The sequence below is a fragment of the Catellatospora sp. NPDC049133 genome, from assembly GCF_040648455.1.
Classification (GTDB): domain Bacteria; phylum Actinomycetota; class Actinomycetes; order Mycobacteriales; family Micromonosporaceae; genus Catellatospora; species Catellatospora aurea.
Genome location: NZ_JBEZDT010000007.1, coordinates 82,412 through 138,400, shown reverse-complemented (window position 1 = coordinate 138,400; position 55,989 = coordinate 82,412). Strand labels below are relative to the sequence as shown.

The 55,989-nt window shown below is 71.6% G+C and carries 52 protein-coding genes, 2 tRNA genes and 1 other RNA gene (1 of these 55 running past the window's edge); 34 read left to right on the top strand and 21 right to left on the bottom strand.

The features are described from left to right. A protein-coding gene (gene gatB / locus AB0B35_RS10090) for an Asp-tRNA(Asn)/Glu-tRNA(Gln) amidotransferase subunit GatB (protein WP_361043104.1) crosses the window boundary here: on the top strand, positions 1-1,396 show its 3' portion. It extends 101 nt beyond the left edge of the window; the window shows 1,396 of its 1,497 coding nt (coding positions 102-1,497); its start codon lies beyond the left edge, outside the window; its stop codon occupies positions 1,394-1,396. Between the two features lie 78 nt (positions 1,397-1,474). Here the strand turns inward: gatB and AB0B35_RS10085 are convergent, their stop codons facing one another. Both AB0B35_RS10085 and AB0B35_RS10080 read right to left on the bottom strand, forming a co-directional pair. Further along, entirely contained in the window at positions 1,475-3,061 is a 1,587-nt protein-coding gene (locus AB0B35_RS10085; RefSeq protein WP_361043101.1) for a metallophosphoesterase, read from the bottom strand. A gap of 21 nt (positions 3,062-3,082) precedes the next feature. Continuing rightward, a complete protein-coding gene (locus AB0B35_RS10080; RefSeq protein WP_361043098.1) occupies positions 3,083-4,210 on the bottom strand; it encodes a PQQ-dependent sugar dehydrogenase in 1,128 nt (375 codons plus the stop codon). 103 nt (positions 4,211-4,313) lie between these two features. Between AB0B35_RS10080 and AB0B35_RS10075 the strand changes: the two genes are divergently transcribed. From AB0B35_RS10075 to AB0B35_RS10065, 3 genes are all read left to right on the top strand, one after another. After that, on the top strand, positions 4,314-4,820 hold the full coding sequence (locus AB0B35_RS10075) for a SigE family RNA polymerase sigma factor (protein WP_360520676.1): 507 nt from the start codon (positions 4,314-4,316) through the stop codon (positions 4,818-4,820). Beyond that, positions 4,817-6,232, top strand: a complete 1,416-nt coding sequence (locus AB0B35_RS10070; protein WP_361043096.1) for a hypothetical protein — start codon at positions 4,817-4,819, stop codon at positions 6,230-6,232. The genes AB0B35_RS10075 and AB0B35_RS10070 overlap by 4 nt, the downstream gene beginning before the upstream one ends. 83 nt (positions 6,233-6,315) lie before the next feature. Continuing rightward, positions 6,316-7,239 (top strand): 2-hydroxyacid dehydrogenase, encoded by a 924-nt coding sequence (locus tag AB0B35_RS10065; RefSeq protein ID WP_361043093.1) that lies wholly within the window; start codon positions 6,316-6,318, stop codon positions 7,237-7,239. A gap of 16 nt (positions 7,240-7,255) precedes the next feature. Here the strand turns inward: AB0B35_RS10065 and AB0B35_RS10060 are convergent, their stop codons facing one another. Next, positions 7,256-7,612 (bottom strand): PH domain-containing protein, encoded by a 357-nt coding sequence (locus AB0B35_RS10060; RefSeq protein WP_361043090.1) that lies wholly within the window; start codon positions 7,610-7,612, stop codon positions 7,256-7,258. Between the two features lie 136 nt (positions 7,613-7,748). On the opposite strand from AB0B35_RS10060, the gene AB0B35_RS10055 reads away from it, so the two are divergent. Then, positions 7,749-8,834: an exo-alpha-sialidase gene (locus AB0B35_RS10055; protein WP_361043088.1), complete on the top strand. Its 1,086-nt coding sequence runs from the start codon at positions 7,749-7,751 to the stop codon at positions 8,832-8,834. Next, complete coding sequence (locus AB0B35_RS10050; protein ID WP_361043086.1) at positions 8,834-9,520, top strand: MoaD/ThiS family protein; 687 nt, start codon at positions 8,834-8,836, stop codon at positions 9,518-9,520. The genes AB0B35_RS10055 and AB0B35_RS10050 overlap by 1 nt, the downstream gene beginning before the upstream one ends. A 9-nt stretch (positions 9,521-9,529) precedes the next feature. Here the strand turns inward: AB0B35_RS10050 and AB0B35_RS10045 are convergent, their stop codons facing one another. The 4 genes from AB0B35_RS10045 to ilvD form a co-directional block, all read right to left on the bottom strand. Continuing rightward, positions 9,530-10,072, bottom strand: coding sequence for a hypothetical protein (locus AB0B35_RS10045; RefSeq protein WP_361043083.1), 543 nt, complete (start codon positions 10,070-10,072; stop codon positions 9,530-9,532). Between the two features lie 16 nt (positions 10,073-10,088). Beyond that, positions 10,089-11,105 carry a LacI family DNA-binding transcriptional regulator gene (locus AB0B35_RS10040; RefSeq protein WP_361043080.1) on the bottom strand — a complete coding sequence of 339 codons (1,017 nt, stop codon included), beginning with the start codon at positions 11,103-11,105 and terminating at the stop codon, positions 10,089-10,091. 82 nt (positions 11,106-11,187) lie between these two features. Then, a complete protein-coding gene (gene glyA / locus AB0B35_RS10035) occupies positions 11,188-12,453 on the bottom strand; it encodes a serine hydroxymethyltransferase (protein ID WP_361043077.1) in 1,266 nt (421 codons plus the stop codon). A gap of 305 nt (positions 12,454-12,758) precedes the next feature. Beyond that, entirely contained in the window at positions 12,759-14,603 is a 1,845-nt protein-coding gene (gene ilvD, locus AB0B35_RS10030; RefSeq protein ID WP_361043075.1) for a dihydroxy-acid dehydratase, read from the bottom strand. A gap of 133 nt (positions 14,604-14,736) precedes the next feature. Between ilvD and AB0B35_RS10025 the strand changes: the two genes are divergently transcribed. The 6 genes from AB0B35_RS10025 to AB0B35_RS10000 all read left to right on the top strand — a co-directional run bounded on the left by AB0B35_RS10025 (position 14,737) and on the right by AB0B35_RS10000 (position 24,112). Then, the gene (locus AB0B35_RS10025) at positions 14,737-17,184 is read left to right on the top strand and encodes an EAL domain-containing protein (RefSeq protein ID WP_361043072.1); all 2,448 of its coding nucleotides are present in this window, start codon (positions 14,737-14,739) and stop codon (positions 17,182-17,184) included. A gap of 180 nt (positions 17,185-17,364) precedes the next feature. Further along, a complete protein-coding gene (locus tag AB0B35_RS10020) occupies positions 17,365-19,185 on the top strand; it encodes an acetolactate synthase large subunit (protein WP_361043070.1) in 1,821 nt (606 codons plus the stop codon). After that, a complete protein-coding gene (ilvN, locus tag AB0B35_RS10015; protein ID WP_120318427.1) occupies positions 19,185-19,703 on the top strand; it encodes an acetolactate synthase small subunit in 519 nt (172 codons plus the stop codon). Before AB0B35_RS10020 ends, ilvN begins: the two co-directional genes overlap by 1 nt. A gap of 231 nt (positions 19,704-19,934) precedes the next feature. Further along, entirely contained in the window at positions 19,935-20,945 is a 1,011-nt protein-coding gene (gene ilvC, locus AB0B35_RS10010) for a ketol-acid reductoisomerase (protein ID WP_360520640.1), read from the top strand. A 322-nt stretch (positions 20,946-21,267) separates the two neighbouring features. Next, on the top strand, positions 21,268-22,869 hold the full coding sequence (serA, locus tag AB0B35_RS10005; protein ID WP_361043067.1) for a phosphoglycerate dehydrogenase: 1,602 nt from the start codon (positions 21,268-21,270) through the stop codon (positions 22,867-22,869). Positions 22,870-23,140: 271 nt separating this feature from the next. After that, a complete protein-coding gene (locus AB0B35_RS10000; RefSeq protein ID WP_361043065.1) occupies positions 23,141-24,112 on the top strand; it encodes a hypothetical protein in 972 nt (323 codons plus the stop codon). Between the two features lie 122 nt (positions 24,113-24,234). Here AB0B35_RS10000 and AB0B35_RS09995 read toward each other — a convergent pair whose 3' ends face one another. Beyond that, entirely contained in the window at positions 24,235-25,110 is an 876-nt protein-coding gene (locus AB0B35_RS09995) for an alpha/beta hydrolase (RefSeq protein ID WP_361043063.1), read from the bottom strand. A gap of 130 nt (positions 25,111-25,240) precedes the next feature. Between AB0B35_RS09995 and AB0B35_RS09990 the strand changes: the two genes are divergently transcribed. The 4 genes from AB0B35_RS09990 (at position 25,241) to AB0B35_RS09975 (ending at position 29,480) form a co-directional block, all read left to right on the top strand. Continuing rightward, positions 25,241-25,789: a GNAT family N-acetyltransferase gene (locus AB0B35_RS09990; protein ID WP_361043060.1), complete on the top strand. Its 549-nt coding sequence runs from the start codon at positions 25,241-25,243 to the stop codon at positions 25,787-25,789. Positions 25,790-25,886: 97 nt separating this feature from the next. Beyond that, a complete protein-coding gene (locus tag AB0B35_RS09985; protein ID WP_361043057.1) occupies positions 25,887-26,909 on the top strand; it encodes a 3-isopropylmalate dehydrogenase in 1,023 nt (340 codons plus the stop codon). 133 nt (positions 26,910-27,042) lie between these two features. After that, the gene (locus AB0B35_RS09980) at positions 27,043-28,137 is read left to right on the top strand and encodes a branched-chain amino acid aminotransferase (RefSeq protein ID WP_360520620.1); all 1,095 of its coding nucleotides are present in this window, start codon (positions 27,043-27,045) and stop codon (positions 28,135-28,137) included. A 392-nt stretch (positions 28,138-28,529) separates the two neighbouring features. Further along, positions 28,530-29,480: a type IV toxin-antitoxin system AbiEi family antitoxin domain-containing protein gene (locus AB0B35_RS09975; protein ID WP_361043054.1), complete on the top strand. Its 951-nt coding sequence runs from the start codon at positions 28,530-28,532 to the stop codon at positions 29,478-29,480. A 363-nt stretch (positions 29,481-29,843) separates the two neighbouring features. Here AB0B35_RS09975 and AB0B35_RS09970 read toward each other — a convergent pair whose 3' ends face one another. Beyond that, positions 29,844-30,566: a bifunctional DNA primase/polymerase gene (locus tag AB0B35_RS09970; protein ID WP_361043052.1), complete on the bottom strand. Its 723-nt coding sequence runs from the start codon at positions 30,564-30,566 to the stop codon at positions 29,844-29,846. 228 nt (positions 30,567-30,794) lie between these two features. Between AB0B35_RS09970 and AB0B35_RS09965 the strand changes: the two genes are divergently transcribed. Genes AB0B35_RS09965 through AB0B35_RS09945 form a run of 5 tightly spaced genes read left to right on the top strand, consistent with a single transcriptional unit; the run spans position 30,795 to position 35,496 of the window. Next, on the top strand, positions 30,795-32,021 hold the full coding sequence (locus tag AB0B35_RS09965) for a helix-turn-helix domain-containing protein (protein ID WP_361043051.1): 1,227 nt from the start codon (positions 30,795-30,797) through the stop codon (positions 32,019-32,021). Further along, a complete protein-coding gene (locus tag AB0B35_RS09960; RefSeq protein ID WP_361043049.1) occupies positions 32,018-32,566 on the top strand; it encodes a flavoprotein in 549 nt (182 codons plus the stop codon). The genes AB0B35_RS09965 and AB0B35_RS09960 overlap by 4 nt, the downstream gene beginning before the upstream one ends. A gap of 50 nt (positions 32,567-32,616) precedes the next feature. Then, positions 32,617-33,435: a Nif3-like dinuclear metal center hexameric protein gene (locus AB0B35_RS09955; RefSeq protein WP_361043047.1), complete on the top strand. Its 819-nt coding sequence runs from the start codon at positions 32,617-32,619 to the stop codon at positions 33,433-33,435. Positions 33,436-33,481: 46 nt separating this feature from the next. After that, positions 33,482-34,222, top strand: a complete 741-nt coding sequence (locus AB0B35_RS09950) for a C4-type zinc ribbon domain-containing protein (RefSeq protein ID WP_361043045.1) — start codon at positions 33,482-33,484, stop codon at positions 34,220-34,222. After that, positions 34,219-35,496 (top strand): bifunctional RNase H/acid phosphatase, encoded by a 1,278-nt coding sequence (locus AB0B35_RS09945; RefSeq protein WP_361043043.1) that lies wholly within the window; start codon positions 34,219-34,221, stop codon positions 35,494-35,496. The genes AB0B35_RS09950 and AB0B35_RS09945 overlap by 4 nt, the downstream gene beginning before the upstream one ends. A 61-nt stretch (positions 35,497-35,557) precedes the next feature. Here AB0B35_RS09945 and AB0B35_RS09940 read toward each other — a convergent pair whose 3' ends face one another. From AB0B35_RS09940 to AB0B35_RS09920, 5 genes are all read right to left on the bottom strand, one after another. After that, positions 35,558-36,961 (bottom strand): RNB domain-containing ribonuclease, encoded by a 1,404-nt coding sequence (locus AB0B35_RS09940; RefSeq protein WP_361043041.1) that lies wholly within the window; start codon positions 36,959-36,961, stop codon positions 35,558-35,560. A 118-nt stretch (positions 36,962-37,079) separates the two neighbouring features. Beyond that, positions 37,080-38,231, bottom strand: coding sequence for a hypothetical protein (locus AB0B35_RS09935; RefSeq protein ID WP_361043039.1), 1,152 nt, complete (start codon positions 38,229-38,231; stop codon positions 37,080-37,082). A 239-nt stretch (positions 38,232-38,470) separates the two neighbouring features. Further along, the gene (locus AB0B35_RS09930; RefSeq protein WP_361043037.1) at positions 38,471-38,974 is read right to left on the bottom strand and encodes a tyrosine protein phosphatase; all 504 of its coding nucleotides are present in this window, start codon (positions 38,972-38,974) and stop codon (positions 38,471-38,473) included. A 9-nt stretch (positions 38,975-38,983) separates the two neighbouring features. After that, positions 38,984-39,493: a hypothetical protein gene (locus tag AB0B35_RS09925; protein ID WP_361043035.1), complete on the bottom strand. Its 510-nt coding sequence runs from the start codon at positions 39,491-39,493 to the stop codon at positions 38,984-38,986. Between the two features lie 3 nt (positions 39,494-39,496). Next, a complete protein-coding gene (locus tag AB0B35_RS09920; protein WP_361043032.1) occupies positions 39,497-40,021 on the bottom strand; it encodes a hypothetical protein in 525 nt (174 codons plus the stop codon). Positions 40,022-40,103: 82 nt separating this feature from the next. Between AB0B35_RS09920 and AB0B35_RS09915 the strand changes: the two genes are divergently transcribed. Both AB0B35_RS09915 and AB0B35_RS09910 read left to right on the top strand, forming a co-directional pair. After that, a complete protein-coding gene (locus AB0B35_RS09915; RefSeq protein ID WP_361043029.1) occupies positions 40,104-40,853 on the top strand; it encodes a hypothetical protein in 750 nt (249 codons plus the stop codon). Positions 40,854-41,012: 159 nt separating this feature from the next. Further along, on the top strand, positions 41,013-41,339 hold the full coding sequence (locus AB0B35_RS09910; protein WP_361043025.1) for a hypothetical protein: 327 nt from the start codon (positions 41,013-41,015) through the stop codon (positions 41,337-41,339). 13 nt (positions 41,340-41,352) lie between these two features. Here the strand turns inward: AB0B35_RS09910 and rnpB are convergent. Then, positions 41,353-41,768, bottom strand: an RNA gene (gene rnpB / locus AB0B35_RS09905) — RNase P RNA component class A. Positions 41,769-41,952: 184 nt separating this feature from the next. Here rnpB and AB0B35_RS09900 point away from each other — a divergent pair. Beyond that, on the top strand, positions 41,953-42,705 hold the full coding sequence (locus tag AB0B35_RS09900) for a sulfite exporter TauE/SafE family protein (protein ID WP_361043371.1): 753 nt from the start codon (positions 41,953-41,955) through the stop codon (positions 42,703-42,705). Between the two features lie 34 nt (positions 42,706-42,739). After that, complete coding sequence (npdG, locus tag AB0B35_RS09895) at positions 42,740-43,426, top strand: NADPH-dependent F420 reductase (RefSeq protein ID WP_361043023.1); 687 nt, start codon at positions 42,740-42,742, stop codon at positions 43,424-43,426. Positions 43,427-43,504: 78 nt separating this feature from the next. Here npdG and panB read toward each other — a convergent pair whose 3' ends face one another. From panB to AB0B35_RS09870, 5 genes are all read right to left on the bottom strand, one after another. Further along, positions 43,505-44,344, bottom strand: a complete 840-nt coding sequence (gene panB / locus AB0B35_RS09890; RefSeq protein ID WP_361043020.1) for a 3-methyl-2-oxobutanoate hydroxymethyltransferase — start codon at positions 44,342-44,344, stop codon at positions 43,505-43,507. A gap of 118 nt (positions 44,345-44,462) precedes the next feature. Continuing rightward, positions 44,463-46,214 (bottom strand): NAD+ synthase, encoded by a 1,752-nt coding sequence (locus tag AB0B35_RS09885; protein WP_361043017.1) that lies wholly within the window; start codon positions 46,212-46,214, stop codon positions 44,463-44,465. 235 nt (positions 46,215-46,449) lie between these two features. Continuing rightward, on the bottom strand, positions 46,450-47,499 hold the full coding sequence (locus tag AB0B35_RS09880) for a hypothetical protein (protein ID WP_361043015.1): 1,050 nt from the start codon (positions 47,497-47,499) through the stop codon (positions 46,450-46,452). A gap of 10 nt (positions 47,500-47,509) precedes the next feature. After that, positions 47,510-48,448: a hypothetical protein gene (locus AB0B35_RS09875; RefSeq protein ID WP_361043012.1), complete on the bottom strand. Its 939-nt coding sequence runs from the start codon at positions 48,446-48,448 to the stop codon at positions 47,510-47,512. Between the two features lie 89 nt (positions 48,449-48,537). Further along, positions 48,538-49,362, bottom strand: coding sequence for a hypothetical protein (locus AB0B35_RS09870; RefSeq protein WP_361043010.1), 825 nt, complete (start codon positions 49,360-49,362; stop codon positions 48,538-48,540). 172 nt (positions 49,363-49,534) lie between these two features. Here AB0B35_RS09870 and AB0B35_RS09865 point away from each other — a divergent pair, with 172 nt between their 5' ends. Together AB0B35_RS09865 and AB0B35_RS09860 are read left to right on the top strand one after the other, a co-directional pair. Further along, positions 49,535-50,887, top strand: a complete 1,353-nt coding sequence (locus AB0B35_RS09865; RefSeq protein ID WP_360520558.1) for a glutamine synthetase family protein — start codon at positions 49,535-49,537, stop codon at positions 50,885-50,887. Positions 50,888-51,011: 124 nt separating this feature from the next. Further along, positions 51,012-51,437, top strand: a complete 426-nt coding sequence (locus AB0B35_RS09860; RefSeq protein WP_203699177.1) for a DUF350 domain-containing protein — start codon at positions 51,012-51,014, stop codon at positions 51,435-51,437. A gap of 130 nt (positions 51,438-51,567) precedes the next feature. On the opposite strand, the gene AB0B35_RS09855 is transcribed toward AB0B35_RS09860, so the two are convergent. After that, entirely contained in the window at positions 51,568-52,440 is an 873-nt protein-coding gene (locus tag AB0B35_RS09855) for a 3-methyladenine DNA glycosylase (protein WP_361043008.1), read from the bottom strand. Between the two features lie 71 nt (positions 52,441-52,511). Between AB0B35_RS09855 and AB0B35_RS09850 the strand changes: the two genes are divergently transcribed. From AB0B35_RS09850 to AB0B35_RS09820, 7 genes are all read left to right on the top strand, one after another. Beyond that, entirely contained in the window at positions 52,512-52,850 is a 339-nt protein-coding gene (locus tag AB0B35_RS09850; protein ID WP_361043006.1) for a PadR family transcriptional regulator, read from the top strand. Next, positions 52,847-53,671 (top strand): ATP-binding cassette domain-containing protein, encoded by an 825-nt coding sequence (locus AB0B35_RS09845; protein ID WP_361043004.1) that lies wholly within the window; start codon positions 52,847-52,849, stop codon positions 53,669-53,671. Before AB0B35_RS09850 ends, AB0B35_RS09845 begins: the two co-directional genes overlap by 4 nt. Further along, positions 53,668-54,360, top strand: a complete 693-nt coding sequence (locus AB0B35_RS09840) for a hypothetical protein (protein ID WP_361043001.1) — start codon at positions 53,668-53,670, stop codon at positions 54,358-54,360. Before AB0B35_RS09845 ends, AB0B35_RS09840 begins: the two co-directional genes overlap by 4 nt. Before the next feature lie 92 nt (positions 54,361-54,452). Further along, positions 54,453-55,238, top strand: a complete 786-nt coding sequence (locus AB0B35_RS09835) for a fumarylacetoacetate hydrolase family protein (protein WP_360521702.1) — start codon at positions 54,453-54,455, stop codon at positions 55,236-55,238. Positions 55,239-55,306: 68 nt separating this feature from the next. Then, a tRNA-Gln gene (locus AB0B35_RS09830) sits at positions 55,307-55,378 on the top strand. Positions 55,379-55,510: 132 nt separating this feature from the next. Further along, a tRNA-Glu gene (locus AB0B35_RS09825) sits at positions 55,511-55,586 on the top strand. Positions 55,587-55,685: 99 nt separating this feature from the next. Then, a complete protein-coding gene (locus tag AB0B35_RS09820; RefSeq protein ID WP_360520542.1) occupies positions 55,686-55,880 on the top strand; it encodes a hypothetical protein in 195 nt (64 codons plus the stop codon). Positions 55,881-55,989 lie beyond the last annotated feature (109 nt).

Below are 55,989 nucleotides of genomic sequence, written 5' to 3'. Positions count from 1 at the left end.
GTTCTGCGGCTGCCCGACCGACTTCGGCGGCGAGCCGAACACCCAGGTGTGCCCCGTCTGCCTGGGCCTGCCCGGCAGCCTCCCGGTGGCCAACCGCGCCGCGATCGAGGCGACCATCCGCATCGGGCTCGCCTTGAACTGCTCCATCGCCACCTGGTGCCGCTTCGCGCGCAAGAACTACTTCTACCCGGACATGCCGAAGAACTTCCAGATCAGCCAGTACGACGAGCCCCTGTGCACCGACGGCTACCTCGACGTGGAGGTCGACGGCGAGCTGGTGCGCATCGGCATCGAGCGGGTGCACCTGGAGGAGGACACCGGCAAGACGCTGCACGTCGGCGGCGCGACCGGGCGCATCCACGGCGCGACCGAGTCGCTGGTCGACTACAACCGGGCCGGCATCCCGCTCGTCGAGATCGTCACCAAGCCGGTGCCCGGCCTCGGCGCGCGCGCCCCCGAGATCGCCAAGGCGTACGTCGCCGAGCTGCGCGACATGATCCGCACCCTGGGCGTCTCCGACGTGCGCATGGAGCAGGGCTCGATGCGCTGCGACGTGAACACCTCGCTGAACCTGCCCGGCGCGGAGTGGGGCACCCGCACCGAGACCAAGAACGTCAACTCGCTGCGCAGCGTCGAGCGCGCGGTGCGCTCGGAGATGCTGCGCCAGGCGTCCGTGCTGGACGCGGGCGGCACCATCACCCAGGAGACCCGGCACTTCCACGAGGACACCGGCGACACCACGTCGGGCCGGTCCAAGGAGACCGCGACCGACTACCGCTACTTCCCCGAGCCCGACCTGGTGCCGCTCGCGCCCGAGCCCGCCTGGGTGGAGCAGCTCAAGGCCGCGCTGCCGGAGCTGCCGCGGCAGCACCGGGCCCGCCTGAAGACCGAGTGGAACCTGTCCGACCTGGACATGCAGTCCATCCTCAACGCGGGCGCGGTCGAGCTGATCGAGCGGACCGTCGCCGCCGGCGCGTCGCCGGAGGCGGCCCGCAAGTGGTGGCTGGGCGAGCTGTCGCGCCGCGCCAACGCCGAGGGCGTCGAGCTGGAGGCCGTCGGCGCGACGCCCGCGCAGGTGGCTCAGCTGCAGACGCTGGTCGCCTCGGGCAAGCTCACCGACAAGCTGGCCCGCCAGGTGCTGGAGGGCGTGCTGGCCGGCGAAGGCGACCCGGAGCAGATCATGGCCGCTCGGGGCCTGGAGGTCGTCTCCGACACCGGCGCGCTGACCGCCGCCATCGACGAGGCCATCGCCGCCAACCCCGACGTCGCCGAGAAGATCCGCGGCGGCAACCAGGCCGCCGCGGGCGTGCTCATCGGCGCGGTCATGAAGACCACCAAGGGCCAGGCCGACGCCAAGACCGTCCGCGAACTCGTCCTCGCCCGCCTCGCCAACTGACGAAAGGAAGGGCACCTTCACAACGCTCCGCGTTGTAGAAGGTGCCCTTCTTCACGCTCTAGCGGTCTGAGCTGCGGCTCAGCGGCCCGTCCGGGACGGAGTGGGGCGGGGCGAGGTGCCGGGGGCGGCCGCCTGGCCCGGCGGGGTGTCGTCGACGACGTGGCGGGACAGGGCCACCTCGGCCAGGCCGGTGCCGCCCACGGTGATGTCGTCGTACGCCATCAGCGTGCGGTTGTCGTCGAAGTAGAGCACCGACATCGCCAGCGGCGTCGGCGTCTCGCCTTCCAGCCCGCGCAGCCCGGCCCCGCCGCTGGAGCCCTGCACCATCAGCATGGTCTGGTCGTCGCCAAGCTTGCTGATCTCCCGGTGGTGCCGGTGCCCGGCCAGCACCAGCGGCGTGTACCCGGCCAGCGGCCCCGCCGACAGCGGATCGTGCACCAGCGCCAGGTCCACGACCTCGTCGCGCTGCTTGGCGATGGTGTCGGCCAGCTTGTCCCCGGCGTCCAGCACCCGCTCGACGGTCTGCTTCGAGTCGCCGGAGCCCGCCGGCTCCATGCCCTTGTCCGGGGTGAAGCGCGGGTCGCCGATCCCGGCGATGCTCAGCCCGGCCACCCGCACCACCTTGTTGTCCAGCACGATCGCGTTGGGCTGGGCGGCGACCGCGGCCTGCGTCACGGCCGAGTCGTGGTTGCCGCGCACGAAGACGTACGGCACCTTCAGCAGCGAGATCGACGCCACGAACGCCTTCTCCGGCTCGCTGCCCCAGTCGGTGATGTCGCCGGTGTCGACGACGACGTCGATGTGGAAGTTGTCCACCACGGTCCGGATCACGCCCCACGCGGCCGGGTTCAGGTGCAGGTCGGAGACGTGCAGCACGCGCAGCGTGTTGTCCTCGGGGGAGTACACCGGCAGGTTCTGCACCGTGGCGTAGAGGCTGCCGACGTTGCTCACCAGCTTCTGCAGCTGCGCGGCGTACTCGTCGTACCGGTCGGCGATGCGCTGCGCGTTGCCGAGCACCGACGGCGCGTTGGCCAGCAGGCCCTCGTACCGCGGCTCGCGCAGCGCACCCGGGTTGAACGTGCCGAACGCCGACCCGAACGCCGCCGCCATGACGGCCAGCGCCAGCCCGCCCGCCCAGGCGACCCGGCGCATCCGCCGGTACACAAGCGCGGACAGCAGCATCGCGCCGAGCACCGCGACCGCGGTGGCGCGCAGCACCAGCCGGGTGACCCCGGCGCGCACGTCGTCGACGGCGGTGCGGCTGGCCGCGGTGATGCCCGCCGGGTCGGTGATCAGCGCCTCGGTGCGGGCGCGGTCGAGCGCGTCCAGGCGCACCATCAGCCGAGCGGGACCGTCGTGGCTGTCCAGTTGCAGGGAACCCAGCGGAGGCAGGACGACCTCGGTGTCGCCGTACCACGACGGGGTGACCGCCATCGTGGAGCGGAACGGGCCCACGTCGACGCTGGTGCCCGCGGCCAGGTAGAGGCCGAGCGCCAACCCGGTCAGCGACACGGCCAGCAGCCCGAGCCCGGAGCCGAGCCGCCGCCACGGCACTCGGCCGAACGCGTCCTTCACCCGTGCGGCACGCCCGCGCGGAGGCTCACCGCCGGACCGGTCCACCCCGCTGCGGCTCAGCGGCCGTGCCCACCGCGGCAACCGAGTCATCGCCCCATCATGCCCCGGCTGTCACGCGGGAGCGAGCGTGACGGCAAGAATTCGATCATCGGATTCGACGGGTTCACCGCGGCCGTCGTGGTTGCTGGTGAGCACCCATACCGAACCGTCGGGGGCGGTGTGCGCGTCGCGCAGGCGGCCGTACTCGCCGACGAGCGCCGCCGCCGGAGCCGCCCGCAGGGTGCCGTCGGCCCGCACCGGCACCAGCCACAGGCGCTCGCCGCGCAGGCACGCCGCGACCAGGACGTCCCCGGCCATCGCCGCGCCCGAGCACGACGCCTCGTCGGTCGGCCACGCCACCACCGGGTCGGTGTACCGGCCGTCGCCCGCCGCGCCCTCGACCTCGGGCCATCCGTAGTTCTTCCCGGGCTCGATGCGGTTGATCTCATCCCAGGTGTTCTGGCCGAACTCGGTCGCCCACAGGTGGCCGCCCGAGTCCCAGGCGATGCCCTGCACGTTGCGGTGCCCGTAGGACCAGACCAGCGTGCCGTACGGATTGCCGGGCGCGGGCTTGCCGTCGGGCGTCATCCGTAGGATCTTCCCGCCGAGGCTCTTCAGGTCCTGCGAGTTGCCCCTGGTCGCGGCGTCGCCGGTGGTCGCGTAGAGGAAGCCGTCCGGCCCGAACGCCAGCCGCCCGCCGTTGTGGATGCCCGAGATGGGGATGCCGGTGACGATCGGCTCCGGCCGCCCGCCGAGCTTCCAGCGCGCGATGCGGTTGTCGTCGTCCGCCGTGTAGTACAGGAACACCGTCTTGTCCTGCGCGTACTGCGGCGACACCGCGATGCCGAGCAGGCCGCCCTCGCCGCCGGAGTCCGCTTCGCGGATCATCCCGACCTCGGTGACGGTGAGCCGGCCGCCTGAGGAGCCGGGCCCGACCCGCACGATGCGCCGGGTGTCGCGCTCGGTCACCAGCGCGCCGCCGTCGGGCAGGAACGCCACGCCCCACGGCGCGCGCAGGCCGGTGGCCAGGGTCTTCACCTCCGCCGTACGCGGGCTGAAGGTGGCCGCCGCCGTCGACTCGGTCGACGGGACCGGCGGGGCCTGCGAGGCGATCGTGTCGGGCTGCTCGCTGCACCCGGCGGTGAAGGCGAGCGCTGCCGCCGCCGCGATGATCCCGTTCCGTGCCCGGCGCGAAGACATGCGATTCAGCCTAGCTCCGTGGTCCGTGCTCAACTACTGCCTCGTTTCTCTCAACCTGCGCCCGCACAGCCGCGTCGGGAAGGGCGACGGAAGGAGGAGCCGTATGGCGGAGGAGGGGTTCCGCGAGTTCGTGCAGCTGCGCTACGGCGAGCTGTTACGGACCGCATACCTGCTCACCGGCTCGACCCACGCCGCCGAGGATCTCGTGCAGTCGGCGCTGCTCAAGGCGTACCGGCGCTGGGACCAGGTGGACGAGCCCATGGCGTACCTGCGCCGGGCGCTGGTCAACCAGCGCACCAGCGTGTGGCGCCGGATCGGCTCCCGGGAACTGCTCACCGGCGTGCTGCCGGAACGGGGTCGGGCAGACGGGAGCGCCGCGCACGCGGAACGGGACGAGCTGCTCGCGGCACTGGCGAAACTGCCGGTGCGCATGCGCGCCGTGCTGGTGCTGCGGTACTGGGAGGACATGTCCGAAGCCGACACCGCCGAGCTGATGGGCTGCTCGGTGGGGTCGGTGAAGTCGCAGGCCAGCCGTGGGCTGGCGAGGTTGCGGGAGGTGCTGCGCCCGGAGCCCCGGCGCGCGGGTGACGTGGCGGAGGTGATCGCGTGAGCGAGCGTGATCTGATCGAGGCGCTGGCCCGGCTGGCCGAGCCGGTGGTGCCGGCCGAGGACCCGTACGGCCGGCTGATGCGCCGCCGCCGCACCGGCCGGCGGCGGATGGCGGTCGGCGGGCTGGGGGCGGTCGTGACGGCCCTGCTCGCGGGGATCGTGCTGGGCCCCCTGGGACCGGCGATGACCGCGGATCCGCCGGAGGTCGTCGACCCGTCCGCGTCGCCCATCGGAGAGCGGTACCGCAGCGAGCCGATCACGCCCTGGGTACGCAAACTGATCGAGTCCCCGACCCGGGGCAGCCTCGCGGCCGACCGGGCGTTCATCGACGACCTGGCCGCGCGGTTGCGGCAACGCGACGTCACCGTGGTGCCCGACGGCACCGTGAAGATCCTCTTCGCGGGGGACCTCGGGACCGCCCGCCTCGTCGTCGCCGCCCGCTATGACGCCGGGCAGCAGATCGGCATCGCCCTGTTCGACGAGCGCGGAGCGAGCCCGGAGCAGCTGGCGAACGCCGGGACCGCGCAGCGGGACAACGGCTCGATGATGTCGGCGTATCCGCTGAGCCCGTATGTCGGCGTCTCGTTCGCCAACACCGCCGTCGCGTGGGGGGCCGAGATCGACCTCGCACTGGTTCCGGCAGGGTGCCGGATCGCCGTCGCGCCGATCGCCGGGCCGCGGACCTGGCGCGACGAACCCGGGGGCGCCGTCGCCGTCGACTTCGCGCCGACGGAGATGCACCGGGTCACCTGCGACGGCAAGGTGCGGCATCTGGGCCTCGCCGGGGCCGGCGGGCTCGGCGAGCACAACGTGCGACCGCTCACCGAGGAGGAGGTGACCGCGGCCGTAGCCGCAGCCCGCGGCGAGGTCGACCCGGTCGAGGCCGCCGAGCTGATCCGCCGGCAGGGCGGTACGAGCGGGCTGATCGGGCCGCCTCGGTTGCTGTACATGGGGCGGATGCCCGGGGCGCCCGCGGACGAGCCGCGGTTCAGCGTGCTCGTGGCCCCGGAGGCGGACGGCATCTGGCGCGTCGAGGTGGACACCGAGCAGGGCGGCTTCGGCTTCAAGACCGACATCGACCTCGGACGGGCCGACACGATGATCGCGCTGGACTCGTGGTGGCTCACCTGGCCGACAACGACGCCGGGTGCGACCCCCGACCCGGTGCCGAGCGCGACGAGCATCGTGGTGCTCGCCCCTCGGCAAGCCGTGGAGGTGCGGCTGCTGGCCGCGGGCGACCGGGTCGCCGACACCGTCGCGCTCGTCGACGGGGTCGGCGCATTCCCCTACGACGGCAAGACCGAGTGGAGCCTGCAGGCGGTCGATGCCACCGCCACCGTCGTGGCCACCGCGAAGGCTCCGTTCCGCTCGTTCGCCTCGGCACTGGAGAAGGAGTCGATCAGCTGGTACTGACGCGGGGCCGTGGTGAGGAGCGCCTTCCGGCACGCCGGTGGGCGCTCTTCACCCGACCGGGTGAGGCCGATAGCGTGGTGCTCGTGCGGATGTGGATCGCCCATGAGGCCGGACGTGAACTGATGGGCCCGCTGCCGGCGGGCGTCGAGGTGGCGGTGCTGCCCCGCCCGGACGCGCCCCTGCCGGGCGACCCGGCCGAGGTCGAGTTCTGGGTGCCGCCGTTCCTCAGCAGCGGCGACGTGGTCGGGCTGGCCGACCGGATGAGCGGCCTCAAGGTCGTGCAGCTGATCACCGCCGGGGCCGACGCCTGGGTCGGGCGGCTGCGCGAGGGCGTCACGCTGTGCGACGCGCGCGGCGTGCACGACTCGCACACCGCCGAATGGGTGGTCACGGCGATCCTGGCCGCGCTGCGCCGTTTCGACCACTTCGCGCGGGCGCAGGCGGCGCACCGCTGGGCGTACGCCGAGGTCACGCCGACCGACGAGCTGGGCGGCAAGCGGGTGCTGATCGTCGGCGCGGGCTCCATCGGCGCGGCGGTCGCGGCACGGCTGGCCCCGTTCGAGGTGGACCTGGCGTACGTGGCCCGCACCGCCCGCGACGGCGTGCACGGCGTCGACGAGCTGCCCCGGCTGCTGCCGGGGGCCGACGTGGTGGTGCTGCTGGTGCCGCTGACCCCGCAGACCCGGGGCCTGGTGGACGCGTCGTTCCTGTCCGCGATGGCCGATGGGGCGCTGCTGGTCAACGCGGCCCGCGGCCCGGTCGCCGACACCGCGGCGCTGACCAAGGAACTGGCGTCCGGCCGCATCAGCGCGGCACTCGACGTCACCGACCCTGAGCCGCTGCCCGCCGGCCACCCCCTGTGGGACCTGCCCAACGTCCTGATCACCCCGCACGTGGCCGGTTCCGTGCGAGGCCTGCTACCCCGGGCGTACCGCCTGGTGGGTCAGCAGTTGCGCCGTCATGCCGCGGGCGAAGCCCTCGACAACCAGGTCCACGACGGCTACTGACCGGCCCAGCGAGCCGTCAGGCGGTGGTGAGGGGCTGGCCGGCGGCGGCGACGAGCTTGGGCAGGTCGGTGGGGCGGACCGCGGTCAGGGTGACGGCGCTGCCGTCGGTGAGGACGGCGACGACCCGCTTCGGGCCCTGCGCGCGCAGCTCGGCGATCTGCGGCCAGAGCACGACCCGGGCGCCCAGCAGCGCCCGGACGCGCAGCCCGCGCTCGTTGACGTCGGTGCCGGCCTGCCAGGCCCAGATCATGACCGCGGCGGGCACGAGCAGCACCAGCCACCAGAACCCGCCCTGTGCGGCGATGGGGATGCCGCCGAGCACGGTGATCAGGGCGGCGACGCTGATGGCGGCGGGGAGGCGGAAGCGGGTCACGCCACGATTGTTCCACGTAGTGTGTTGTGTCGGACGTCACGGGCATACTGGCCGACGGGGCCACCGCGCCCGTGGAGAGCCGTCGCGGCCGACAGGTGAACGTCATTCGCGGTGAAGCTGAGAAAAGAGGTCAACGATGACCGTTCTGCTGCTCATAGGCACGGCGAAGGGCCTGTTCCTGGCCCGCCGGGACCGGGTCGGGGACGCCTGGCAGCTGTCCGTCCCGCAGTTCCCGATGACCGGGGTGTACGCCGTCGGCGTCGACACCCGCCGCGCCACGCCCCGCCTGCTGGCGGCGGTCGACAGCTCGCACTTCGGCCCGAGCGTGGCGACGAGCGACGACCTGGGCGTCTGCTGGCGCGAGCCGGACCACGCCCCGCTGGCGTTCCCGCAGGACACGGACACGGCGCTGGGCCGGGTGTGGGCGCTGCAGCCCGGTCCGGCCACCGAGCCGGACGTGGTCTGGGCGGGCACGCAGCCGTCCGCGCTGTTCCGCTCGACCAACGGCGGCCTGACGTACGAGCTGGTCCGCGGCCTGTGGGAGCACCCGCACCGCACCGAGTGGGGCGAGGGCTTCGGCGGCCAGGCCATCCACACGGTCCTGCCGCACCCGACCGACCCGTTGCGGGTGCTGGTCGCGATGTCCACCGGCGGTGTCTACCGGACCACCGACGGCGGTGAGACCTGGCACCCGTCCAACAGCGGGATCAAGGTCACCTTCATGCCCGACCCGTTCCCGGAGTTCGGCCAGTGCGTGCACAAGGTCGCCCGGGACGGCGAGGACCCCGAGCGGCTCTACCTGCAGAACCACCACGGGGTGTACCGCTCCGACGACGACGGCCAGACCTGGTCCTCGATCGCGGACAGCCTGCCCAGCGACTTCGGCTTCGCGATGGTGGCCCACCCGCGCCGCGGCGGCACCGCCTGGAACTTCCCGATCACCGCCGACGCGCTGCGTTTTCCGGTCGAGAACAGGTGTCGCGTCTTCCGCACCACCGACGCGGGCAAGACCTGGACCCCGCAGTCGTACGGGCTGCCCACCGCCCCGTTCTACCCGTCCGTGCTGCGTGACGCGATGTGCGTGGACGACAACGACCCGGTCGGCGTCTACTTCGGCAGCCGCACCGGCGAGGTGTTCGCCAGCGCCGACGAGGGCGACAGCTGGGCGCTGGTCGCGGCGCACCTGCCCGACGTGCTGTGCGTGCGGGCGGTCCGGATCTGATGGTCACGGTGCTGGTGCCGGGCGCGCTGCGGACCGAGGTCGGCGGCGAGTCCAAGCTTGAGGTGCAGGCGGACGGCACGCTGCGCGCGGTGCTGGACGAGGTCGATCAGCGCTGGCCCCGGCTGGGCCGGCGCATCCGCGACGAGCGGGGCGAGCTGCGCCGCTACGTCAACGTGTACGTGGACGGAGAGGACTGCCGCATGGTGTCGGGTCAGGACACGCCGGTCGCCGGCAGCGGTGAGGTGCAGGTGCTGCCCAGCGTCGCGGGCGGCAGCGTCGAGCAGGAGGCTCCCGCGCTCGACGGCGACCGCATCCTCGCGGACAACTTCGCCCCGTGGGTGCGGGAGCTGGGCCTGACCGTGCAGGAGACCGGCCCCGACTGGGCGACCCTGCGGCTGCCCTGGTCGGACCGGCTGGCCCGGGAGGGCGGGGCGCTGAGCGGGCAGGCGCTTATGGCGGCCGCGGACACGGCGACGGTGATCGCGGTGAGCGCGGCCCGGGGCGGGTTCGTGCCGATGACCACGGTGCAGCTGTCGACCACGTTCCAGCGGCCGGTGCTCGGCAGCGACGTGCTGGTCACGGCCCGGCTGACGAAGCTGGGCCGGACCATGGCGTTCGCCGACATCACGATGACCGCCAAGGGCGCGATCGTCGCCCACGCCACCACGGTGTACGCCCTGCTCTGACCTACCGGGTCAGGTGAGGTCGGACCAGAAGGGGACCTGCTTGGCGCTGCCGGGCAGGCCGCCGGGTGGCAGGTCGAACTCGCGCTGGAGGTACGCGGGCAGCGTGTCGCCGTACACGACGACGTCGGTCTGCATGACGGAGAAGACGGGCAGATCGGTCTCGGGCAGTGCCGGGGTGTAGCGGTGGCCGTAGACGGGAACGAGCCGTGGGGTCTGTTCGAGCATGCGGCGGGCGACCGACAGCGCGAACGCCGTGCGTGAAGGGCGGTCGCCCCAGGCGGCGAGCCAGAAGCCGTTCTCCTGCACGTCGAACAGCACCCCGTCGACCGGCGCGGCGAGCCGCTCGGCGAGCTGGTCGGGGTCGCCGTCGCGCCAGTCGGGCCAGCGCCCGCCGACCGGCAGCCCGGCCGTGAGCAGGGCACGATGGTCGGGGTTGAAGACGAACCCGAAGCGCCTGGCCAGCCCGGCGAACTCGGCCGCGGTCAGCGGGTCGGCGACCCGCGCCGGCAGCGCCGCCAGCAAGTCGCGGGCGTACGCCGCGGACAGGCTCATGGGCCGAGTGTAGGCGTCAGGCCGCCGGCGGAGCGGTGCTTCCCCGCGGCACGAGCTGCGGTGTCGTGTCCTGGAAACCGCGGATCTCGGCCCCGTCGAGGATCTTCAGCAGCTGGTCGGCGGCGTGCGCGCCGTACGCCGCGATGTCGCGGCTGACCGCGGACAGCTGCGGGTGCAGCAGCTGGCACAGCGGCGAGTCGTCCCAGGCCACGATGGACAGCTGGTGCGGCACGGCGATGCCCATCTCATGCGCGACGCCGAGCCCGGCCACGGCCATGGTGTCGTTGTCGTAGACGATCGCGGTCGGGGAGGGGCGGCGCGACAGCAGCGCCCGGGTGGCGCGGGCGCCCTCCTCACCGGTGTAGTCGGTGTACACCGTGGTCACGTCCGTGAGGCCGACCCGGTCGGCGGAGTCGGCGACGGCCTGGCCGCGCACCGAGGTGTGCCACAGGTCGGCGAGCCCGGCGACCCGGGCGATGCGCCGGTGCCCCAGCGCGGCCAGGTACTCGACCACCGAGGTGGTCACCGCGACCTCGTCGCTCCACACGCCGGGCAGCGTGCCGAGGCCGTGCGGGCCGCCGATGACCACGCACGGCATGTTCAGCTCCTCCAGCAGCGGCACGCGCGGGTCGTCCCGGCGCAGGTCCACGATGATCACGCCGTCCACCCGGCGCTGCGCCCACCAGCGGCGGTACGTCGCCATCTCGCGCTCGCGGTCCTCGGTGACCTGCATCAGCAGGCTGACGTCGCGGGCCGACAGGGTCGCCTCGATGCCCGAGATGAGCTGCATGAAGAAGGACTCGATGCCCAGCGTGCGGGCCGGGCGGTCGACGATCATGCCGAGCACGCCGGTGCGGCCGTCGGACAGCGCCCGCGCCGCGCTGCTGGGGTGCCAGCCGAACTGCTCGGCCACGGCGAGGATGCGCCGCCGGGTCTCCTCGGACACACCTGGCCGGCCGTTGAGCGCGTACGACACCGCGCCTTTGGACACCCCCGCCGCGCGGGCGATGTCGGCGATGGTTACCCGCTTCATATGAGCTCCAGCTGCGTTGTGAATGATCGAAGCCCCTGTCGTGCTGAACAGTTCAGCACGAAAGGAGCTCCGATCACAGTGCTCAGTCGGTGTACCCGGGCATGGGGAAGGACTGCAGGAGGTCGCGCACCTCGCCGGCGATGCGCTCGCCGGTGGCCGGGTCGTCCTTGACCGCGGCGGTGACCGCCTCGTCCATCCACGCCGCGACCTGCGGCATGTGCTGCTCGGTGAGGCCGCGCGTGGTGAGCGCGGCGGTGCCCAGGCGGATGCCGGACGGGCTCCACGGCTTGCGCGGGTCGTAGGGCACCGTGTTGAAGTTCAGCTCGATGCCGGCCGCGTCCAGCGCCTTGGCGGCGGGCTTGCCCTCGATGCCCTTGCCGGTCAGGTCGATGAGCAGCAGGTGGTTGTCGGTGCCGCCGGAGACCAGGTCGAAGCCCCGGTCGTTGAGCGCGGTCGCGAGCGCCTTGGCGTTCGCGACGACCTGGTGGGCGTACGCGGTGAAGGTCGGCTGCGCCGCCTCGTGCAGCGCGACGGCGATGCCGGCGGTGGTGTGGTTGTGCGGGCCGCCCTGCAGGCCGGGGAAGACGGCCTTGTCGATGGCGGTGGCGTGCTCGGCGCTCGCCATGATCATGGCGCCACGCGGGCCGCGCAGGGTCTTGTGGGTGGTCGTGGTGATCACGTCGGCGTGGCCGACCGGCGACGGGTGTGCCCCGCCCGCGATCAGGCCCGCGATGTGCGCGATGTCGGCGACCAGGATCGCGCCGACCTCGCGGGCGATCGCCGCGAAGGCGGGGAAGTCGATGGTGCGCGGGATCGCCGTGCCGCCACAGAAGATCATCTTGGGGCGTTCGGCCAGCGCGATGTCGCGGACCAGGTCCATGTCGATGCGCCCGGTGTCGCGCCCGACGGTGTAGTGCACCGGCCGGAACCACTTGCCGGTCGCCGACACCGGTGAACCGTGCGTCAGGTGCCCGCCCTGCGCCAGCTCCAGCGACAGGAAGGTGTCGCCGGGCGTCATGAACGCCAGGTAGACCGCGAGGTTGGCGGGCGAGCCGGAGTACGTCTGCACGTTGGCGTGCTCGGTGCCGAACAGCGCCTTGGCCCGCTCGATCGCCAGCGTCTCGATCTGGTCGCAGAACTGCTGGCCCTCGTAGTAGCGCTTGCCCGGATACCCCTCGGAGTACTTGTTGTTCAGCACCGTCCCGCAGGCTTCGAGCACCGCCGTCGACACGTAGTTCTCCGACGCGATCATCCGCAGCTTGTCGTGCTGCCGCTTCGCCTCACCCTCGATCAGGGCCGCCAGCGCCGGATCGGCCGCGGTCAGGTGCGGCAGCTTGGGCTCGTGCATCGCAAAACTCCTCGCAATCGGTACCACCCGCATCCTATGCCGCCCATGATCACCCACCGCCAGGGGTGCGTTGATCATGAACTTATGGCACGGGTCGACGGCGTGTCCCCGTCCTAACCTCATGATCGCCCAGGGTTCGACGGCTGGGTGATCATGAAGTTGTGGTCGCGACACGCCGCTGAGCCGTGCCATAAGTTCATGATCGACGGGAAAAGGGCACGCTGGTTGGCCATGAACTGTGGGTTCATGGCCAACCAGCGTGAGGGAGTCCTCCCGCGGGGGCGAGCCTGCGGGGGAGTCGAGGGTTACGGGACGCGGCGGTACGCGCCGTCGCTGGCGCTCGTGGCCATCGACGCGTACGCCCGCAGAGCCGCGCTCACGGGGCGCTGCCGGTCGACCGGGGTGTACGGTTTTTCCCGCTTGTCCTGAACAATACGCCTCTCGGCCAGCACCTGCTCAGGGACCTCCAGCACCATCGATCGGGCGGGGATGTCGATGGCGATGGTGTCGCCGTTCTCGACCAGCGCGATCAGGCCGCCGCCGGCCGCCTCGGGCGAGATGTGCCCGATGGACAGGCCGCTGGTGCCGCCGGAGAAACGCCCGTCGGTGATCAGCGCGCACGCCTTGCCCAGGCCCCGGCCCTTGAGGAACGAGGTCGGGTAGAGCATCTCCTGCATGCCGGGGCCGCCGCGCGGGCCCTCGTACCGGATGACGACCACGTCGCCGGCGACGATCTCGCCGCCCAGGATGGCGGTGACCGCGTCGTCCTGCGACTCGAACACCTTCGCCGGGCCGGTGAAGCGCAGGTTCTCCTCGGCGACACCGGCGGTCTTCACCACCGCGCCGTCCGGGGCCAGGTTGCCGAACAGGATGGCCAGGCCGCCGTCGGCGGAGTACGCGTGGGCCAGGTCCCGGATGCAGCCGTTGGCCGCATCGGTGTCCAGCGTGGACCACACGTTCTCGGTGCTGAACGGCTGCGTGGTGCGCACCCCGCCGGGCGCGGCGTGGAACAGCTTCTCCGCCTCGGGCAGGGTCGCACCGCTGCGGATGTCCCAATCGGACAGCCAGCCCGCCAGGTCGGGCGAGTGCACCGCGTGCACGCCGGTGTGCAGCAGCCCCGCCCGGTTCAGCTCGCCGAGCAGGGCGGGGATGCCACCGGCCCGGTGCACGTCCTCCATGTGGTACTGCTGGCTGTTCGGGGCGACCTTGGCCAGGCACGGCACCCGCCGCGAGACGGCGTCGATGTCGGCCACGCCGAAGTCCAGCTCCGCCTCGCGGGCGGCGGCCAGCAGGTGCAGCACCGTGTTGGTGGAGCCGCCCATGGCGACGTCGAGCGCGACCGCGTTCTCGAACGCCTCGCGGGTGGCGATGGCGCGCGGCAGCACGGAGGCGTCGTCGCCGTCGTAGTAGCGCTTGCACAGGTCCACGATCAGCGACCCGGCCCGCTCGAACAGCGCCTTGCGGGCGGCGTGGGTGGCCAGCGTGGAGCCGTTGCCGGGCAGGGCCAGGCCGATCGCCTCGGTGAGGCAGTTCATCGAGTTCGCGGTGAACATGCCGGAGCAGGAACCGCAGGTCGGGCAGGCGGACCGCTCGATCTGGCCGAGCTGCTCGTCGCTGACCGCGTCGTTGGAGGCGGCGATCATCGCGTCGATCAGGTCGAGTTTGGTGTGCACGACGCCCTCGACGGCGACCGTCTTGCCGGCCTCCATCGGGCCGCCGGAGACGAACACCGTGGGGATGTTCAGGCGCAGCGCGGCGAGCAGCATGCCGGGCGTGATCTTGTCGCAATTGGAGATGCACACGAGCGCGTCGGCACAGTGCGCGTTCACCATGTACTCGACCGCGTCGGCGATCAGCTCGCGGCTGGGCAGCGAGTAGAGCATGCCGCCGTGGCCCATGGCGATGCCGTCGTCGACGGCGATGGTGTTGAACTCGCGGCCCACGCCGCCGGCCTCGGCGATGGCGTCGGAGACCAGGCCGCCGAGGTCCTTGAGGTGTACGTGCCCCGGCACGAACTGGGTGTAGCTGTTGGCGACGGCGATGATCGGCTTGCCGAAGTCGCTGTCGGTCATACCGGTGGCACGCCACAGCGCGCGGGCGCCGGCCATGGTGCGACCGTGAGTGGAGGTGCGGGAACGCAGCTCGGGCATGTCGTAAGTGTGTCACTCGTCCGAGCACGCGCCCAGCTCAGCGTTGCTGTGTCCACACCCCGGGACGGTGGTGATGCGGGAATGTCGCACAACGTGTCTCGCTTTGTGCTCACCGCTGCGGCAGAGTGGTGACGTGGACCTCCCCCCGGGGCTCGCGATAGCCGTACTGGCGAGCGTGTTGACCGCTGTGCCTGTGGTCTGGGCACTGGCGACGAATCGGCTGGTCGACCAGCACGGCCTGGTCGTCCGCGCGAACCGGCTCAGCGCCGGTGCGCTGATGGTGTACGCACTCGCCGCCCCGATCGCCTGGGTGCACACGGCCGGCTGGCCGGACGGCTGGGTGGACCTGTTGAGCAGCCGGATGGTGCTGGGCGGCCTGCTCGGCCTTCCCGCGTCGATCGCCGCGCTGCTGCTGGTCGCCGCGCTCCTGGAGATCACCGATCAGGTGGTGGGTGACGGCGCGCGCCTGCGGCTGATGCTCGAATCGCTGATGGTGGCGTCGGGCCTGTTCATCGTGGCGTGGACCTTCCTGCTGGCGCCGGTGAAGCCCGGTGGGCACCACGCCCTGCCGGGTGCCTGCGTGCCGGTGCTGGTCGCCACGATCCTGTGCTCGGTGGTGCTGGGGTTGAGCGCGGTGCTGCTGGTGCGTGCGCAGCTTCGGCAGGGGCCGCTACTGCGGCACTGCGTCGGCGCGGGGCTGATGGCGGTCGGCATGACCACGATCGCCGGAGGCGCGTGTTACGGAGCGCCGCTGGTGGTGGTCGTCGCGGCGGCTGCCCTGCCGATCGGCGCGGCGCTGTGGTTCATCGGACCGCCGCCGCCGCCGCGGGCCAGCGACGCCGAGTCCGTGTCGCCGAGTTCGGGCCTGGCCGCGGGCCTCGCGCCGGTGATCACGATCTCCTTCGTGGTGGTGCTCGGCTACAGCCGGGGGATGGGCATCGAGCCGGTCACGGCCCTGGTCGGCATCGTCAACGGGCTGTTCATGGTCGGCCGGCAGTACCTGGCCGTGGTGGACGTGCGCAAGGCCAACAACCGGCTGGCCGACAGCGAGTCGCACTTCCGCGAGCTGGCCCACACCGACCCGCTGACCGGCCTGGCCAACCGCCGAGGGCTGCTGCGCACGATGTATCTCGACGCGGCCGGCGGGCCGCCGTGCGTGCTGCTCACGCTGGACCTGGACGGGTTCAAGAACGTCAACGACATGCGCGGCCACGACGCGGGCGACGCGGTGCTGATCGAGGTCGGCCAGCGGCTGCGGCTCAACCTGCGGCCCGGCGACCTGCCCGCGCGGCTGGGCGGCGACGAGTTCGCGGTGCTGATGTGGAGCCGGCCCGGGGAGGCGGCGAAGGTCGCCCAGCGGCTGCTCGCGGTGCTGTCCCGGCCGTACCAGCACGGGGCCGCCGACATCTTCCTGTCCGCCAGCATCGGCCTGGCCGGCTGCGGCGCGGCCGACGACATCCCGACCCTGCTGCGCAACGCCGACCTGGCCCTGCGGGCCGCCAAGCAGCGCGGCAAGAACCGGGTCGAGCTCTACGACGAGGTGTACGACAAGCAGCTGCGCCGCCGCACCGCGATCGAGCACGAGCTGCGGGGCGCGATCGACCGCCAGGAGCTGTCGCTGGCGTACCAGCCGGTGGTGGCCCTGCCCTCGACCCGCCCGGTCGGCGCGGAGGCGCTGATCCGCTGGAACCATCCGGAGCTGGGCCCGGTCGGGCCGCTGGAGTTCATCCCGATCGCCGAGGAGACCGGCCAGATCGAGGCGCTCGGGGCGTGGGTGCTGGACCAGGCCTGCCGCCAGCTGTCGCGCTGGGTGCAGGAGGGCTACGACGTCTGGGTGTCGGTGAACATCTCCCCGCGGGAGCTGCACTCCACCAAGTACGTCACCGGCGTGAAAGAGGTGCTGCGCAAGCACCGGGTGCCGCCGTCGCGGCTGGTGCTGGAGGTGACCGAGCACGCCGTCGCCACCGACCTGGACGAGTTCCGGCGCACCCTGGCCGCGCTGCGCGCGCTGGGCCTGCGTATCGCGCTCGACGACTTCGGAGCGGGTTACTCCTCGCTGGGGCAGCTGCGGCAGATGCCGGTGGACATCCTCAAGATCGACCGTGACCTGGTCATCGACGCGCCGTCCGACCACGGGCCGGGCGCGCCGATGGTGGATGTGGCGGTCCGCCTCGGTCAGCGCCTCGGCCTGCAGGTGATCGCCGAGGGCATCAGCGAGCCGCACCACCGCCGCCTGGTCGAGGCGACCGGCTGCCCGTACGGGCAGGGCCAGCTGTTCGGCATGGGCGTGCCCGCCGAGCACCTGGAGGCCCGGCTGGCGTCCTCGGCCAACGGGGGGCTCAAAGCCCTGCCCGCAGCCCCGCCCAAACCACTGCCGAGCGCGCCGTCCGCGAACGCAGGCCCGCCGCCGACCAAGACGCTGCCGAGCAGCGCGACCGGTTCGGGAGGCAGCACGTCACCAGCCAAATCCTTGCCGCTGACGCAGCCGATCGGCGGGCTCTCGTCGTCTCGCGTCAGCGAGGCGAGCGGCAGCTCAGCGGGACGTCACGACACGGTCGTCCCAACATCCGGGAGCAGTTGACTCAGCGGCTGAGATGCGTCAAGCTGAGCCCATGTCGACCTCTCGGCCGTCCGCCCGAGTACTTACCTGAGCGCACTCTCAAACTGACGAGAGTGCGCTGGCCCCCGTGCGAACTTTGCACGAGGGCTTTTTTGTTGGCCGGACGCCCTGAGACCTTCCAGATGCCAAAGGTGATCGGAAATGACTAGACCCAGCCCGGAGTCCCTGGCCCAGCGGGCCGCGGCGCAACGATCAGCGCCCCCCGCCGCCACCAGCGCCCAGTCCGCCCCCGTCGCGGCCACCGGCGCGCAGAGCCTCGTCAAGTCGCTGGAGGCGCTCGGGGTAGAGGTGGTCTTCGGGATTCCCGGCGGCGCCATCCTTCCCGCGTACGACCCGCTGTTCGACTCGAAGCTGCGCCACATCCTGGTCCGCCACGAGCAGGGCGGCGGGCACGCCGCGACCGGGTACGCCCAGGCCACCGGCAAGGTCGGCGTGTGCATGGCGACGTCGGGCCCTGGCGCGACGAACCTGGTGACGCCGATCGCGGACGCGTACATGGACTCGGTGCCGCTGGTGGCGATCACCGGCCAGGTGGCCCGCCCGGCGATCGGCACCGACGCCTTCCAGGAGGCGGACATCCAAGGCATCACGCTGCCGATCACCAAGCACAACTTCCTGGTGCAGTCCGCCGAGGACCTGCCCCGGGTGCTGGCCGAGGCGTTCCACCTGGCGGCCACCGGCCGCCCCGGTCCGGTCCTGGTCGACATCCCGAAGGACGTGCTGCAGGCGCAGACCACGTTCAGCTGGCCGCCGACGCTGGACCTGCCCGGATACCGGCCGACCCTGCACCCGCACGGCAAGCAGATCCGCGAGGCGGCCCGCCTGATCATGTCGGCCAAGCGCCCGGTGCTGTACGTCGGCGGCGGCGTGCTCAAGGCCCAGGCCACCGACGCGCTGCGCGAGCTGGCCGAGCTGACCGGCATCCCGGTGGTCACCACGCTGATGGCCCGGGGCGCGTTCCCCGACTCGCACACCCAGCACGTCGGCATGCCCGGCATGCACGGCACGGTGTCGGCGGTGTACGCGCTGCAGCGCAGCGACCTGCTGATCACCCTGGGTGCGCGCTTCGACGACCGGGTCACCGGCAAGCTGGACAGCTTCGCCCCGGACGCCCAGGTCATCCACGCCGACATCGACCCGGCCGAGATCGGCAAGAACCGCCACGCGGACGTGCCGATCGTGGGCGACGTCAAGCACGTGATCGAGGAGCTGATCACGGCGCTGAAGGCGGAGTCCCACCCGGCTCGCGAGGACTGGTGGGCGCAGCTCAACGACCTGCGCACCCGCTACCCGCTGGGCTGGGAGGAGCCGGAGGACGGCACGCTCGCCCCGCAGTACGTGATCAAGCGGCTGGGCGAGATCGCCGGTCCGGACGCGGTCTACGTGGCGGGCGTCGGCCAGCACCAGATGTGGGCCAGCCAGTTCATCTCGTACGAGAAGCCGGCCACCTGGCTCAACTCCGGCGGCCTGGGCACCATGGGCTACGCCGTCCCGGCCGCCATGGGCGCGAAGGTGGCCCGGCCCGACGCGGTGGTGTGGGCGATCGACGGCGACGGCTGCTTCCAGATGACCAATCAGGAGCTGGCCACCTGCGCGCTCGAAGGCATCCCGATCAAGGTGGCCGTCATCAACAACGGCAACCTGGGCATGGTCCGGCAGTGGCAGACGCTGTTCTACAACGAGCGCTACTCCAACACCGACCTGGGCACGCACAAGCACCGCATCCCCGACTTCGTGAAGCTCGCCGAGGCGCTGGGCTGCATCGGCATGCGCTGCGAGTCCGCCGAGGACGTCGACAAGACGATCGAGGCCGCCATGGCGATCAACGACGCGCCCGTGGTCATCGACTTCGTGGTCGGCAAGGACGCCATGGTGTGGCCGATGGTCGCCGCCGGCACCAGCAACGACGAGATCATGTTCGCCCGGGGCGTGCGTCCCACCTTCGACGAGGATGACATCTGATGAGTAAGCACACGCTTTCAGTGCTCGTCGAGAACAAGCCCGGTGTGCTGGCGCGCGTGGCGGGGCTCTTCTCGCGGCGCGGGTTCAACATCGACTCGCTGGCGGTGGGGGAGACCGAGCACCCCGAGGTCTCCCGCATCACGGTCGTCGTCAACGCCGACGAGCAGCCACTGGAGCAGGTCACCAAGCAGCTCAACAAGCTGGTCAACGTGCTGAAGATCGTGGAGCTGGAGGCCAGCACCGCGGTGCAGCGCGAACTCCTGCTGGTGAAGGTCCGGGCCGACCGCCCGGTGCGCTCGCAGGTGCTGGAGACGGTCGAGCTGTTCCGGGCCAAGGTCGTGGACGTGGCCCCGGATGCGCTCACCATCGAGGCGACGGGCACCGCCGAGAAGCTCGACGCGCTGCTGCGCGACCTGGAGCCGTACGGGATCAAGGAGATGGTGCAGTCGGGCCTGGTCGCCATCGGCCGCGGCTCGCGCAGCATCACCGCCAACCCGGCCCTGCGCCTGGCCGCCTGACCACCCACCCGGCGGCGGGCCTCCGGGCCCGCCCCACTCCCGCCGCAACTCTCAAAGAGTCGCGGCATCCCGAACCCTCCGAGGCCGCAAGTCTTTAAGAGTTGCGGCAGGGGAGGGCCGGGCGGGACGAGACGATCAACTGGTGGGACGCGGGATGGCCGCGTGCACCTGCCGCCGGGGGTCGGGGCGAAGATGCCCTGGCCCGGCGAGTGACCTTGAGAGGGAACGAGAATGGTTGAGATCTTCTACGACGACGACGCGGACCTGTCGATCATCCAGGGCCGCAAGGTCGCGGTGATCGGGTACGGCAGCCAGGGTCACGCCCACGCGCTGTCGCTGCGCGACTCGGGTGTCGACGTGCGCGTCGGGCTCAAGGAGGGCTCGAAGAGCCGCGCCAAGGCGCAGGAGCAGGGCCTGCGCGTGGTCACGCCGGCCGAGGCGGCGGCCGAGGCCGACGTCATCATGCTGCTGGCGCCGGACACCGCGCAGCGCTTCATCTACGCCGAGTCGATCGCCCCGAACCTGACCTCGGGCAAGGCGCTGTTCTTCGGCCACGGCTTCAACATCCGCTACGGCCTGATCACCCCGCCCGCGGACGTGGACGTGGCGATGGTCGCCCCGAAGGGCCCCGGCCACCTGGTGCGCCGCCAGTACGTCGACGGCAAGGGCGTGCCCTGCCTGATCGCCATCGAGCAGGACCCGACCGGCGGCGCGCAGGCCCTGGCCCTGTCGTACGCCAAGGCGATCGGCGGCAGCCGGGCCGGCGTCATCAAGACCACCTTCAAGGAGGAGACCGAGACCGACCTGTTCGGTGAGCAGGCCGTCCTCTGCGGTGGCGCGTCCGCGCTGGTCCAGGCGGGCTTCGAGGTGCTGACCGAGGCCGGGTACGCGCCCGAGGTGGCGTACTTCGAGTGCCTGCACGAGCTGAAGCTGATCGTGGACCTGATGTACGAGGGCGGCATCGCCCGTATGCGCTACAGCGTCTCCGACACCGCCGAGTACGGCGACGTCACCCGCGGCCCGCGCGTCATCGACGGCCGGGTCAAGGAGGAGATGAAGCGCATCCTCGGCGAGATCCAGAACGGCGAGTTCGCGCGCGAGTGGGTCGCCGAGGACGACAACGGCCGCCCGAACTTCACCAAGCTGCAGGAGCAGGGCGCGGTGCACCCGATCGAGGAGACCGGCGCCAAGCTGCGAGCCATGATGAGCTGGGTCGACCGGCCGATCACCGAGACCGCGTAAAGACTTTCCTCTCCCATAGGTGTCCGGCCGCGCAACCTTGCGGGCGGGCTTACCGGGCCGTGCCCAGGCGATCCCTGGGTACGGCCCGGTTTTTCTTGATCATGCCGTTTCGCCCGGTCAGCGCTTTCCGGCGCGCGCAGCGCGTTCTTGACCGGTTCCAAAGAGCGCCGGAAACGGACTGAGCAGCACGAACGTGAGTACCGTCACGCGGTGGCTTGGACCTGCGAAGCGCCCGCGAGCCCGTAGCATCGCGGGGGTAGGGCCCGACACGCAGTGCGGCGAACCGGGCTGAAGTCATCCAACTCTCTCCGTGAGGCAAGCTGTGACTCCCGTCGTTCTCATTGCCGAAGAACTCGCTCCCGCCGCGCTCGACGTGCTGGCGCACGACTTCGACGTGCGTCACGTCGACGGCACGGACCGGGCGGCACTGCTTGCCGCGCTGGCCGAAGCCGATGCCGTGATCGTGCGCAGTGCCACCCAGATCAACGCCGAGGCCATCGCCGCCGCGCCGCGCCTGAAGGTCATCGCCCGCGCGGGCATCGGCCTGGACAACGTCGAGGTGCCCGCCGCCACCGCCCGTGGCGTGATGGTGGTCAACGCGCCGACGTCCAACATCGTCTCGGCCGCCGAGCAGGCCATCGCGCTGCTGCTGGCCGTCGCCCGCAACACCGCCTCGGCGTCGTCGGCGCTGAAGAACGGCGAGTGGAAGCGCTCGAAGTACACCGGTGTCGAGCTGCAGGGCAAGACCGTCGGCGTGGTCGGTCTGGGCCGGATCGGCGTGCTGTTCGCGCAGCGCATCGCCGCGTTCGGCACCCGCCTGATCGCGTACGACCCGTACGTGCAGCCGGCCCGCGCGGCCCAGCTCGGCGTACGCCTGGTCGGCCTGGAGGAGCTGCTGCGCGAGAGCGACTTCATCTCGATCCACCTGCCGAAGACCCCGGAGACCGTCGGCCTGATCGGCGCCAAGGAGCTCCAGCTCGTCAAGCCCGACGTGCGGATCATCAATGCCGCGCGCGGTGGGCTGATCGACGAGGACGCGCTGGCGGAGGCGCTGGCCGAGGGCCGGGTCGCCGGCGTCGGCGTCGACGTGTACCTCAAGGAGCCGTGCACCACGTCGCCACTGTTCGCGTTCGACAACGTGGTCGCGACCCCGCACCTGGGCGCGTCGACGCACGAGGCGCAGGACAAGGCCGGCCTGGCCGTGGCCAAGAGCGTCAAGCTTGCGCTGCAGGGCGAGTTCGTGCCGGACGCGGTCAACGTCCAGGCCGGCGGCCTGGTCGCCGAGGAGGTGCGGCCGCTGCTGCCGCTGGCGGAGAAGCTGGGCAAGGTCTTCACGGCCGTGGCCGGTGGCGTCGCCGCCGGTGTCACCGTCGAGGTGCGGGGCGAGATCGTCAACCAGCACGACGTGTCGGTGCTGAAGCTGGCCGCCAGCAAGGGCCTGTTCAGCGCGATCGTCGAGGAGCAGGTCACCTACGTCAACGCGCCACTGATCGCGGCCGACCGCGGCGTCGAGATCGACCTGACCACCAACCCCGAGGTCAACGAGCACAAGAACCTGGTGACGGTGCGCGGCGCGCTGCCGGACGGGCGTACCGTCTCGGTCGCCGGCGCGGTGGTCACCCACGGCCTGCGCGAGCAGATCAAGCTGACCGAGCTGGACGGCTTCGACCTGGAGCTGGACGCCGACGGCAACCTGCTGTTCTTCCGCTACGCGGACCGGCCCGGTGTGGTGGGCGCGGTCGGCACCGTGCTCGGCGCGGTCGGCGTGAACATCGCGGCGATGCAGGTGGCCCGGCGCGAGGCCGGCGGCGAGGCGCTGATGACGCTGACCGTCGACTCGCCGGTCGCGGCCGACCTGCTGCAGCGTGCCGCCGAGAACATCGGCGCGGCGTCGGTCAGCGCGGTTGATCTCACCGAAGAGTGAGCAGGCGCTTGCGTAGCGTGTTGTCCGCTGGGTAACCTGCACGGGTGTCCACTGCGGACACGCTTGTCACGCGTTCGGGACGGGTCTTCGGGTGACCCCTGCCGCGGCGGGTGACGAGCAGCCAGACGAGCACCGTTCGGCCCGGTGAGCTGTTGCCGCAGCTCACCGGGCCGAACTGCGTACCAGGGCAGAATTTCTTGCCCGAGTGGCGCACTCTCGTCGGCATGATTCCTCTCGTCGGCCACCGGGGCCGGGCAGCAGAATGCCGGTCATGCCGATGACCGAGCCCATGACCGCGTGGCGGGACCTGCCGGTGGCGCGACGCGAGGAAGCCCGTCGTGCGGGCCGGGCCGGAACGGTGCCCGCAGATCCCACGGTGCAGGACGCCATGATCGCCCGCCATCACGCCTGGCTGCGCGGCAGCAGGTGGTCGGCCTGGTTGGTCCTGGCGCTCGTGCCCGTGGTGCTGCTGGTCACCTGGCGCGCCGACGGCCCGGCACAGTCATGGGTGCGCCTCGCGGGCGTCGGGGCCATGGTGCTCGCGTCGGCCGCCCTGATGGGCGTCGAGATCGCCCGCGGCCGGTGGGCCCGGACCGTCGCGCCCGCCCGGGTGGCCGCCGCACTGCGGGACACCCGCGGCGCGGTGCCGACGGAAGGACGGCAGTCAGGGATCGGCCTGCCGCTCATCGCCATCCCTCTGTTCGGCGTGCCGGTCGTGTACCTGTACCTGATGATCGACACGTGGGACATGGAGCGTGACCTGCAGGCGGAGGCGTTCCCGGGGGAGCCGTTCGACTGGGGCGCCCTACGCGGCTGGGCGATCGTGTGGGCGCTCACCCTGCTCGTGCCTGCGTTGATCAGCCTGGTCCACGCGTACCGGCTGCGGCCCTTCGACCGCGGGCCCGCGGTCCGGGTGGACGAGGCGGGCATCTGGATCCGGCGGCTGCGGGTCACCGTGCCCTGGACCGAGGTCGTCGGCCTGCACGCCGTCGGCCCGAACACGCGCGACGGCGTGGGCCTGGCCGTGCAGGTGCGCGACCCGGACCGGATCGTGGCGCTGAGCACCTACCCGGCCTGGTCACGCCGGTATCTGCTGTGGGGGTTGCGCGGCGGCGACCGGTGGATCGTGGTTGACGAGCACCTGCTGCGCGAGCCCGCCGACGGGCTGCTGGCCGCGGCACTGGCCTACCAGGCGACCCACCCGCCCGCGTCCGGCGCGCAGGGCGGCTGGGGCTGGTGGTGAGCGGCCACGGCCGTTGATCCGTTTTTGTGGACGCCCGGTGCCCCTGTAGGGCGTCCAGCGTCCACGAAAACGGATCAACGCACTGCGCCTGCTGTCATGGGCGGTTCGCGGTGATTGCGGTGTCAGAACGGGTAGGCGGATCGCTGGACGGCGACCGGAGCGTGGGCGTCGAGGAAGGCGCCGACCGGGTCGACGATGCGCGGATCGCCGAGGACCCGGCGGTGTCCGAGCCCGCTCGTGATCAGCAGCTGTGAGCCCGGATAGGCGGCGTGGATCCGGTGGGCGTGGTCGACGCCGACCACGTCGTCGTCGGTGTCGTGCACGACGAGCAGCGGGACCGCCAGCGCGGCCGGTTCGTGCACGCTGGAGAACCGCTGCCACAGGTCGGCGACGCCGATGTCGCGCACCGAGTGCTCGCGCAGGTGCCGGGCGAGTGAGGGGCGCAGGCGCAACTGCCGGGTGAACTCGGTGACGAGGTGGTCGAATTCGGCCGGACCGGCGACCGCGACCAGGCAGCCGGCGCGCAGTCCGGTACGCAGCGCGTGGAAGGCGCAGGGCACGCCGAAGGAGTGCGCGACGACGGCCGCGAAGTCGCCGTGCCGTTCCTGCAGTGCTCGCATGATGCGCTCGTACTGGAGCAGGTTGGTCGTGGTGCCGCCGGAGTCGCCGTGGCCGGGCGCGTCGAAGGTGACCGGGCTGTAGCCGCGGTCGAGCAGGTCGGCGATCATCCCGGCGAACCGGGAGCCGCGCGAGCTCCAGCCGTGCACGAGCAGCACCGGCCGGCTGCCGTCGCCCCAGCTGTAGGTGGCGACCGCGACACCGTCGAGATCGACCTGTCCGACCGTGGCCGCCGTGTGCACGTCCTGCTCGCGAGGGTGGACCGCGGCGCGCCCGGCCGGGCGGAAGAAGAGCTGGTAAGCCATGCGCCGGGCGAGGGGCGGGGCGAGCACGGCGGTGGCGTTGAGGAGCCGCCCGGTCATCAGGATCGCTGCCTTCATGACGGCAGGCTAGCAATCAATAAGAACGACCGATCGGTTAGTTATCTCACAGTGCCTCAGGGCTCGCGCACTGCCCCAGGTCACAGTGGTAATCCGGCCGCCGGAGACTGGTTCGTGGCAGCATTCCGGCATGAGTGAGTCGTCCCAGACCGAGATCGTCATCGCGCCGGTCGGTTTCGAGCACCTGCGCCAGGTTCTCGACCTCGGCTACCGGGTCTTCGACACGACGGTGAAGCCGTACACCTCGTGGTCGCTGACCGCCGTCGCCGAGCACCTGGACAGCGGCGACAGCGCGTGCTGGGTGGCACTGGACGGCGCCAAGGTGGTCGGCTTCGTGCTCGGCTCGCAGACCTTCGAGCTGCGCGACGACTGGGGCTACCTGGAGTGGATCGCGGTGGACCCGGCGTACCAGGGCAGGGGCATCGCGGGGCGGCTGGTGAACGCCTGCTGCGAGGCGCTGTTCGCGGGCGGGGCGAGTCGGGTGGTGACCGACGTCGAGTCGTCCAACAGCGCGTCGGCGACACTCATGTCGCGCAACGGCTTCGCGCCCGCGGTCACGGTGACCCTGTTCGTGCGCAGCAGCCAGCCCGACGAGGAGCCCGGGCGGGCCGTACGCGGCGTCTCCAAGCGCCCCCTGATTCGCAGCGGCCGGCTGCTCGGCGACCACCGCAATCCCTGACCGCGAAGTCCACATGGTGGAACGGATGTACCGTTGGGTGGGAGTGAGGCTTAACGTTCGGTAGACATGTGGCATGAGCGGTAGGGAGCGGGCTGGCATGCGGATCGCGGTCGTGGCAGGGGACGGTATCGGCGCCGAGGTGGTGGCGGAGGGGCTCAAGGTCCTCGACGCGGTGCTGCCGGGCGTGGAGACCACTCCGTACGACCTGGGCGCGGCGCGTTACCACCGCACCGGTGAGGTGTTCCCGGACTCGGTGCGCGACGAGCTGGCCCAGCACGACGCGATCCTGCTCGGTGCGGTCGGCGACCCCAGCGTGCCGCCGGGTGTGCTGGAGCGGGGCCTGCTGCTCAAGCTGCGCTTCGACTTCGACCAGTACGTCAACCTGCGTCCGTCGCGCCTGTGGCCCGGGACCGCGGGCCCGCTGGCGAACGTCAAGCCGGGCGAGATCGACTTCGTCGTCGTGCGCGAGGGCACCGAGGGCCTGTACGCGGGCGCCGGCGGCGGCCTGCACCGGGGCACCCCGGCGGAGATCGCCACCGAGGAGAGCCTGAACACCCGCCACGGCGTGGAGCGGGTCATCCGCGATGCCTTCGCGCGGGCGGCCGGCCGGACCCGCCGCAAGGTCACCATGGTGCACAAGACCAACGTGCTGACCCACGCGGGCGGCCTGTGGGCGCGCACCTTCGCCGAGGTGGCGAAGGAGTTCCCGGACATCGCGACGGAATACCAGCACGTCGACGCGGCGGCCATGTTCATGGTGACCAACCCGCAGCGCTACGACGTGATCGTCACCGACAACCTGTTCGGCGACATCCTCACTGACATCGCGGCCGCCGTCACCGGTGGCATCGGCCTGGCCGCGAGCGGCTGCATCAACCCGACCCGGGCGTTCCCGTCGATGTTCGAGCCGGTGCACGGCTCCGCTCCGGACATCGCGGGCCAGGGCAAGGCCGACCCCGTGGCGGCGATCCTGTCGGTGGCGCTGTGCCTGGAGCACCTGGGCCACCCCGACGAGGCTCGCAAGATCGAGGAGGCCGTGGCGACGGAGCTCTCCGGGCGCACCGGCGAGCCGATCCGCACCGCCGAGGTCGGCGACCGGGTATCCGTACTCGTAGCATGACCGCAGGGCTCCGGTCCGCGCGGTGACCGGGGTGGATGCGTACAAACTGCCCAGGTCATCGGCCGGGCTGGGGTTGAACGACCGTTAGAGGTAAGTTTTCCCCCAGATCCCCGAACGATGGAGGGCAGCGCGCATGAGTGGCGGTGGCACGATCGACTTCGAGATCCGTCCGAGTTCGCAGCCGGTATCGGCCACGGAGCGCGAGGCGCTGCTGGCCAACCCCGGTTTCGGGCGGGTCTTCACCGATCACATGGTGACCATCCGGTACGCCGAGGGCAAGGGCTGGTACGACGCGCGCGTCGAGGCGCGGGCGCCGATCCCGATGGACCCGGCCACGGCCGTACTGCACTACGCCCAGGAGATCTTCGAGGGCATGAAGGCGTACCGCCGGGCCGACGGCCAGGTGGGCTTCTTCCGCCCCGACGCCAACGCCCGCCGGTTCGCCGAGTCGGCGCACCGCATGGCGATGGCCCCGCTGCCGGAGGACCTGTTCCTGAACTCGATCCGGCAGCTCGTCGGCATCGACCAGGAGTGGATCCCGACCAGCGCCGAGGGCAGCTTGTACCTGCGCCCGTTCCAGTACGCCAGCGAGGTCTTCCTCGGCGTGCGGCCCGCGCGCGAGTACCTGTACTGCCTGATCGCGTCGCCGGTCGGGCCGTACTTCTCCGGCGGGCTCAAGCCGGTCACCATCTGGGTGTCCGACGACTACACCCGGGCGGCCCCCGGCGGCACCGGCGCGGCCAAGTGCGGCGGCAACTACGCCGCCTCGCTGCTCGCCCAGGCCCAGGCCGCTGAGAACGGCTGCGACCAGGTCGTCTACCTCGACGCCGTGGAGCGCAGGTACGTCGACGAACTGGGCGGCATGAACGTCTTCTTCGTCCGCAAGGACGGCTCGATGTTCACGCCGGAGCTGAACGGCTCGATCCTGCCCGGCATCACCCGCGACTCGGTCATCACGCTCGCCCGCGAGCAGGGCCGGCAGGTCGAGGAGCGCCCGGTCACCATCGACGAGTGGCGCGACGGCGCGCGCAGCGGCGAGATCGTCGAGACCTTCGCCTGCGGCACCGCCGCCGTGCTCACCCCGATCGGCACCGTGCGCGGCGTCGACGGCGAGTTCAAGCTCGGCGACGGCGGCACCGGCCCGGTCACCGCCGCCCTGCGCCAGACCCTCGTGGACATCCAGTACGGCCGCGCGACCGACCCCCACGGCTGGACCACCACCCTCTAGCCAGGTCTCGGACAAAGGAAGGGCACCTTCTTAACGCTCCGCGTTATAGAAGGTGCCCTTCTTAACGCCGTGGGTGCCTTTGGCTGGGAGGTCGCGACCGGACGCCGGAAACGGCCGACGGCGCACGACGCCGCAGCCGCGACGCGGGAACCCCTACCGAGACGCGGGACTCTACCGAGAGAGGCGGGAGCCGCGGCGAGAATGACGTGGGAACCTCAGCGAGAGAGACGCAGGGACCGCGGCGAAAGAGGAGGCGCGGCGCCCCGCTCGGCGGCGTTGCCGCATAGCAGATCCACACCGCCGGTGGCGGTTTTCCACAAGCGGTGCTTCGTCCACAGGCGAGCCTGGTCGTGTGGTTGTCCGCGGTGGCGGCGACGGCGACCCTGCCGTGCATGACTTCCGACTCCGCCCCCGTGCTCGACGAGCTGGCGCACCGCCAGCAGCAACTGCTCACCCGCGCACAGGTGCTGGCCACCGGGCACACCGACATGATGATCTACCGTCGGATCCAGACCGGCCGCTGGCAGCGGGTGCTCGCCGGCGTCTACTGCGTGCACGGCGGCGCACTCACCGACGAGCAGCGCCGCGTCGCGGCAGCCCTGTACGCGGGCCCCGACGCGCAGATCACTGGCCCCTGCGCGCTGTCCTGGTACGGCTTCCGCGCCCTGCCGCCCGCGCCCGAGGTGAACCTCCTCGTCCCGCACGCGACCCGCTGCCGTTCCAACGGCTTCGCCGTGGTGAAGCGGGCACTGTCCCTGGACAGCCGTGCCCGCCACACCGAGCACTACCGGGTGGCCAGCCCGGCCCGCGCGGTCGTCGACACCTGTCGTGAGCTGCGCGAGCTGCGGATCGTCCGGGCGGTCATGGCGGAGGCGGTGCAGCGGTTCCGGGTGCCGTTGAAGGGGCTTGACCTGGAGATCCGGCGAGCGGGTCGCAGCCGCACCGCGGTGGTGCGCAAGGTGCTGGCCGAGATTGCGGGAGGTGCGCGCTCAGTACCCGAGGCGCAGGCCCGTGCCCTGCTCGCCAACCTGCCGGAACTGGGCACGGTGCTGTGGAATCCGCGGCTGGCGCTGACGGACGGCACGCCGCTGCCCACGCCCGACGGCTACGTGCCGGGCGCGGCGCTGGCGATCGAGGTGGACTCCCGCGAGTTCCATCTGAGCCCCGAGGACTGGGCCCGTTCGCTGGAGCGGCACAACCTGCTCGGACGGCACGGCGTCCAGGTGCTGCACTTCACGCCCTCGTTCGTGGCGGGTCGCCCGGAAGAGGTACGCCGGATCGTCGCCGAGGCCGCGACCCTGAGGAAGGGGTTCCGTACCAGCGTGCGCGTGGTGCGGAGTTAACAAGATGCCCTTCCTCTACGAAAACCGATGGGAAGAGCTGCTGCTCGTCTCGCTGACGCGAGCCGACGATGCCCTTCCCTCGCTCGAAGGAGGGGGTCAGCGGGGTGGGCGGTGGGTGCTGGTGGGGCGGGATCCCGAGGGGCGGGAGCCGTGCGGGCGGGTGCCGGCGGGTCGGGTGCCTGCCCAGCGTGCTGCGAACGATCGTATGACCCCAAATTGGGACTCGACGTGCGCCAGGTGCCGTTCTACGTTGTCAGGTGCCATGTCGGACCTCCTCGATACCTCACCTAACGACCGCGCTGACGGGCGGTCGCTGCCCGGTGCGCGTCACCGGGCGGGTTCGAGGGGTGGCAGGACTGCTGCTCAGACTGCTCGGCGCAGGGTCGGGGTGGGTTTGAGGGCGGCGGGCCGGGGCAGGGCTTTCGGGGCGAGCCGGCGGCGTGCGGTGACAGGCAGGTCCAGGAACGAGGCGTCGAGCGCCACCAGCGCCTGTACCAGGGCGGACTGGAACTCGTCCGGGTCGGGCAGCTGCCAGCCGATGCTTTGCGGCGACACCTTCCAGCGGATCGGCCCGTCGGGCAGGACCGTGGGCGGGGCGGGGATCCACGAGCCGATGGAGTGGCGCACCACGTCGACCCGGTGGTCCAGTTCCGGGGCGAGCGTGCCGCCCGAGCGCATCAGGAACATCCAGCTGCCCGCGGCGGTGACCGCGACGGGGCCGCGTACGCGGCCCGCGGACGTCGCGCGGCCGGGGCCGGTCGGCGGCCCGCACACGGCCCGTGAGCCGAGCAGAGCGGGCACCTCCAGCACGTCGAAGGCGTATCCGGTGGGCAGCAGCAGCGCGTGCGGGCGCTCGCTCCACCACTGGTCGAACTGCTCGGACCTGACGCTCGCCCGGGTCTCCCAGTCGTCGTACAGCGGGTGGCTGCTGGTGGCGAAGCAGTTCGTGCGGTCGCAGGCCATGCGCCGGCCGTTGAAGTATCCGCCTGGCATCACCGCCCAGCCATGCTCGGCGAAACGCTGCGCTGCCAGGCGCAACCGCCGCCGTAACAGGCCTTTGCCGAACGGCGCCTGTGGCCACCGCATGAGTCCGACCCCCTCTTCCGGGTTAAGGGAATCGATCCTGGAGATCGACATCCACGAAAGCCGTCACCGATGCGTCGAGTCGTCGTTACATCGACAACAGTCCAGAGCAACCGTCTGAATGCATTGTCCAACTGCAACTTGCATCTGAAGATACGAGTGTCGGACCGGATGTGGGCGCACAGACTGTGCGACTCGGTCAGACCGACCCGATGAGGGGAGGGCTGGAGGATGGACGAGCTGCCGATAGGGCGCCGGGTGTCATACTGGCGCAACCGCCGGAAGATGTCGCAGCAGGTCTTCGCCGACCGCCTGGGCAAGTCGAAGAGCTGGGTGGACAAGGTGGAGCGCGGCGTGCGCCGGCTCGACAAGTTCTCGGTCGTGTACGAGATCGCCGACGTGCTCCAGCTCGACGTCCAGCTGCTGCTGGGCAAGGACCCGGAGCGCCGGCCCGACAGCATGAACTGCATCGACCAGATCGAGGTCGCCGAGATCCGCTCCGCGCTGGAGCGCTACGACCAGATCAGCGCGTTCTTCTACGCGGCCGCCGAGCCGCCGCCGATCGCGGAGATGCGCAAGGCCGCCCTGCACGCGTGGCAGACCTGGGAGCACGGCCGCTACGGCGTGCTGGCCCGCGCGCTGCCCAAGCTGCTGCGCGACGCCCAGGCCGCCGACACGGCGTACGCCCACTCCGACGACTCCCGCGAGGCCGCGCACCTGCTCGGCCAGGTGTACCAGCTGGCGTCCTCGGTGCTGCGCAAGCTCGGCGAGCTGGATCTGAGCTGGCTGGCCGCGGACCGCTCCATCGCGGTGTCGCAGCGGGCCGGCGACCAGCTGCTCGCCGGGGTGGCCACCACCCGGGTCGCCAACGCGCTGCGGGCGCTTGGCCGACACCGGGCGGCACTCGAAGTCAACGTCAACATCGCCAACCGGCTCTGCCCGACCCCGGGCGAGACCGCCGACGACCAGCTCTCGGTGTACGGCTTCCTGCTGCTGCAGGGCGCGATGGCCGCCTCCTGCATCGGCGACAGCGCGACGATGCGCGACCTGCTGACCGCGGCCCAGGACGCGGCGGCCGGGCTCGGCGGCGACAAGAACCACTACTGGACCAGCTTCGGCCCGACCAACGTGCTGGTGCACCGGGCCGCGGCGGCGGTGGAGCTGGGCGAGGGCGGCCTGGCCATCGCCATCCACGACGGGCTGGACCCGACCGCGTTCAACGCGATGCTGCCCGAGCGCCGCGCCCACCACTACCTCGACATGGCGCGCGGTTTCGCCCAGGTCGGCGACGTCGAGCGGGCGGGCGAGATGCTGCTGGAGGGTGACCTGCTGGCGCCCGCAGAGATCCGCTGCCGCCCGATCGCCCACGAGGTGCTCAGCGACGTGCTGCGGCGCACCCGCGGCACGCCCACTGCCGCGCTGGCCGAGCTGGCCGAACAGATGGGGGTGGGTGTGTGAACCGGCCCGTGCTGTACGTCATCGCCTGCGGCTCGCCGGTGACCCGGGACGTCGGGCTGCTGGTCGGGCTCGCCCAGGAGCGCGGGTACGACGTGTGCGTGGTCGTCACGCCGGACGGGCGCAAGTTCGTCGACGTGCCGCAGCTCGCGGCGCTGACCGGACACCCGGTGCGCAGCACCTACAAGAACCCGGGTGATCCCGACGTGCTCCCGTCGCCGGACGCGCTGGTCGTGGCCCCGGCGACGGTGAACACCGTGAACAAGTGGGGCGCGGGCATCGCGGACACGCTGGCCCTGGGGCTGATCGTGGAGAGCCAGGGCAAGGGGCTGCCGATCGTGGCGATGCCGTTCACCAACGCGGCGATGGCCCGGCACCCGGCGTTCCAGGAGAACATCGTGCGGCTGCGCGGCTGGGGCATCACCGTGCTGTACGGCGACGACGTGCTGAAACTGCCCGCCCCCGGCGAGGGCGACGCGTACCGCCACGAGTTCCCGTGGGCGCTGGCCCTGGACGCGGTGGAGAAGCTCTGCCCGCCGGGAGCCTGACGCCGCCCGCGCCACGCGGGGCCGCGCCCGTTGCGCAGTAGTCTGTCCGGGTGACCTGGACTGTCGCGTCTTTCACCGCACTGCTGGAGACCGAGTTCCCGCCGCGGTGGGCCGAGCCGTGGGACCGCGTCGGGCTGGTCGTCGGGCGTCCCGAGCAGCCGGTGACGCGCGTGCTGGCGGTGGTCGACGTGCTGCCGAGCACGGTCGCCGAGGCGCTCGACACCGGCGCCGACATGATCATCGCGCACCATCCGCTGCTGCTCAGCGGCGTGTCGTCGGTGGCCGCGACGACCTACCAGGGCCGGATCATCCACGACCTGATCGGCAACGGGGTGGCGCTGTACGTCGCGCACACCAACGCCGACGTCGCCGAGCCCGGTGTCAGCGACGCGCTCGCAGACGCCCTCGGCCTGCTCGACACCCGCCCGTTGCGGGCCACCGAGGAGGGCTGCGGCTTCGGCCGGATCGGCCGCCTGCCCGCGCCGCTGACCCTGGGCGAGTTCGCGCACCTCGCGGCCGCCTCGCTGCCGGTCGCCAACTGGGGCGTACGCGTCTCCGGCGACCCGGCCCGGCCGGTGTCCACCGTCGCGGTGTGCGGCGGGTCCGGCGACGAGTTCATCCCCGACGCCGTCGCCGCCGACGTGGACGTCTACCTGACGGGGGACCTCAAACACCACCGCGTCGCGGACCTGCGGGCCTCGGGCGGCCCGGCGCTGGTCGACGCGGGGCACTACGCCACCGAGCGGCCCTGGCTGACACCCCTGGCCGCCTGGCTGCGTACGGCGACCGGACTTGAGACCATCGTCTCCGACACGACCACCGACCCGTTCGGGTTCCACGCCTGCGCGACACTTGACCCGGTCGCCTGAACGTGGCCTTTGACAACTGGACAACCGCGAGAGAAGGAGTGCCGACGTGAAGGCCGACCCGAAGGACCAGCAGCGGTTGCTCGACCTGCAGGCGATCGACACCACGCTGCAGCAGCTGGCGCACCGGCGCAAGAACCTGCCGGAGTTCGCCGAGCTGGACGTGCTCGGCAAGGCGATCGGCCGGCTGGAGGACGAACGGGCCCGCGCCGAGGTCGACGTCGACGACCTCGACCGCGACATCGCCCGGCTGGAGCGCGAGGTCGACACCGTACGCCAGCGCCGGGCCAAGGACCAGCAGCGTATGGACGACGGGCGGCTGCCCGCGCGGGAGCTGACCGCGCTGGAGCACGAGATCGGCTCGCTCACCCGGCGGCAGTCGGAGCTGGAGGACGCCGAGCTGGAGCTGATGGAGAAGCGTGAGACGGCGCAGGGCGCGCTCGAGGCGGTCGACGAGAAGATCTCCGTCGCCCGGGAGAAGCGCATCGCCGCGGAGACCCGCCGGGACGAATCCATCGCCGAGATCGCCAAGGAGGCGGAGTGGAAGCAGACAGCCCGCCGTCCGCTGGCCGCCGATCTGCCCGCCGAGCTGGTGCAGCTGTACGACAAGATCCGTGAGTCGTCCGGCGGGCTCGGCGCGGCCCTGGTGCAGCACGGCCGCTGCGGCGGCTGCCGCCTGGAGCTGTTCGGCGCGGACCGCAACCGGGTCAAGACCGCCGCCCCGGACGAGGTCGTGCGCTGCGAGGAGTGCCGCCGCATCATGGTCCGCACGGCGGAGTCCGGGCTGTGAGCATCGGAAAGGTCATCGTCGAGGCCGACGGCGGCGCGCGCGGCAACCCCGGCCCGGCCGGGTACGGCGCGGTCGTGCGCGACCCGGCCAGCGGCGAGGTGCTCGCCGAACGGGCCGCCGCACTCGGCGTGACCACCAACAACGTCGCCGAGTACCGGGGGCTCATCGCGGGGCTGCAGGCCGCCGCCGAGCTGGGCGCGTCGCAGGTCGAGGCGCGTATGGACTCCAAGCTGGTGGTCGAGCAGATGTCCGGCCGCTGGCAGATCAAGCACCCGGGGCTGCGCCCGCTCGCCGCCGAGGTGGCCACGCTGGTGCGTAAGTTCGACCAGGTCACGTACACGTGGATCCCGCGCGAGCGCAACCGGGCCGCCGACGCCCTGGCCAACGCGGCCATGGACGCCGCCAAGGGCGGGGCGGGCACGAGCGGCCTGGACGGGGAGACCGCGTTCGGCATCGTCACCGCATGGGACGCGGACGCCTTCCCGGCCATCCCCGAATCCGGCGAACCGGCAACGGGCGCCGGGTCGGGCCGGGTGGCCGGTCAGGGCACCGCGGGAACCAGCCGGGCCGCCGGCTCCGGTTCTGCCGCGGGCTCGGGCAAGTCCGCCGCCACGGCGGGGCGGCCACGCGAGGACTGGGCCCCGCGAACCGCCCCGGCCACCCGGCTGGTGCTGGTCAGGCACGGGGAGACCGAACTGACCGCGCAGAAGCGCTACTCCGGCCGTGGTGACGTGCCGCTGTCGGCGGTGGGGGAGGAGCAGGCCGCGGCCGCCGGACGGCGGGTCGCGGGGCTGCGCCCCGACCGGGTGGTCAGCTCGCCGCTCAGCCGGTGCAAGGCCACCGCGGCGGCGATCGCGTCCGCGGCGGGCGGCATCCCGGTCAGCGTCGAGGCCGACCTGATCGAGTGCGATTTCGGCGTGTGGGAGGGGCTGACCTTCGGCGACGTGCGCGAGCAGTACCCGGCCGAGCTGGACGCCTGGCTGGCCTCGACCTCGGTCGCGCCGCCGAAGGGCGAGTCGTTCCAGCAGGTCGCCAAGCGGGTGCGCGGGGTGATGGGCAAGCTGCAGAAGGCGTACGAGGGCCAGACGGTCGTCATCGTGTCGCACGTGTCGCCGATCAAGCTGATCCTGCGCGACGCGCTCGCGGCGGGCGACGCGTTCCTGTACCGGCTGCTGCTGGACCCGGCCGGCGTCTCGGTCGTCGACGTGTGGCCCGACGGGGGCGTCTCGGTGCGCTCGGTCAACGACACCGCACACCTGCTGCCCAGCGCCTGACAAACGTCAGGAAGGGCACCTGCCACAACGCGGAGCGTTGTGCGGGTGCCCTTCCTTCGGTCTAGGCGAGGGTGAAGCGGACGAGGCGCTTCGTCGGGTCGGCCTGGGTGAGGCGGACGGTGATCTGGTCGCCGGCGGTGAGCTGGCCGTCGCAGCGGGCGCGGACCGCGGGCTCGGTGAGAGCGACCGTGCCGCCGGGCTTGCCGTGGTTGGTGTCGAGCACGGTCGCGGGGAAGGTCTCGCCGATGCGGTCGGCCAGGATGGTCGCCTCGACCAGGTCGATCGCGCCGCGTTCGGCCGCGGAGGAGACGCGGTCGGTGCCGGACATGACGGCGGGCAGCTCGGGCAGGGCCGCGGCGGCCCAGGCGGGCACCTCACGGCCGTCGTGCAGGGCCAGGCACACCTCGGTGACGTACCGGTCGGCCAGGCGGCGCAGCGGAGCCGTGACGTGGGCGTACGCCGCCGCGACGGCGCTGTGCTCCGGCTGCTCCGGCACCTGCCCGGCGAACGGCGTGTACCCGGCTCCGCGCAGCAGCTCCGCGGCCTCGTCGACGAACGCGGCGTCCTTGGGCCGGGCCGGGTCGAGCCCCGCGAGCACCTGGCCCACGGTCATGTCCGCGGGCCAGTCCATGCCCAGGCCCTTCGCCGCGATCCGCAGCCGGGCCACCGCCTCCGGATCCGGAGCGGGCATGGTGCGCAGCAGGCCGATCCGCCCCGCCAGCATGATGTCCGCGGCCGCACGGCCGGTCAGCAGCGAGATCTGGGCGTTCCACTCCTCGGCCGGCAGCGGAGCGCGCAGGCGCAGCTGCCAGCCCGCGCCGTGCGGTTCGATCTCCTGCTCGGGCATGGGCAGGTTGATCGCGCCTCGCTCCAGGCCACGCGTGGTCAGCAGCCGGCCCAGTTCCGGCAGCAGTTCGATCGGCTCGGCGAGCACACCCTTGTCCACATCGGCCTGTACGCCCTCGTAGGCGAGCTTGGCCCGGCTGCGCACCCGCGCCCGCTGCATGTGTACGCCGATCGTGTCGCCGTCGGCGGAGACGTCGATCGTCCACACCACCGCGGCCCGGTCCACGCCGGGCAGCAGGCTGACCGCGCCCTCGCTGAGCACCGGCGGGTGCAGCGGCACCTTGCCGTCGGGCAGGTAGACCGTCTGCCCGCGCCGCCAGGTCTCAGCCTCCAGCGGGCTGTCCTGGGCGACGTAGGACGCGACGTCGGCGATGGCGTAGTGCACCCGGTAGCCGCCGTCGCGGCGGAACAGGCACACGGCCTGGTCCAGGTCGCGCGATCCGGGCGGGTCGATGGTGACGAAGGGCAGGTCGGTGCGGTCGGCGTCGGGCAGCTTCACCTCGGCGGCCGCTGCCTCTGCCTGCGCCTGCGCGGCGGGCGGGAAGCCGTCGGGCAGTTCCAGCTCGCGACGCAGTCCGGTGAAGTCGATGGCCTCGGCGTGCAGTCGGCGGTATGCCATTGGTCATTCTTACCAGGTGTGCGCGCGCCGCGGCCCCGCCCGTACGGGCGGTGCCGGCGACTCGGTGCCATCCGCAGGTCACGCTGTGGATGACACCGATCAGGGCGACGCTGCCCCGCTAACGCATGGCTGTGCGGGCCATCTTCTTCATCGCCGTCTTGCGCATGGTGGCCTTGCGGGCCGGGGCGGTCTTCGCCATCGCCTTGCGGGCGGGCGCGCTCTTGCGGGCGGTGGTCGCCTTCTTCATCGGCGTCACCTTCTTGGCCGCCATGGTCTTCTTCGCCGTGGTGCGGCCGGTGGCGGTCCTGCGTACCCCTGCGGTGATCTTCTTTGCTCCGGTCGTCTTGCGGGCGGCCGTAGTCTTCTTCGCCGCCGCGGTGGTCTTCCGGGCGGTGGTCGTCTTCCGGACCGCAGTGGTGCTCTTGCGCGCCGGCGAGGTCTTCTTCGCGGTCGTGGTCTTGCGGACCGTGGTCGTCTTGCGGGCCGTCGCCTTGCGGGCGGGCGAGGTCTTCTTCGCGACCGTGGTCTTCTTCGCCGCGGTGGTCTTTCTGGCAGGCGACGCCTTCTTGGCGGTCGTCTTGCGGGCCGCGGTGGTCTTCTTCGCGGCGGCCGTCTTCTTCACCGCGGCGGTGATCCTCCGGACGCCGGTGCTCCGCGCCGCCGCCGTGGTCTTCTTGGCGGTCGCCTTCTTCGCGGTGGTCTTGCGCGCGGCAGTGGTCTTCTTCGCGGCCGTCGTCGTCTTCTTGGCGGCGGCGGTCTTCTTGACCGCCGTCGTCTTCTTGACGGCGGCCTTCTTGGCCGGTGACGTCTTCTTCGCCGCGGTGGTCTTCTTCGCGGTGGTCGTCTTGCGGGCCGTGGCGGCCTTCTTCAGCGGCGTCGTCTTCTTGGCGGCGGTCGTCTTCTTCGCCGTCGTGGTCTTCTTCGCGGCCGTCTTCTTGACCGCGGCCGTGACCTTCTTGACGCCGGTGGCGCGGGCGGCCGCCGTGGTCTTGCGCGCGGCCGTGGTCTTCTTCGCGGCGGTGGTCTTCTTCGCCGCCGCGGTGGTCTTCTTGGTGGTGGCCTTCTTGGCCGGGGACGTCTTCTTGGCGGTGGTCTTCTTCGCCGTGGTCGTCTTGCGCGCTGTGGTGGTCTTCTTGGCGGGCGAGGTCTTCCTGGCAGGCGCGGCCTTCTTCGCCGCGGCCGGCCGGCTCGGCGCCTTCTTGGCTACCGCCTTCTTGGCAGCGGCCTTCTTCGCTGGGGCCTTCTTCGCTGCGGCCTTGGCTACGGCCATCGCTTGTCCTCCTCACGGGAACGTCCTGCCGGAATGTCTCCGGCGGAACCGCGAAACAGCGGTGGCCACGGCGCTTCCTCCCGCGCACTGCTGCTCCAGACATCACTGTGCGCCGCAAAAGGCCCATGTGCTGGCGAAATCCGTAAAAAAGTCAAATTGCTATGAGTGCCGATGTCACCGCTCCACAGTGCACGTATCGCGGCATCGGTTGCCCCGCCGCGCTTTGCGGCACGCGGGGCTCAGGTCTGGCGAGGACCCGCCAACCCGGCCAACCGCGCCAGGATCGCCCGTTGCGGCTCGGTCTCCGGCACCGCAAGCCCACGCGCGGCACCGATCGCGGCCATCGCGTCCGCGGCGCTCGCCCCGAGCCGGATCAGCACCCCGCCCGCGATGACGGTGGCCCGGCCGATCCCGCCGAAACAGTGCGCCAGCACGAACCGCCCGGCCGCCACCTCGTCGGCGAGCTGCTCCGTCAGCGCCTGGTACGCGGCGAAGTCCGGCACGCCCAGATCAGGGATGGGGAAGGAGACGAACCGCATCCCGGCCGCACGCACCGCCGCCGCCTCGCCGCGCAGGTCGAGCCGGTCGTATTCGGGGCCGGTCAACGCGGAGACCACGATGTCGACCCCGTGCCGGCGCAGGCGGGCTACCTCGTCGTCCAGCCAGTCGCCGCCCGCCGGACGCGGCATCACCGCAAGCTTGCCCGCAGCGGGCCAGTCGACGACGTGGGGATTGGTGGGCATAGGGCCGCCTCAGCCGACCAGGACCTTCACCACGGCCTCGCCGCCGGCGGCCGCGCGGTGGTAGAACGCGGCGAGGCCCTCGGCGTGCCGGGCCAGACGCCGCGCGAGCAGGTCGTCCCAGGGGCGGGTGGAGTAACCGCGCAGCACCGCGGCCAGTTCGACTTCGCGCCGCGCGATCCACGAGCCGGGCTCGGCCCCGTGCAGGAACTCCGAGACCGCGCGGACCTCGCCGACGGTGAGCACGCCGACCTCGTCGTCGGACGCCCCGGACAGGTCGACCGGATGCCAGGCCCCGCCCGAGACGACCAGCCCGGCCACCGGGTGACCGGGGCCCTGGCTGCCCGCGAAGAGCACCTCCAGCAGCAGGTAGTGCTCGGGGACAGCGCGCAGCGTGCCGTCGGCCACGGCCTGCTCGTACGCCGTGTCGTCGAACACCGGCGAGCGGTCCCACAACCGGCGCGGCGAACCCGCCAGCGCCTCCTCCGGCACCCGCTGCCAGTACATGTCGACGCCGGTCACGGCTCAGGCCTTCGACTTCGCCGGGCTCTGCGGCCGGGCCCCGGCGGGCTTGGCCTTCTCGCCGCCCGCGGCCCACTTGTCCAGGTCGAAGCGGAACCAGCCGCCCTTGACGTCACGCCCGCTGCCCAGCGCCAGCACCGCGCGGATCTTCGCGGTCTGCTTGCCGTACACCTTGAGCAGTTCGGCCACGTCGGTCACCGGGACCGTCCAGGTGGCCGAATGGTGACCCTCCACCTTGTACGGCAGCTCCGGCCCCTTGCGGCTCTGCCCGCCCACCATGTGCCGCCCGCGCAGGCCCTTGACCTCGAACTCGCAGGTCACCACCTGCACCGCGCCGAGTGTCCCGTTCGTCACCGTTGTGGCGATCAGGAACTCCTTGGCGTCACCCGGGCCGAAGTTGTTGATGTGGTACAGCCGCGCGCTCGGGGTCAGCCGGGTGCGCCGGTAACCGGCCAGCGCCACGGCCAGGCTCAGTAGGGCGATCAGGACACCGGCGAGCGCGAGCATCCGTGCGGGGGTATCGGGCACCGGGTGACTATGGCACGAAACTCCCCGGGGGAGGAAGCCGCGCACACCGTGCTGCGGACCGTCGCCGGTTCGTTGGTCAGGCATGAGACTCGACGTGCCGGCATCGAAGCTGCTCCGCGTGCTGCTGTGGAGCGTGGCCGCGATCCACCTGCTCAGCCTCGGGTTCACGATCGTCTACCACGGCTTCGGTGTCTACGACCTCATCCCGTACTGGGGCCGGATCGTCAAGTTCTTCTACGTCGACAAGGAGCAGAACCTGCCCACCTGGTTCTCCAGCGGGCTGCTGTTCCTCGCCGCGCTGCTGCTGTGGCAGCTCGGCGGCGCGGACGCGCGTTTCCGCCGCCACTGGCGCGTGCTCGCGGTCGTCTTCACCGGGCTGTCGCTGGACGAGTTCTCGCAGTTCCACGAGCTGGGGGCCCAGGCCGACGTCCTCGACGCGGGCGAGGCGTCGTACCTGTCCTGGCTGGTGCTCGCCGCGCCCCTGGTGCTCGTGCTCGCCCTGGCGTACCTGCGCTTCCTGCTCGCCCTGCCGCCCCGCGTCCGCTGGCTCATGCTCGGCGCGGCCGCGCTGTTCCTCGGCGGGGCGGCCGGAATCGAGGTGCTGGGCGCCTACACCGGCCGGGAGAACATCGGCTTCACCCCCGGCTGGGCCTCCATGCGCTACGTGCTGGCCGCCTCAGCCGAGGAACTGTGCGAAATGCTCGGCGTGGTCCTCTTTCTGTACGCCACCGCCATGCACCTCCAGAACCTCCTCCCCACCACCCCGACCCCCACCCGCCCCTCCTCCCCCCGCCGCCCGCAGGAAAGGAAGGGCACCTTCACATCGCCATAGGTGGTGGAGGGGCACCTTCTTAACTCATCGCGCGCTGCGGGGCAGGTCAGGGCTGCTCATGCGGTGTTAACAACGTGCGGCCTAATGTTGCGGCCCATGACGCAGGAAGATCGACCGAAGCCGCCCGTACGTGCCAAGGTGCGTCTGGTGCAGGGGGCGATGTGGCTTCTGGCACTGGGTGTCGGCGCGCCGGTGCTGGCCCTCGGCCTGGAACGCAGCGGGGCCGTCTTCGGCAACTGGTGGGACTGGCCGGAACTGTGGGCGCGCGACATGTGGGCGATCGGCGCCGGCCTGGCCGTGTTCCTCGGTGCGACGGCAGTCGGACTCGCGGTCTCGGCCGTTCACCGTCGGTGGGTCGGGGTCGGCACGTTCGGGCCGGTGCTGGCGCTGTCGCTGGTCGCGGTCGGGCTTGCCTACGCGGCGCATCCGGAGCGCTTCGGCGACGTGTGGGCGGAGATCACGAGCGGCCGCCTGCCCGGCTTCTGACGGCGTACAGGGACGGACGAGTCGGCCTGTACGCCGGATTCTGTGCCGCGCTCGCGCGCGGCGGCGGCCATCCATCTAGGCCTGCCGTCGCCGGCAGGCTCGAGCAACCTACCCGCGGACATCGGGCGGGCCACCCTCGAACGTCCGCGCGGCCACCCGCCCGCCGAAGCGGATCGAGCGGCCTCTCTTGGTCTTGCTCCGGGTGGGGTTTACCTAGCCACCCCGGTCACCCGGGGTGCTGGTGAGCTCTTACCTCACCGTTTCACCCTTACCCGCTGCCCCGAGGGGAGCGGGCGGTCTGTTCTCTGTGGCACTGTCCCGCGGGTCGCCCCGGGTTGCCGTTAACAACCACCCTGCCCTGTGGAGTCCGGACGTTCCTCGGCACCGCCGGGCCGGAGCCCGTGGTGACGCGACCGCCCGGCCGACTCGTCCGTCGCGTTGACCATGATACGTCCCGGCAGGCGGGGGATCGTGGGCCGCTGCCGATGATCGCTGTTTCAGGTCGAGAAGTGCGGCCGAACCGCAGATCTCGACCTGACGCAGCGATCATGCCGCCGGACATCGCAGCGCCGCGGGGCGCGCAGGTGGGCTCGGTGGTTAGCCTCCGGGGGTGATGGATCTCGGGGCGTTGCTGGTGCTCGGTGCCGCCGGTGTGGCGGCCGGGAGTGTGAACGCCGTCGCCGGAGGCGGGTCGCTGGTGATGCTGCCGGTGCTGCTCGCGCTGGGGGTGCCGCCGGTCCAGGCCACCGTCACCAACTCGATCTCGGTGACCGGGGGCTACTCCGCCAGCGTGCTGGGCACCTGGCCCGACCTTCGCGGGCAGCGTGCGCGGCTGCGGGTGCTGGCGCCGACGGTGCTGTCCGGCGCGGTCACCGGCTGCGTGCTGCTGCTGCACACGCCGCCGGGCGTGTACGCCAAACTGATGCCGCTGCTGGTGCTGGCGGCGTCCCTGCTGCTGGCGTTTCAGGCACGGGTGAGCCGCCTGGTGGGCGAGCCGCACGCGCAGCCGGTCTGGTTGCGGCTCGTGCTGCTCTTTCTCGTCGGGGTGTACGGCGGTTACTTCAACTCGGTGCTCGGCGTGATCCTGATCGCGGTGCTGAGCCTGGTCGTGGTCGAGTCGCTGAACCGCATCGTGGCGCTGAAGAACCTCCTCCAGCTGGTCGTGGGCGTGGTCGCCACCACGATGTACTCGCTGTTCGGTCCGGTCTACTGGCCCGCGGTGGCGGTGCTGGTGCCGGCGACGCTGCTGGGCGGGTTCGTCGGCGCGCGGACGGGTCGGCGGCTGCCGGCGCGTACGCTGCGGGCGGTCATCGTGGCGTTCGGGGTGACCGTGGCGGGTGTGCTGTTCGTGCGAGCCATGTCATAGCGCTGTGAACGCTCGTTCAATGCGAGGATCAGGCATGGCATTGGACCTGGCTTCCCTTCCCGACGTCAGCGCGTTGACGGTCGGCATCCTCGGCGGCACCGGCGATCAGGGCCGCGGACTGGCATACCGGCTGGCTCTGGCCGGCCAGCGCGTGCTGATCGGCTCGCGCAGCGCGGACCGGGCGGCGGCCTCGGCGGCGGAGCTGGCGGAGCTGTCCGGTGGCAACGTCAGCGGGGGCGACAACGCCGACGTGGCGGGGCGCTCGGATGTGCTGATCGTGGCGGTGCCGTACGCGGGGCACGCCGAGACGCTGGCCGGGCTGGCCGACGCGCTGGTCGGCAAGATCGTGGTGGACTGCGTGAACCCGCTGGGCTTCGACAAGCAGGGGCCGTACCCGCTCAAGGTCGACGAGGGCAGCGCCGCGCAGCAGGCCGCGGCGATCCTGCCGGAGTCGCGGGTGACGGCGGCGTTCCACCACGTCAGCGCTGAGCTGCTGGCGGATCCGGCGGTGACCCGGATGGACCTGGACATCCTGGTGCTCGGCGACGACCGCGAGGCGGTGGCCGTGGTGCAGGCGCTGGCCGTCCGCATCCCCGGCATGCGCGGCATCCATGCGGGCCGCCTGCGCAACGCCGGTCAGGTCGAAGCCCTGACCGCGAACCTGATCGCGATGAACAAGCGCTACAAGGCCCACTCCGGCATCCGCATCACCGACGTCTGACCAGCTCACCGGCAGTTAAGCGTTAGGAAGGGCACCTTCACATCGCTATGCGATGTAGAAGGTGCCCTTCCTTCGAAATCAGAAGGTGTGGTCGGCGGTGGGGAAGGCGCCGTCGTGGACGTCGGCGGCGAATTCGGCGGCGGCGCGGGACAGGACGGCGTGAAGGTCGGCGTACTTCTTGACGAAGCGGGGGGTGGGGCCCGCGGAGGCGGGGCGCAGGCCGGCCATGTCCTGCCAGACGAGGACCTGGGCGTCGGTGTCGGGGCCGGCGCCGATGCCCACGGTGGGTACGCCGATCTCGGCGGTGACCTGCTTGGCGACGTCGCCGGGGACCATCTCCAGGACGACCGCGAACGCGCCCGCCGCGACGACCTCGCGGGCCTGGCGCAGCAGCGTGGCGGCGGCGTCGTCACCGCGGCCCTGGACCCGGTAGCCGCCGAGCTGGTGCTCGGACTGCGGGGTGAAGCCCAGGTGGGCCATGACGGGGATGCCCGCGCCGGTGATCATCTGGATCTGGGCGGGGCGGAAGCCCTCCAGCTTGACCGCGTGGCAGCGGGCTTCCTTCATGAAGCGCACGGCGGTGCGCAGGGCGACCTCGGGGGACTCCTCGTACGTGCCGAACGGCAGGTCGCCGACGATCAGCGCCCGCTTGGTGGCGCCGACCACGGCGCGGACCAGGGGGAGCATCTCCTCGACCGTCACCGGCAGGGTCGACTCGTAGCCGAACACGTTGTTGGCCGCGGAGTCGCCGACGAGCAGCACCGCGATGCCCGCCTCGTCGAAGATCTGGGCGGTGTACTGGTCGTAGGAGGTGAGCATGGCCCATTTCTCACCGCGCTCCTTGGCCAGCTGCAGGTGGCGGGTGCGCACCCGCGAGCCAGCCGGCCCGCCGTAGAGGGAGGGCACACTGTCGGACATCGCTGTCTCCTCTCGCCTCGAGGCCGCGTTCACGGTCCCCGGGTCTCCAGGAGAATGTTTCCACCTGTTGAACACCCGATGTCAGGGTTCAGTGCAGTAATTCACTGGGGGACAGTGTTCAGCTTTCGCGCCAACGGTTGGTGATGGGCAGGCGGCGGTCGCGGCCGAACGCCTTGAACGAGATCTTGGTGCCGGGCGCGGACTGGCGGCGCTTGTACTCCGCGCCGTCGACCAGGCGCAGGATGCGGTCCACCAGGGCCGGGTCGTGGCCGTCGGCGACCAGCTCGTCGCGGCCCTGGTCGCCGTCGACATAGCCGGCCAGGATCGCGTCCAGCTGGTCGTACGGCGGCAGCGAGTCGGTGTCCAGCTGCCCCGGGCGCAGCTCGGCGCTCGGCGGCTTGGTGATGGAGCTTTCCGGGATGACCTCGCCGACCGTGTTACGCCAGTGCGCGAGCTTCCACACCAGCGTCTTCGGCACGTCCTTGAGCGGGTTGAACGCGCCCACCGAGTCGCCGTACAGGGTCGAGTAGCCCACGGCCAGCTCGCTCTTGTTGCCGGTGGTGAGCACCAGGTGGCCTTCCTGGTTGGAGAGCGCCATCAGGATCACCGCTCGCACCCGGGCCTGGAGGTTCTCCACGGCCAGGCCGGACAGGTTCAGGTTGGACAGGAACGAGTCCACCATGTGCTCGATCGGTTCGATGCGGTAGTCCAGGCCGGTCAGCCGGGCCAGCTCGGCGGCGTCGTCGCGGGAGTGCTGCGAGGAGTGGCCGCTGGGCATCGAGACGCCGACGACGTGCTCGGCGCCGAGTGCGTCCACCGCGATCGCGGCGACGACCGACGAGTCGATACCGCCGGACAGACCCAGCAGCACGGACTTCGCGCCGTTCTTGCGTACGTAGTCGCGCAGGCCGAGCACCAGGGCGTTCCACACCTCGGCCTCGTCGCTGAGGCGGTCGGCGATCCCGGCGTCGGCGGCCGGGCCTGCGGGCTGGGCCCAGGAGGTGGTCAGCGGGACCCGGGCGACACGCATGGCGCCCAGGTGCCCGGCGGGCGCGTCCGGGTCGGCCTCGGGCAGGTGCAGGTCGTGCACGAGCAGCTGCTGGTGGAACTGCGGCCCCCGGGCGAGCAGCGTGCCGTCGGCGGCCACGAGCAGCGAGTCGCCGTCGAAGGTCAGCTCGTCCTGGCCGCCGATCATGTTGACGTACGCCACGGTCGCCCCGGCCTCGGCGGCCCGCCGCCGCACCAGCGGCAGCCGCAGGTCGTCCTTGTTCAGCTCGTACGGCGAGCCGTTGATGTTGATGACGAGCCCCACCCGGGCCGACGCCGCCACCGCGAACGGGCCGCCCGCCTGCCAGATGTCCTCGCAGATGGTCAGCGCCAGGTCGGCCTGGCTGCCATCGGCCCACTGCGCCCGCACCACGGTCAGCGTGTCGCCGGGCACGAAGTAGCGGTCCTCGTCGAACACGCCGTAGTTGGGCAGGTGGTGCTTGTCGTAGCGGGCGGCGACCACACCGCGGTGGAGCAGTGCCAGCGAGTCGCGGGGGCCGACCGCGGAGGTGGAGTCCGCGCCGAGCCGCGCCGGGCCGTCCGCGTCGAGGTAGCCCACGATGACGGCCAGTTCGCCCAGCCCGTCGCCGGCCAGGTCCTCGGCCAGCTTCACCAGCGCCTGCTGGGACGCCTCGACGAAGGACTGCCGGAACACCAGGTCCTCGACCGGGTATCCGGTCAGCATCATCTCGGGGAAGGCGACCAGGTGCGCGCCGGCCTCGGCGGCCCGCGCGGACCACTCGCGGACGATGGCGGCGTTGCCGGCGAGGTCGCCGACCGTCGGGTTCACCTGGGCGAGTGCGAGACGCAGCGTGGCGGTCATGCCCTCATCTTCCCGCACACCCCACCCGCCGCGCGTTTCCCACCAGGCGTGTGCCCTGCCACAGTCCCCTCCGCCGCCCGCGCCCGGCGGCCCGCGCCCAAGGTCATCCGACTTGCCAGGCACCTGTGCGTATCTTGAGGCCGCTTTCGCCCACTTGCCGGGCAAGTCGAACGATCATGGGCGGGGTGGCGGGGCGCGGGACCCCGTTCGCCCACTTGCCGGGCAGGTCGGGCGATCAAGTGGAGGTGCGGACGCGCGCGCGGCGGTCGAGGAGGTGGTTGGCGGCGTGGTGGGTGAGGTTGGTGACCAGGATGGCGGGGGCGACCACGGCGACCACGCCGGCGAACTGGGTCTCCAGGCGCAGCGCGAGGATGATCGCGGTGATGCCGTTCTGCTGGGCGAAGGCCAGGTGCAGCCGGTCGGCGGCGGGCATGTTCCGGGTGAGCAGCCACCCGACCAGGATCTGCGCGGCGAACGCGGCCAGGCCGAGGGTCACCCCCCGCGGCAGCGCGATCCCGCCGATGAGCAGCAGTCCGAGCAGCATCGTGGCGGCGTACAACGCGCCCTGGGTGATCCGGGGCAGCAGCCGCTCCAGCCAGGCCGGGCGCAGGAACAGGCCGATCAGCGCCAGACCGAGCATCCAGAACTGCCACACGGCGACGGCGACCGCGACGGCGAGCAGGATGTCCGCCCACCGGGGCCGATTACGGACGCCGTGACGCCACAGCAGCCACACCACCGCCGCGAAGGCGAGATTCAAGCCCAGATCCGCGGCGTACGCGAGCAGCCCGTCCGCGACGTGCACGCCCTGCTCGCCCCGGCCGCTAAGGCCGAGCGCGCCGGTGGTGACGGCGGCCGCGTAGACGGTCAGCACCACCGTGATCGGGTCGTCGAACGAGGACCACGCGGCCAGCACGGTGCGGGCCCGGGGCGAGAGCCGGTCGTCGCCGAGCAGCGCCGCGACAGACAACGGGTCGATCTGCGCCACCACGATGCCCAGCAGCAGGAACAGCGGGTCCTGCCAGGCCAGCGCGAGGGATCCGCCGATGACGGCCGCCTTGACCACGACGCCGACGGTCACCGCGGCGACGATGAGCCGCCGGTCCTGCCGGGCCGCCGCGAGGTCGATGCCGTAGGTGCTGCCGTACAGGCCGATCGCCAGCAGGGCGGCGGTGGCGAGCAGGTAGGGCGTGGTGTCGGTGGCGTCGGCGATCCGGACGCCGGTGACGGCGGCCGTGCCGAGGCCGATCAGGACGGCCAGGGCGAGCCAGGCCAGGCGGCGCACCGCGTACCCCCTAGGTGTTCTGCTGGGTGATGGGCAGGCGGCCGGAGCGCCGCCGCAGCTCCACGGAGAGCTTCTCGAGGGCGTCGTCGGCGGTGTGGATCTGGGCCTGGTCCAGGGTGACCCCGATGACGTGCACGGCCGGATTGCTATTGATCATGTAGTAGTAGATCGCGCCCTGCTCGACGTCGAACACCATGCGGATCAGCGGCCCGGTCTCCAGCACGCTGAACCGCCCGTCCATCTCCGCCATCAGGTCGATGAGCTGCGGCCCGTGCTCGTGGTACTTCTCCCGCCGCTGCGCCTGGGTGGACTCCACCGGCTGGAAGTCCTCCAGGCGGTCGAACACGTCGATCGCGAAGACCTGGTGGCGTCCCTCGTAGTAGGCGACGTAGTGCAACTGCTCCAGGCTCAGCGCGGCCCGGCAGGCGTCGAAGTACTTGGTGTGCTTCGCGGCGTCGTAGCGGCCCTGGGCGCGGACGAAGGAGACCGTCTCGATCGGCAGCGGCTCGCGCGGCGCGGGGATCACCGCCGCCTCGGCCACCGGGGCCTCGACCCGGAAGTAGAACCAGCCCATCGCGAACACCGACAGGCCCAGGATCAGGGTGACCATGCCGACGACGCCCTCGATCGGGTCGCCGCGCAGCCACTCGGGCCGGGCCGCCTGCAGGAAGCCCTGGGTCGCGGTGGCGAACCCGGCGACGATGAGGAAACCGGCCCGCGCCCGCTGGAACACGATGCGGCCGACCTGCGAGGCGTACAGGATCGCCGCGCCGACGCCCAGCACCATCGCCGTGATGGCGGTGCGCAGGTAGTCGAAATCCTCGTTGTTCAGCACCGCGAGCAGGATCTCGCCGAGCAGCGGGATCGCGAACGAACCGGCCAGGATGCCGGCGAAACGCTCCGCCCAGACGGCTCTCGGCTGCGCGGTGGCGTTGTCGGACGGGGGCATGGACACACCTTGAGGGAGGGGTGGGGGCCGGTCAGGCCGCGATTCCCGCCATCCTAAACGGACGCCTCAACGATGATCAATGTCCGGGGTCAGCCCCGCGGGGTCGGCTGCGCCCCGCCGAGGGTGATGGGCAGCAGCTTCTTCGCCGCCTGCTCCAGCAGCCCGGTGAACCGGCCGAGGTCGGCGACCGCGCCCTGCCGCTCGCCGGAGTCCATCTCACGCAGCATCGACAGCAGCCCGCCGACCCGGCCCAGCGCCAGATAGCCGGTCATGGTCCGCTCCTTGCCGGTGAGCGTGAAGCGCAGCGCGTACGCGTCGCCCTCCAGCTTCAGCAGGTCCGCCGGGAGCCGGTCGCGCGGCACGTCCTCGACACGCACCCGGACGGCCGTGCCGTCGTCGAGCACCGCGTTGAAGTCCCGGCAGCGCTGGCCCATCCGGCGCAGCTCGTTCAGGGTGCCGAGCGCGCCGTCGCCGGAGAAGGTGCTCAGCACCTGGGTGATCAGCGTCGGCCCGCGGTGCCCGGAGACCGCCTGGGCGGTGGGCTGCAGGCGGGCCTTCGGGTGCGTGGTCGCCACAGTCGCCGCGGCGGTGCGGATCAGCTCGTCGGGCGCGCCCAGCAGGGCAGCGCAGCGCTCCGGGCGGGGCGTGCGCACCTTGGGCGACGGGCTGGGCTGCTGCGGGGCGTAGCTGGCCGGCAGGTCGACCTCGGCCAGCAGCGCCGCCTGCAGCTCCGGCTGCGTCGCGGTGAGCGGCAGCGTCTTGCGGGTCGTCTCGGTCGCCTGGGCCTGCTGCTGGCGGTGCGTCGCGCCGAGCACCCCGGCCAGGGTGAGCGCGCCGATCAGCAGCCCACCCAGGGCGATACCGCCCGCGATGGTGCGGTGGCGCACCGGGAAGAGGGAGTCCAGGCGGTTCATGGGCGCTCCTTGCGCATCGAGGGGAGCTCCGTGTCACTGACCGTCTCAACGGGGTGAAGGGCGTCGAAGTTGCGGCATCCCCGTGCTCCGGCGTACAGCTGAAGGATGGCGTAACGTGCGCGTAATGAGGCCGGGCCAGACTGGCCGGAGATCTCGTCTAGGAAGGCTTGCCGTGGATCGTCAGCAGGAGTTCGTGCTGCGTACGCTTGAGGAGCGCGACATCCGCTTCGTGCGCCTCTGGTTCACCGACGTGCTCGGCACCCTGAAGTCGGTCAGTGTCGCCCCGGCGGAGCTGGAGGCGGCCTTCGAGGAGGGCATCGGCTTCGACGGATCGGCCATCGAGGGCTTCGCCCGGGTGTACGAGTCCGACATGATCGCCATGCCGGACCCGACGACGTTCCAGGTCTTCCCGTTCGAGGGCGGCGGCTCCGGCGAGAGCGCCCGCATGTTCTGCGACATCCTCATGCCCGACGGCACCCCGAGCTGGGCCGACCCGCGCCACGTGCTGCGCCGGGCGCTGTCGAAGGCGGCCGACAAGGGCTTCACCTTCTACACCCACCCCGAGGTCGAGTTCTTCCTGCTCGCCGACGCGCCCGCGGACGGCGGCGTGCCGACCCCGGTCGACTCCGGCGGCTACTTCGACCACACCACGCACGCCATCGCGCGCGACTTCCGCCGCCAGGCCGTGCTCGCGCTGGAGCGCATCGGCATCTCCGTCGAGTTCAGCCACCACGAGGTCGCCCCCGGTCAGCAGGAGATCGACCTGCGGTACGCGGACGCGCTGACCACCGCCGACAACATCATGACGTTCCGGCACGTGATGCGGGAGGTGGCGCTGTCGCACGGGGTGCGGGCCACTTTCATGCCCAAGCCGTTCACCGACCAGCCCGGCAGCGGCATGCACACGCACCTGTCGCTGTTCGAGGGCGAGCGCAACGCCTTCCACGACCCGGCCGACCCGCACAAGCTGTCCAAGACCGCCAAGGCGTTCATCGCGGGCGTGCTCACCCACGCGCGGGAGTTCACCGCGGTCACCAACCAGTGGGTGAACTCGTACAAGCGGCTGTTCCCGCAGATGATCCCGGACCGGATCAGCGAGGCCCCGGCGTACGTCTGCTGGGGTCACCTGAACCGCTCCGCCCTGGTCCGCGTCCCCGCGTACGGCAAGCCGAACTCGGCCCGGGTCGAGGTCCGCTCGCTGGACTCGGCCACCAACCCCTATCTGGCCTTCGCGGTGCTGCTCGGGGCCGGCATGAAGGGCATCGAGGAGGGCTACGAGCTGCCCCCGGGCGCCGAGGACGACGTCTGGGCGCTGTCGAACGCCGAGCGCCGCGCGATGGGCTACTCGGCCCTGCCGGAGAACCTGTCCGAGGCGATCGACGTGATGGCCGGCTCGGAACTGGTCGCCGACGTGCTCGGCGAGCACGTGTTCGACTTCTTCCTGCGCAACAAGCGCGCCGAGTGGGAGGAGTACCGGCGCGAGGTGACTCCGTACGAGCGGATCAAATACCTGGGTGCGCTCTAGCAGCCCAGGTATCGGCGGCTCAGCCTCGGTGCGCGGTAAGTAACCTGGTCAGACCCGTGCGGACGCCCCTGTTGCGGGCGTCCGCTAGCCTCCCGAGCGACATTCGGATGCAGTGGAGGCGTACATGGTGCAGGACCTGGTCACAGGTGCGTGGCAGAGCGTGGTGTTCGGGGTGGCCGGGATCTGCCTGATGGCGGTCGGCTTCGTGGTGGTGGACCTGCTGACGCCGGGCCGCCTGCGGGAGCTGATCTGGCACCAGCGCAGCAGCAACGCCGCGCTCCTGCTGGCCGCGAACCAGCTCGGCATCGCGCTGATCGTGTTCACCGCGATCTTCACCAGCTACGAGGACTTCGGCAAGGGCCTGGCCTCCACGGTGATCTTCGGCCTGCTCGGCATCGGCCTGATGGCGCTGGCGTTCATGGCACTGGACTGGCTGACCCCGGGCCGCCTGGGCGAGATGATCGCCGAGATCGAGCCGCACCCCGCCGCGAAGGTCACCGCGGCCACCCACTTCGGCGCGGCCCTCATCGTCTGCGCCTGCATCGCCTGACGCAGCCGCACCAACGCGCCCCGATCACCGCCGAGCCGTCCTGGCCGGCGGTGATCGCCGTTTGCGGTCAGAACCTGGGGTTGAACCGCAGATCTTGAGCCGAAACAGCGATCATCGGCCGCGAGCCGGGTCAGGCTGCGGCGAGGAGGTGGTCGCAGGCGGTGATCAGGGCGGCGCGGAGGGGGGCGGCGCGGTCGGCGAAGGAGCGCTGGGTGGCGGCGTACTCGGCGCGGCCGTCGGGGGTCTCGACACGGACCGGGGGAAAGCCGAGGTCGGCGAGGTCGTACGGGCTGGCGCGCATGTCGAGTTCGCGGATCTCGCGGGACAGGGCGAAGCAGGCCGTGACGAGTTCGCTGGGGACCAGCGGGGACAGCTTGTAGGCCCACTTGTAGAGGTCCATGTTCGCGTGCAGGCAGCCGGGCTGTTCGAGGGCGGGCTGCAGCTCGCGGGTGGGCTGGTGCACGTTGAGGGGCCGCGCGGGCGCGGTGAAGAAGCGGAACGCGTCGAAGTGGCTGCAGCGTACGCCGCGGTCTTCGACGACCTCGGCCGTCGCGGCGGGGGACAGCCGCAGCGGCCAGGAGTTGTGCCGGACCTCCTGCTGGGTCTGGCGGTAGACCATGGCCCACTCGTGCATGCCGAAGCAGCCCAGCTGGGCGGGCCGGGACGCGGTCGCGGTGAGCAGGTCGCGGATCCAGCGCACCGAGTCGGCCCGCTTGGCCAGCAGCGCGGGGTCCAGCAGAACACCGCCGTCGACGGAGAGGTAGTCGCGCTCGGCGACGCCGTCGCGCAGCAGCACGCCGTGGCCGGGGTGCCAGCGGCGCAGCTGCGCCGGACGGTGCGAGTAGTACGTGAACAGGAAGTCGTGCACCGGGTGCTTCACCCCGTCGCGGCGGCGGGCCAGGTGCTGGGCCAGCCAGCCGTCCACCAGCTCCTCGTGCGCCTGCCGGCGGGCACGCCAGACACCGGGGTTCAGCGCGTCGACAGCGGAAGGGGCGGTTTTCACCAGGCCAGGGTACCGAGTGACGGGCACTAGGTAGCGACACCAACTAGCTCGCTGTGCTACCGTCTCGCGCCATGGAGCTGGAGCGGCGCAGTCAATGGCTGCGGGGAGTGCTCGACCTGTGCGTACTCGGCGTGCTCGCCCACCGCGAGTCCTACGGCTACGAGCTGATCCAGTCGCTGCACGTGGCGGGGCTGGACGGCATCCAGGGCGGCACCCTCTACCCGGTGCTGCTGCGGTTGCAGCGCGGCGGCCAGGTCGCCGCGCACTGGCGCGAGGGCGGGTCCGGCCCGGCCCGCAAGTACTACCGGATCACCCCGGAGGGCGCCGAGACGCTGCGGCGGTCCGCGGCCGACTGGGAGGCCTTCGCGGGCGGGGTGAGCGCGATTCTGCGAGAGGTGGCGGCACGGTGAGACACGACACCTGGCTCGATGCCCTCGCCGGCGAGCTGCGCCGGCACGGGGTGGCCGCGGAGACGGCGGGCAACGTGCTCGCCGAGACCGCCGCCCACCTGTGGGAGAGCGGGGACGACCCGCTGCGGGCGTTCGGCCCGCCCCAGGCGTACGCGGCGACGGTCGCCGACAGCGTGCGCCTGGAGCCGCCGCCGCGGCGCGCGCCCGGCGGGCCGGTGCGGCTGGAGGTCCTCGGCATCACCAAGCGGTACGGCCGCCGGACCGTGCTGCGCGAGGTGAACCTGACGGTACGCGCGGGCGAGGTCGCCGCCGTGGTCGGCGCGAACGGCTCCGGCAAGAGCACGTTCCTGGGCATCTGCGCGGGCCTGGTCAGCCCGGACCGGGGCGAGGTGCGGGTGCACGGCGCGCTCGGCTACTGCCCGCAGGGTGGCGGCACCAGCGACTTCCTCGTGCCCGACGAGCACTTCCTGCTGGTCGGCGCGGGCCGCGGCATGTCGCGGGCGGGCGCCCGGGACAGCGGCCGGGCGGGCGCGGCGGCGCTGGACTGGGATCCGCGCGGCGGCACGCAGGCCCGTCACCTGTCCGGCGGCACCCGGCAGAAACTCAACCTGGTCATGGCCGGGCTCGGCGACCCCGACGTGCTCCTGCTGGACGAGCCGTACCAGGGCTTCGACCAGGGCTCTTATCTGGACTTCTGGCAGCAGGTGCGCCGCTGGCGCGACGTCGGCAAGGCGATCGTGGTGGTGACCCACCTGCTCAACACCCGTGACGGCGTGGACATCGTGCTGGACCTGACGCCGAGGAGTGAGGTGCGGGCATGAGGAAGACCCTGGTCGTGGCCGAGATGGCGCTGCGGGAGATCGCGCGCCGCCGGGGTGTGCTGGCCATTCTGCTGATCTTCCCGTTGGCGTTCTACCTGAGCCGGCGCGACTCCCACGCGGGGCAGTCGATCCGGTTCGTGTGCCTCGGGATCGGCTGGGCGATGAGCACCGCGGCGCTGTTCGCGGGCAGCGCGGCGCGCGCCGTCGAGCCCCGGCTGCGGCTGTCCGGATACCGGAGCGGCCACCTGTACCTGGGCCGGCTGGCCGCGCTGTGGACGGTCGGCCTGCTGCTGTCGGCGCCCTACTACGTGCTGATCCGCATCGACCAGGAGCACATCAGGTACGGCGCGATCGGGCTCATCATGCTGCTGACCGTGGCGGTCGCCGCACCGTTCGGGCTCGCCCTCAGCGCCGCCCTGCCGCGGGAGCTGGAGGGCATGCTGGTGCTGCTCATCGTCGTGGGACTGCAGATGATGATGGACCCGGCCTCATCCGCCTCACGGCTGCTGCCGTTCTGGTTCAGCCGCGAGATCGGCACCTATGCCGTGGACCACACCGACGGCGGTTACCTGACCCGGGGCGTGATCCACGCGATGGTGTGCCTGGCGGCGCTGCTGGCGGTGGTCGCGGTCGCGTCGGGATACCGGCTGCGACAGCGGTCACACCTGCGGTTCGTCGCCCGGCGCTGAGCCGGTCGCGGGTGGAGCGAGCGGGGTCACACCAGGCCTACGGCGTAAGTTGAAGCTGGACATCGACAAGAGATCTTCAGCTGGGGGCTGTGGTGCGCATCGCTCGCTTCGTTCATCCGGGTGGTATGTCGTTCGGCGTGGTGGAGGGGGATCCGGAGGCCGGGGCCCAGGCGCTGACGGTACGCGCGATCAACGGCCACCCCTTCGGTGAGCTGGATCTCACCGAGCAGCGCTTCGCGCTGGCCGACGTACGCCTGCTCTCCCCGATCCTGCCCAGCAAGGTGATCGGGGTGGGGCGCAACTACGCCGACCACGCCGCCGAGCACGGCGCGGAGGTGCCCAAGGAGCCGCTGCTGTTCCTCAAGCCGTCCACATCGGTGATCGGGCCGCACGACATCATCCGGCTGCCCGAGCAGTCGCACCAGGTCGAGCACGAGGCCGAGCTGGCCGTGGTGATCGGCGCCACGGGCGCGCGCCGGGTGGACCGGGCCGGTGCCGAGAAGGCGATCTTCGGGTACACCATCGCCAACGACGTCACCGCGCGCGACCTGCAGAAGAGCGACGGCCAGTGGACCCGGGCCAAGGGGTTCGACTCGTTCTGCCCGCTGGGACCGTGGATCGACACCGCCGTCGACGTCACCGACGCCGAGGTCCGCTGCGAGGTCAACGAGGAGGTGCGCCAGCTCGGCCGCACCTCGCAGATGGTCTTCGACGTGCCCACGCTGGTGTCGTACGTGTCCCACGTGATGACGCTGCTGCCCGGCGACGTCATCCTCACCGGCACCCCGGCGGGGGTGTCGCCGCTGGCCGCGAAGGACGTGGTGAGCGTGCGCATCCAGGGGCTGGGGGAGCTGCGCAACCCGGTCGCCGCGCGGTAGGGGATACCGATTTGGCGCTGCCGGGGAGGTCAGGTAAAGTTCTGTCCCGGCAGCGGCAACGGTGCCAATGGGGTATGGGGTAATTGGCAGCCCAACTGATTCTGGTTCAGTTAGTCTAGGTTCGAGTCCTGGTACCCCAGCAACCAAGCAAGATCGGGTTAAGCCCGATTCGCGCGAGGCTGCTGGACCTGCTAAAGTTCAGCGGGCCGCCGAGCTGAGAAGTCAGCTAGGCGGTCGAAAAATGAATAAGGTGTTCTCCGGAACATCGACCTGGCCCCGTCGTCTAGCGGCCTAGGACGCCGCCCTCTCAAGGCGGTAGCGAGGGTTCGAATCCCTTCGGGGCTACCAGGTTTCCAGAAGCTCACGAGCATTGCTCGTGAGCTTCTGCCGTTGTGCGCAGGAGTGGGGGGCTGCGGCGATGGCGCAGCCCCGCTATCGTCCGCGTCCATGACCCTCTGGATCGTCGGTGGCGTGGTGCTCGGTCTCATCCTGGTGTTGGCGGTCGTCGCCGACCGCCGTGGCAAACGGCACGGACACATCAACCCGCCACGCGACTACTACGACGGCAACCCGATGATCCACGTCGCGCGCGAGGTGGGCACCCCGACCTCGACCGGCGGCGCGATGGGCGCCGGGAACTAGTCGTCGGCACGGGTGTCGCGGCCGCGCGATCGCCGACACGATGTCGTCGGCCTTGACCCCGATGGACTGCTCGTCCTCGGTGGACAGGAAGACCTTCTTGGTGGCGTTC

Bases quoted from the DNA above. Each gene is read 5' to 3' on its own strand.
- AB0B35_RS09885 (WP_361043017.1), bottom strand. From the start codon at position 46,214: ATGACCGCCACGCTGCGTCTCGCACTCGCCCAGGTGAACCCGACGGTC.
- AB0B35_RS09930 (WP_361043037.1), bottom strand. From the start codon at position 38,974: ATGCCCACCAATCCCCACGTCGTCGACTGGCCCGCTGCGGGCAAGCTT.
- ilvN (WP_120318427.1), top strand. From the start codon at position 19,185: ATGAGTAAGCACACGCTTTCAGTGCTCGTCGAGAACAAGCCCGGTGTG.
- AB0B35_RS09940 (WP_361043041.1), bottom strand. From the start codon at position 36,961: ATGGCATACCGCCGACTGCACGCCGAGGCCATCGACTTCACCGGACTG.
- AB0B35_RS09990 (WP_361043060.1), top strand. From the start codon at position 25,241: ATGAGTGAGTCGTCCCAGACCGAGATCGTCATCGCGCCGGTCGGTTTC.
- AB0B35_RS09840 (WP_361043001.1), top strand. From the start codon at position 53,668: ATGAGGAAGACCCTGGTCGTGGCCGAGATGGCGCTGCGGGAGATCGCG.
- AB0B35_RS09860 (WP_203699177.1), top strand. From the start codon at position 51,012: ATGGTGCAGGACCTGGTCACAGGTGCGTGGCAGAGCGTGGTGTTCGGG.
- AB0B35_RS09910 (WP_361043025.1), top strand. From the start codon at position 41,013: ATGTGGCTTCTGGCACTGGGTGTCGGCGCGCCGGTGCTGGCCCTCGGC.
- ilvD (WP_361043075.1), bottom strand. From the start codon at position 14,603: ATGCCCGAGCTGCGTTCCCGCACCTCCACTCACGGTCGCACCATGGCC.
- AB0B35_RS10055 (WP_361043088.1), top strand. From the start codon at position 7,749: ATGACCGTTCTGCTGCTCATAGGCACGGCGAAGGGCCTGTTCCTGGCC.
- AB0B35_RS09900 (WP_361043371.1), top strand. From the start codon at position 41,953: ATGGATCTCGGGGCGTTGCTGGTGCTCGGTGCCGCCGGTGTGGCGGCC.
- AB0B35_RS09870 (WP_361043010.1), bottom strand. From the start codon at position 49,362: ATGAACCGCCTGGACTCCCTCTTCCCGGTGCGCCACCGCACCATCGCG.
- AB0B35_RS10045 (WP_361043083.1), bottom strand. From the start codon at position 10,072: ATGAGCCTGTCCGCGGCGTACGCCCGCGACTTGCTGGCGGCGCTGCCG.
- AB0B35_RS10075 (WP_360520676.1), top strand. From the start codon at position 4,314: ATGGCGGAGGAGGGGTTCCGCGAGTTCGTGCAGCTGCGCTACGGCGAG.
- AB0B35_RS09995 (WP_361043063.1), bottom strand. From the start codon at position 25,110: ATGAAGGCAGCGATCCTGATGACCGGGCGGCTCCTCAACGCCACCGCC.
- ilvC (WP_360520640.1), top strand. From the start codon at position 19,935: ATGGTTGAGATCTTCTACGACGACGACGCGGACCTGTCGATCATCCAG.
- AB0B35_RS10080 (WP_361043098.1), bottom strand. From the start codon at position 4,210: ATGTCTTCGCGCCGGGCACGGAACGGGATCATCGCGGCGGCGGCAGCG.
- AB0B35_RS10050 (WP_361043086.1), top strand. From the start codon at position 8,834: ATGGTCACGGTGCTGGTGCCGGGCGCGCTGCGGACCGAGGTCGGCGGC.
- AB0B35_RS09915 (WP_361043029.1), top strand. From the start codon at position 40,104: ATGAGACTCGACGTGCCGGCATCGAAGCTGCTCCGCGTGCTGCTGTGG.
- AB0B35_RS09875 (WP_361043012.1), bottom strand. From the start codon at position 48,448: ATGCCCCCGTCCGACAACGCCACCGCGCAGCCGAGAGCCGTCTGGGCG.
- AB0B35_RS10040 (WP_361043080.1), bottom strand. From the start codon at position 11,105: ATGAAGCGGGTAACCATCGCCGACATCGCCCGCGCGGCGGGGGTGTCC.
- npdG (WP_361043023.1), top strand. From the start codon at position 42,740: ATGGCATTGGACCTGGCTTCCCTTCCCGACGTCAGCGCGTTGACGGTC.
- AB0B35_RS09935 (WP_361043039.1), bottom strand. From the start codon at position 38,231: ATGGCCGTAGCCAAGGCCGCAGCGAAGAAGGCCCCAGCGAAGAAGGCC.
- AB0B35_RS10000 (WP_361043065.1), top strand. From the start codon at position 23,141: ATGCCGATGACCGAGCCCATGACCGCGTGGCGGGACCTGCCGGTGGCG.
- AB0B35_RS09965 (WP_361043051.1), top strand. From the start codon at position 30,795: ATGGACGAGCTGCCGATAGGGCGCCGGGTGTCATACTGGCGCAACCGC.
- panB (WP_361043020.1), bottom strand. From the start codon at position 44,344: ATGTCCGACAGTGTGCCCTCCCTCTACGGCGGGCCGGCTGGCTCGCGG.
- AB0B35_RS09850 (WP_361043006.1), top strand. From the start codon at position 52,512: ATGGAGCTGGAGCGGCGCAGTCAATGGCTGCGGGGAGTGCTCGACCTG.
- AB0B35_RS09980 (WP_360520620.1), top strand. From the start codon at position 27,043: ATGAGTGGCGGTGGCACGATCGACTTCGAGATCCGTCCGAGTTCGCAG.
- glyA (WP_361043077.1), bottom strand. From the start codon at position 12,453: ATGCACGAGCCCAAGCTGCCGCACCTGACCGCGGCCGATCCGGCGCTG.
- AB0B35_RS10020 (WP_361043070.1), top strand. From the start codon at position 17,365: ATGACTAGACCCAGCCCGGAGTCCCTGGCCCAGCGGGCCGCGGCGCAA.
- AB0B35_RS09970 (WP_361043052.1), bottom strand. From the start codon at position 30,566: ATGCGGTGGCCACAGGCGCCGTTCGGCAAAGGCCTGTTACGGCGGCGG.
- AB0B35_RS09975 (WP_361043054.1), top strand. From the start codon at position 28,530: ATGACTTCCGACTCCGCCCCCGTGCTCGACGAGCTGGCGCACCGCCAG.
- AB0B35_RS09820 (WP_360520542.1), top strand. From the start codon at position 55,686: ATGACCCTCTGGATCGTCGGTGGCGTGGTGCTCGGTCTCATCCTGGTG.
- AB0B35_RS09985 (WP_361043057.1), top strand. From the start codon at position 25,887: ATGCGGATCGCGGTCGTGGCAGGGGACGGTATCGGCGCCGAGGTGGTG.
- AB0B35_RS10085 (WP_361043101.1), bottom strand. From the start codon at position 3,061: ATGACTCGGTTGCCGCGGTGGGCACGGCCGCTGAGCCGCAGCGGGGTG.